The organism is Photorhabdus aballayi, from assembly GCF_026153155.1.
GTDB lineage: Bacteria > Pseudomonadota > Gammaproteobacteria > Enterobacterales > Enterobacteriaceae > Photorhabdus > Photorhabdus luminescens.
On sequence record NZ_JAPFCD010000004.1, the window covers coordinates 1 to 57,671 of the forward strand.

At 42.7% G+C, this 57,671-nt stretch carries 33 protein-coding genes, 1 tRNA gene and 2 pseudogenes (1 of these 36 running past the window's edge); 31 read left to right on the forward strand and 5 right to left on the reverse strand.

Features of this window, described 5'->3' with window-relative positions; translation table 11 throughout:
* The first annotated feature begins 248 nt into the window (after nucleotides 1-248).
* The 4 genes from OO184_RS03255 (at nucleotide 249) to OO184_RS03270 (ending at nucleotide 12,075) form a co-directional block, all read left to right on the forward strand.
* On the forward strand, nucleotides 249-5,435 hold the full coding sequence (locus OO184_RS03255; RefSeq protein ID WP_265377955.1) for a type I polyketide synthase: 5,187 nt from the start codon (nucleotides 249-251) through the stop codon (nucleotides 5,433-5,435).
* Nucleotides 5,436-6,467: 1,032 nt separating this feature from the next.
* Nucleotides 6,468-7,712: a hypothetical protein gene (locus tag OO184_RS03260; RefSeq protein ID WP_265377956.1), complete on the forward strand. Its 1,245-nt coding sequence runs from the start codon at nucleotides 6,468-6,470 to the stop codon at nucleotides 7,710-7,712.
* Nucleotides 7,713-8,853: 1,141 nt separating this feature from the next.
* Nucleotides 8,854-10,155 carry a collagen-like triple helix repeat-containing protein gene (locus tag OO184_RS03265; protein WP_265377957.1) on the forward strand — a complete coding sequence of 434 codons (1,302 nt, stop codon included), beginning with the start codon at nucleotides 8,854-8,856 and terminating at the stop codon, nucleotides 10,153-10,155.
* A gap of 561 nt (nucleotides 10,156-10,716) precedes the next feature.
* On the forward strand, nucleotides 10,717-12,075 hold the full coding sequence (locus OO184_RS03270) for a collagen-like triple helix repeat-containing protein (RefSeq protein ID WP_265377958.1): 1,359 nt from the start codon (nucleotides 10,717-10,719) through the stop codon (nucleotides 12,073-12,075).
* A gap of 207 nt (nucleotides 12,076-12,282) precedes the next feature.
* Here the strand turns inward: OO184_RS03270 and OO184_RS03275 are convergent, their stop codons facing one another.
* Together OO184_RS03275 and ygfZ are read right to left on the reverse strand one after the other, a co-directional pair.
* Nucleotides 12,283-12,888, reverse strand: a complete 606-nt coding sequence (locus OO184_RS03275; RefSeq protein ID WP_265377959.1) for an HD domain-containing protein — start codon at nucleotides 12,886-12,888, stop codon at nucleotides 12,283-12,285.
* Between the two features lie 14 nt (nucleotides 12,889-12,902).
* Nucleotides 12,903-13,892 carry a tRNA-modifying protein YgfZ gene (gene ygfZ / locus OO184_RS03280; protein WP_265377960.1) on the reverse strand — a complete coding sequence of 330 codons (990 nt, stop codon included), beginning with the start codon at nucleotides 13,890-13,892 and terminating at the stop codon, nucleotides 12,903-12,905.
* A 177-nt stretch (nucleotides 13,893-14,069) separates the two neighbouring features.
* Here ygfZ and sdhE point away from each other — a divergent pair, with 177 nt between their 5' ends.
* Both sdhE and OO184_RS03290 read left to right on the forward strand, forming a co-directional pair.
* The gene (sdhE, locus tag OO184_RS03285) at nucleotides 14,070-14,336 is read left to right on the forward strand and encodes an FAD assembly factor SdhE (RefSeq protein WP_265378084.1); all 267 of its coding nucleotides are present in this window, start codon (nucleotides 14,070-14,072) and stop codon (nucleotides 14,334-14,336) included.
* A complete protein-coding gene (locus OO184_RS03290) occupies nucleotides 14,317-14,733 on the forward strand; it encodes a protein YgfX (protein ID WP_265377961.1) in 417 nt (138 codons plus the stop codon). Before sdhE ends, OO184_RS03290 begins: the two co-directional genes overlap by 20 nt.
* 21 nt (nucleotides 14,734-14,754) lie before the next feature.
* Here OO184_RS03290 and fldB read toward each other — a convergent pair whose 3' ends face one another.
* Entirely contained in the window at nucleotides 14,755-15,273 is a 519-nt protein-coding gene (fldB, locus tag OO184_RS03295; RefSeq protein ID WP_132345402.1) for a flavodoxin FldB, read from the reverse strand.
* Nucleotides 15,274-15,380: 107 nt separating this feature from the next.
* On the opposite strand from fldB, the gene xerD reads away from it, so the two are divergent.
* The 15 genes and pseudogenes from xerD to OO184_RS03375 all read left to right on the forward strand — a co-directional run bounded on the left by xerD (nucleotide 15,381) and on the right by OO184_RS03375 (nucleotide 32,847).
* A complete protein-coding gene (gene xerD, locus OO184_RS03300; protein ID WP_265377962.1) occupies nucleotides 15,381-16,292 on the forward strand; it encodes a site-specific tyrosine recombinase XerD in 912 nt (303 codons plus the stop codon).
* A gap of 23 nt (nucleotides 16,293-16,315) precedes the next feature.
* On the forward strand, nucleotides 16,316-17,017 hold the full coding sequence (gene dsbC / locus OO184_RS03305) for a bifunctional protein-disulfide isomerase/oxidoreductase DsbC (RefSeq protein WP_132345406.1): 702 nt from the start codon (nucleotides 16,316-16,318) through the stop codon (nucleotides 17,015-17,017).
* A 5-nt stretch (nucleotides 17,018-17,022) separates the two neighbouring features.
* Complete coding sequence (gene recJ, locus OO184_RS03310) at nucleotides 17,023-18,756, forward strand: single-stranded-DNA-specific exonuclease RecJ (protein ID WP_265377963.1); 1,734 nt, start codon at nucleotides 17,023-17,025, stop codon at nucleotides 18,754-18,756.
* 156 nt (nucleotides 18,757-18,912) lie between these two features.
* Nucleotides 18,913-20,011, forward strand: a protein-coding gene (prfB, locus tag OO184_RS03315) for a peptide chain release factor 2 (RefSeq protein ID WP_139656658.1) whose coding sequence is annotated in 2 segments (ribosomal slippage) — nucleotides 18,913-18,987 and nucleotides 18,989-20,011 — 1,098 coding nt in all. Because the reading frame shifts where the segments join, the coding sequence is not laid out codon by codon here.
* A gap of 9 nt (nucleotides 20,012-20,020) precedes the next feature.
* A complete protein-coding gene (lysS, locus tag OO184_RS03320; protein ID WP_265377964.1) occupies nucleotides 20,021-21,535 on the forward strand; it encodes a lysine--tRNA ligase in 1,515 nt (504 codons plus the stop codon).
* Nucleotides 21,536-21,679: 144 nt separating this feature from the next.
* A tRNA-Gly gene (locus OO184_RS03325) sits at nucleotides 21,680-21,753 on the forward strand.
* Nucleotides 21,754-22,030: 277 nt separating this feature from the next.
* A pseudogene (locus tag OO184_RS03330) lies at nucleotides 22,031-22,189 on the forward strand (Arm DNA-binding domain-containing protein); the annotation flags it as partial.
* A gap of 491 nt (nucleotides 22,190-22,680) precedes the next feature.
* On the forward strand, nucleotides 22,681-24,237 hold the full coding sequence (locus OO184_RS03335; protein ID WP_265377965.1) for a type I restriction-modification system subunit M: 1,557 nt from the start codon (nucleotides 22,681-22,683) through the stop codon (nucleotides 24,235-24,237).
* On the forward strand, nucleotides 24,234-25,442 hold the full coding sequence (locus tag OO184_RS03340) for a restriction endonuclease subunit S (protein ID WP_265377966.1): 1,209 nt from the start codon (nucleotides 24,234-24,236) through the stop codon (nucleotides 25,440-25,442). Before OO184_RS03335 ends, OO184_RS03340 begins: the two co-directional genes overlap by 4 nt.
* A gap of 1 nt (nucleotide 25,443) precedes the next feature.
* Nucleotides 25,444-26,598: an AAA family ATPase gene (locus tag OO184_RS03345; protein ID WP_265377967.1), complete on the forward strand. Its 1,155-nt coding sequence runs from the start codon at nucleotides 25,444-25,446 to the stop codon at nucleotides 26,596-26,598.
* A gap of 25 nt (nucleotides 26,599-26,623) precedes the next feature.
* A complete protein-coding gene (locus OO184_RS03350; RefSeq protein ID WP_265377968.1) occupies nucleotides 26,624-29,740 on the forward strand; it encodes a type I restriction endonuclease subunit R in 3,117 nt (1,038 codons plus the stop codon).
* A 105-nt stretch (nucleotides 29,741-29,845) separates the two neighbouring features.
* Nucleotides 29,846-30,006: pseudogene (locus OO184_RS03355) on the forward strand (IS982 family transposase); the annotation flags it as partial.
* 743 nt (nucleotides 30,007-30,749) lie between these two features.
* Nucleotides 30,750-31,373 carry a CatB-related O-acetyltransferase gene (locus OO184_RS03365; protein ID WP_265377969.1) on the forward strand — a complete coding sequence of 208 codons (624 nt, stop codon included), beginning with the start codon at nucleotides 30,750-30,752 and terminating at the stop codon, nucleotides 31,371-31,373.
* A 202-nt stretch (nucleotides 31,374-31,575) separates the two neighbouring features.
* On the forward strand, nucleotides 31,576-32,559 hold the full coding sequence (locus OO184_RS03370) for an Rpn family recombination-promoting nuclease/putative transposase (RefSeq protein ID WP_265377970.1): 984 nt from the start codon (nucleotides 31,576-31,578) through the stop codon (nucleotides 32,557-32,559).
* A gap of 102 nt (nucleotides 32,560-32,661) precedes the next feature.
* Nucleotides 32,662-32,847, forward strand: a complete 186-nt coding sequence (locus OO184_RS03375; RefSeq protein ID WP_265377971.1) for an RpnC/YadD family protein — start codon at nucleotides 32,662-32,664, stop codon at nucleotides 32,845-32,847.
* A gap of 370 nt (nucleotides 32,848-33,217) precedes the next feature.
* Here OO184_RS03375 and OO184_RS03380 read toward each other — a convergent pair whose 3' ends face one another.
* The gene (locus OO184_RS03380; protein WP_265377972.1) at nucleotides 33,218-33,985 is read right to left on the reverse strand and encodes a DJ-1/PfpI family protein; all 768 of its coding nucleotides are present in this window, start codon (nucleotides 33,983-33,985) and stop codon (nucleotides 33,218-33,220) included.
* A gap of 178 nt (nucleotides 33,986-34,163) precedes the next feature.
* On the opposite strand from OO184_RS03380, the gene OO184_RS03385 reads away from it, so the two are divergent.
* Entirely contained in the window at nucleotides 34,164-35,135 is a 972-nt protein-coding gene (locus tag OO184_RS03385) for a GlxA family transcriptional regulator (protein WP_265377973.1), read from the forward strand.
* Here OO184_RS03385 and prpR read toward each other — a convergent pair.
* A complete protein-coding gene (prpR, locus tag OO184_RS03390; RefSeq protein WP_265377974.1) occupies nucleotides 35,132-36,799 on the reverse strand; it encodes a propionate catabolism operon regulatory protein PrpR in 1,668 nt (555 codons plus the stop codon). The two genes, OO184_RS03385 and prpR, sit on opposite strands and share 4 nt — an antisense overlap.
* 301 nt (nucleotides 36,800-37,100) lie before the next feature.
* Between prpR and prpB the strand changes: the two genes are divergently transcribed.
* The 9 genes from prpB to OO184_RS03435 form a co-directional block, all read left to right on the forward strand.
* Complete coding sequence (gene prpB / locus OO184_RS03395; RefSeq protein WP_265377975.1) at nucleotides 37,101-37,991, forward strand: methylisocitrate lyase; 891 nt, start codon at nucleotides 37,101-37,103, stop codon at nucleotides 37,989-37,991.
* Nucleotides 37,992-38,052: 61 nt separating this feature from the next.
* Nucleotides 38,053-39,219, forward strand: coding sequence for a bifunctional 2-methylcitrate synthase/citrate synthase (gene prpC, locus OO184_RS03400; RefSeq protein ID WP_265377976.1), 1,167 nt, complete (start codon nucleotides 38,053-38,055; stop codon nucleotides 39,217-39,219).
* A 55-nt stretch (nucleotides 39,220-39,274) separates the two neighbouring features.
* Nucleotides 39,275-40,726 (forward strand): bifunctional 2-methylcitrate dehydratase/aconitate hydratase, encoded by a 1,452-nt coding sequence (locus tag OO184_RS03405; RefSeq protein ID WP_265377977.1) that lies wholly within the window; start codon nucleotides 39,275-39,277, stop codon nucleotides 40,724-40,726.
* 72 nt (nucleotides 40,727-40,798) lie between these two features.
* Nucleotides 40,799-42,691, forward strand: a complete 1,893-nt coding sequence (locus OO184_RS03410) for a propionate--CoA ligase (RefSeq protein ID WP_265377978.1) — start codon at nucleotides 40,799-40,801, stop codon at nucleotides 42,689-42,691.
* A 1,000-nt stretch (nucleotides 42,692-43,691) separates the two neighbouring features.
* Complete coding sequence (gene ectB, locus OO184_RS03415) at nucleotides 43,692-45,053, forward strand: diaminobutyrate--2-oxoglutarate transaminase (protein ID WP_265377979.1); 1,362 nt, start codon at nucleotides 43,692-43,694, stop codon at nucleotides 45,051-45,053.
* Between the two features lie 30 nt (nucleotides 45,054-45,083).
* Complete coding sequence (locus tag OO184_RS03420; RefSeq protein ID WP_265377980.1) at nucleotides 45,084-45,941, forward strand: cupin-like domain-containing protein; 858 nt, start codon at nucleotides 45,084-45,086, stop codon at nucleotides 45,939-45,941.
* Nucleotides 45,942-45,959: 18 nt separating this feature from the next.
* A complete protein-coding gene (locus tag OO184_RS03425) occupies nucleotides 45,960-46,415 on the forward strand; it encodes a GNAT family N-acetyltransferase (protein ID WP_265377981.1) in 456 nt (151 codons plus the stop codon).
* Between the two features lie 59 nt (nucleotides 46,416-46,474).
* Nucleotides 46,475-56,299 (forward strand): non-ribosomal peptide synthetase, encoded by a 9,825-nt coding sequence (locus OO184_RS03430; RefSeq protein WP_265377982.1) that lies wholly within the window; start codon nucleotides 46,475-46,477, stop codon nucleotides 56,297-56,299.
* Nucleotides 56,296-57,671: the 5' end (the start) of a non-ribosomal peptide synthetase gene (locus tag OO184_RS03435; RefSeq protein ID WP_265377983.1), read on the forward strand. The gene runs 8,467 nt beyond the window's last position; the window shows 1,376 of its 9,843 coding nt (coding positions 1-1,376); its start codon is at nucleotides 56,296-56,298; the stop codon falls past the right edge of the window. Before OO184_RS03430 ends, OO184_RS03435 begins: the two co-directional genes overlap by 4 nt.

Below are 57,671 nucleotides of genomic sequence, written 5' to 3' on the forward strand. Positions count from 1 at the left end.
CTAATAGATTTCGAGTTGCAGCGCGGCGGCAAGTGAACGAATCCCCAGGAGCATAGATAACGATGTGACTGGGGTGAGTGAAAGCAGCCAACAAAGCAGCAGCTTGAAAGATGAAGGGTATAAATGCTTACCTAATTAACTCTCATAGGAATTATTTTTCTGGCATATCGGTTGTTGAGGTATTACCTATTGTTAATGAATAAGCTTGGCAAGCCGACAAACTATCAACAGGAGGAAATAATATCACTATGAATATCAATATGATGAAAAGCGACAATATGCCGATTGCTATTATCGGCATGGGTTGCCGCTTTCCGGGGGACGTTAGCTCTCCAGAAGAATTCTGGCATCTACTGTGTGGTTCAAGTGATGCAATTACCCCAGTGCCGCCCGAACGTTGGTCAACTCAGGCTTATAGTTCTCAAAATCGCAATCTACTAGGGAGAATGGTGGCGCGAGAGGGTGGATTTATAACTGATATAGCCGGCTTTGATGCAGAGGTATTTGGTATCAGCAGTACAGAAGCGCCTTTTATTGATCCACAACATCGTCTGATGCTGCAAGTGACCTGGGAAACGTTGGAACGGGCGAGGATAACGCCAAAATCGTTAGCGGGTCAGGCCGTTGGTGTCTATATTGGCGCTTTCACTCATGATTATATGCACCTGCAATTTACTAATTTGCGTCAGGCTACCAGTTATACGGCAACCGGCGCGCTAGGAACCATGTTGTCAAACCGGATATCCCATGCGTTTGATTTTCAAGGGCCGTCCTTGACCATTGATAGCGCCTGTTCATCGTCTCTATTGGCGGTACATTTGGCTTGTGAAAGTTTGCGGCGCGGAGAATCACAACTGGCGCTGGCAGGTGGTAGCCAATTGATGCTGATGCCTGATTTTTCGATAGTGGAAAGCCATACCGGTTTTCTGTCGCTGACCAACCGTTGTCATAGCTTTTCAGCTAATGCTGATGGTTATGTACGTAGTGAAGGGGTAGGCGCTGTTTTACTGAAACCCTTGAGCGTGGCTTTACAGGATGGCGATCCGGTCTTAGCGGTGATCCACGGTTCGGCTGCGAATCAAGATGGCCGTACTTCCACGATTACCCAGCCAAGTAGAGCGGCGCAACAACGGGTGGTGCGGATGGCCTGTGCTCAGGCCGGGATTTCCCCAAAAGAGATTGATTATATTGAGGCGCATGGTACTGGAACCACAGTAGGCGATCCGATAGAAGCGAAAGCATTAGGGATGACGTGCCGGCCAACTCCGACAGACCGTCCACTGTTGATTGGCGCGTGTAAATCCGTGATTGGTCATACGGAAGCCGCCGCGGGTATTGCTGGGTTAATTAAAGCAGTATTGTGTTTACAACGGGGCCAGGTGCCGGGCAATTTACATGCCGATCCTCCTAACCACAACATCCGTTTTACTGATTTGAGATTGCAGGTTCCACGGCAGTTAACGTCACTGCCTGAAGGAAAAGTGATAGCAGGGGTGAACTCCTTTGGTTTTGGCGGAACGAATGTTCATGTGGTGTTAAGCAATCATACAGAGTCTCCCGCGCAACTTCGGGCGAAGCAAGGGCAAGCTTTCATGCTGCCATTGTCTGCACAGTCTGAATTTTCTCTTAAGCAACAAGCGCAGCGTATTGCTGATTTGCTGCAACAGCAGCCGGATATTGCCCTTGATGATTTGTGTTATAGCTTAGCGGCGACTCGTCACCGCTTTCCATTACGTAAGGGGATCGTATTCAGTAACCGAGAACAGTTGCAACAGCAGTTGACTAGTCTGAGTGTGTTGCCTAAGCATAATAATAAAAAAGTTGATCGTCTGGTTTGGGTATTTGCGGGTATTGGCAGTAAAGATTGGCAGGATTCTGTCGCTTGGTTTCAGCAATTTCCCGAGTTTACTGAACAATTTGAGCGTTGTGAGGCAATTTGGACGGGATTTTCCGCACCTTCCTTATACACGACATTAATTTCTACCGATGAACTGATAGAGCCGTCAGTGCAGTTTGCCGTACAGGTGTCAATGGCCGCACAGTTGCGGAAGTGGGGGTTAAAACCCGCGGCGTTACTTGGTCACAGTTCCGGGGAAATGGCGGCTTGTTATCTGGCGGGAATTTATGATCTAACGCAGGCGTTGACACTTCTACACCAGCGTTATCGTTATCTGCAACGTATGCTGAATAAAGGCGGTGGATTATTAATCGCGGCAGCGACGGTGGAGCAGATATTGCCTTATTTGTCAGCCCCTGGTGCTGAACCTGCTGTAGTGATAGCTGGACGTAATAGTATCGATCGTTGCTTATTGTCTGGGCCTGTAAGTGAATTAGCCGCCGTTTCTGATCGTTTAAAGCGTCAACGTATCGCCAGTAGTCGGCTCAAGTATAGCATTGCCGTTCATTCCCACTATTTGGAGCCGATCAGGGCCGGGTTAACTGCGGATGCGGCCACTATTCCCGCAGCAGAACCAAAACCCTTATTACCGGTGTTCTCGTCAGTCACCGGGGAGTTGATTAGCGGCAAGTTGAGCCCTGAGCATTGGGCTGACAATATCATCGCACCATTCCGTTTTGACGATGCGGTAGAAAATATGCTCAAAGAAGGGTTCTGCCATTTTCTTGAAATTTCACCTAAGTCCTTATTAAGTGCAGGTTTAAAGAGTTGGAGTCAGCCTTATCGAGGGCAAGTATTTGCTTGTCGCTCAGGGCAGAATTGGCCGCAACTATTAGGACAACTGTTTGAAGCCGGTATTGAACCTGACTGGCAGGCTTTAATGCCTACCGCTTGCCCAATTGATCTACCAACTTACTCTTGGTATCAACAATCTTATTGGTATGAGCCAGCGATTAGTCGTCGCCGCCGATTGCGTATATCGAGCGGTGTATTATTGGGTGAAGCTCTGCCGGGCAGCGATAGTTGGCAAACTGAGTTGGCTGTGGAACAAGTGCCTTGGCTACTCGATCATGTTGTCATGGGAAATGCGATGTTTCCGGCTGCGGGCTATATTGAAGCCATGTTGGCAGCCGCGCGTATCTGTTTTCCCGGAGTGGGTTTATCGCTTGATAATATGGTGTTGCAATCGGCTTTACTGTTAGAACCAGGCATGGATTTCAGGTTAAAGACACAGTTAGATCGCCAGCGAATGGAGGTGAAAGTATACATTATCCATAATCTGGAGGAGGATACACATTGTCAACTTGCCGCCAGCGCACAGGTAAATATAGTCGTACCGGGTGCGACTGCCTGTTCTATTCCTCCGTTAACGGCAAATGACCGCTACCCTTGCATGTGGAACCAAGAGAGGTTGTATCAGGCATTTCAATATCTGCATTTCAGCTATAGTGGTATTTTTCGTACTTTGCGCCATGCGTTTGTCGGTGAAGAAGAGACAATCTGTGAGATTGAATTGCCATCTACACTGGCAGGAATGGATTTTCACCCTGCGGCGTTGGATGGCATATTTCAATCGTTGTTGGCGATTCAATCTGTTGATATTCACGCGCCAATTCCTATCAGCGATTTCCGTATCCCAGTCAGTATTCAGCATTTGCGTATTAATGGTAAATTGTCAGGTCGGGTTCATGCCCATGCCCGAAAGACTAAGCAGACGCAACAACAATGGATTGGTGATATTGATGTCTATACAGATAGCGGTATATTGCTGTGTCAGATCAGCGGGTTTGGCGTTCAGCTTGTTGATAACAGAAGAAATAGCTTGTCTTCCAGACTTCACAATTTGGTGGTAGGTCAACCTCAGTGGCGCAAAATAGACTCTTCGTCATCAACAGAATTTCCGTCATCAACAGAATCTCCGTCATCAACAGAATCGGTGAAGCAATGGGCTATTCTAGGGGGGAAAAACACTCTGGCAGAAGAATTGGCCGATGAATTGCAACGTCGTGGCGGGTATGCTTGGTTGCACTCTGGTTTACCTAATAGTTATCAGGAAGTTCAGGAGTTAGTTGAAATTCTTCCCGCTGAGATTGAAAGAATACTGATCCTCTGGCCATTACAGGCTCCGCAGATGGCTTATCATGCTTTAATCCATTTATGTGCAACGCTAGCTGAGCGATCGGTGAAACCGCGTTTGTGGGTCGTTACTCAAAGTGCTCATCAAGTCACGGAGCAGGATCTGCCTGATCCGTTTACTGCGGCGTTATGGGGAATGATGCGAGTTATTGGTCAGCAGGAAGCGACTACACTGTGGGGCGGATTACTGGATATTGACAATACCACTACACCCGCTCGGTGGTGGGATACGCTATTGGCGGATGATGACGAAGATCAATTGGCTCTGCGCCATCATCAACGTTATGTATTACGTCTTGGGCTATTACCTGAAATACCCGTGTTACCACCTGTGCGTTTTCGTCCAGATGGCTGCTATTTGCTGACTGGCGCCTTCGGTGATATGGGGCGTCAATTGATTCCCTGGATGGTACAGCATGGTGCTCGTCATTTGTTATTGATTGGCCGCCGTCATACTCTTGATACGGCTGATCAGGCGTTACTGGAGATGCTGAATCAACAGGGAGTTGAGGCTAATTATCTACCGATTGATCTCGGTGATGTGGAAATGACCAACATTGGTTTGGCTCAGTATCGGCAACAAGCCAGCCAGCCGCTGCGTGGGGTGATTCATTGTGCCGCGCATGTTGAAGATCAGGGATATCGTGAACTCAGCCCTGAGGCGTTTGATAGAGTATTTTCCGCTAAAGCGTTAGCCGCCTGGACATTGCATCAAGCGTTGGCTGATGCGCCTTTAGATCATTTCGTTATGTTTTCCTCGTTGGGGGCAATATTGGCTTTACCTGGCATGGCATCTTACGCAGCGGCTAATGCCATGTTGGATAGCCTAGCCTGCTTACGGCGTCAGCAAGGTTTACCCGCGTTAAGTCTTAACTGGGGGCCGTGGGAAGCGGGGATCGCTTTGCGGGATAGTCGAACGCTTTCAATATTGGAAAACAGTGGCTTACAGCCATTTAGTTCAGAGGAGGGATTAGCTGTTTTAGATCGTTTGTTTGCACGTATTGAGCCGCAACTGGTGCCGTTCTTGGCGGATTGGTCAAGTTTACTTTCTGGTTCAATGAGTCATCTACCGCTATTACGTGATATTTATCAAGAAAATGTGGTTCAGACTTCACCTGTAGACGAGACTATTGTGGTGAGTGATCTGAACGATATTATTAGCTTATTACAAACCTTTTGCGGTGAGATTACGGGGATGCCGGCAGAACTATTCCATCCTGATCAACCTTTGATTAACAACGGTATCGATTCATTGAATGGTTTGATGTTGGTACAAAAAATTAATAAACAGTTACGTTTGGATATTCCACTGGAATTGTTGTTGAGCGATAAATCTCTGTCGGAACTTGCATCGTTGATTGCATATCGATTGCAGATTAAGTTAATTGCGAAGCAGGAATAATCTTAGCAAAAACTGCGGTAAACCTTCGTTCTTTTCTGAAAGCCCGATGGGGCTTTCAGATTGTTGATTTCTAACTTAGTACCCAGGCGATCATTAGCAGAAAAAACATCAGGAAAAATAGGTCTTACATGACAGAATTAATCTAATAATATGAATGCAGGATTGTATAAAATATTTAACAACATTAACCGTATTAAAAAAATTTTCTCAAATGAAATATTTTTCATGGCAACACTGTAATTATAATAATTATTGCTCCGACTCTATTGTTGATTCTGTTGTTTTGATTTGCTTTTTATTTTATTTGGGCTTTTTTCGGGTATTTAAGTATTTATTTGTAAAAAGAGTTTTTTAAAATTGCAGCTTGTTTCTAAAAAATATTCTTATTGTAAAGAGGAATTATTTTCCATCTTTAATTTAAATCATATTCATAATTTCATTGTTCAATAATATCTATGGATTTTTATTTTGTTGTGATTATTTAAATGAAATCCATTTGTTATTTTTATTTGTATTTTATAATAATACCTCATGAGATAAATATAAAATTGAAATTTTTAATTAACACACATTAAAAGGTAGCGATATATCACAGAAATATTCTCTTTAATTAATGAAAAAAGTGGGAAATTACATTAATATTTTAGATTGTGTAATTTAAATATTGTATTCAATCACTTTCTGTAAAGTGAATAAATATTTACCTAATTAATTCTCATCGTAATTATTTTTCTGGCATATCCGCTATCGAAGTACCTATATTTTTTGCCAGGAAAAATTGACATTTTCGCTCTGGCAAATCTGGTCATTAGCCAAAAGCAAGATTTTGACTGTTAGCAGTTTAGTGACATAACGGGTAGTGATGGCAGTATACCTTATGGATTTCAAGATGCATCGCGACGGCAAGGGAGCGCAGCCAACAAAGAGGCAACTTGAAAGATGACGGGTATAGATACTTTGGAACTTGGCTGAATAGACAACGGATATATGAAGTTATCCTAAATGTATAAACTTAAATTCAGAGGAATTCTCATGGATAAAATAAGAACGGTTTCTGAGACTTTGGCAGTATTACATCAGCGTCACCATCTGTTTGGTATAGAACGACAGCCAAAGCAACTTAAGACCTCCGACTTTGATGGGCCGGTAGTCTTTTCTAACGATCAGAAAACGGCTACTGTGCTGCCGGCATTTTTTACGGTACAAACTATACAAGAACTGAAGGCGCTCGGTGGTGTGCCAGACAGTCAGTATGGCTCTGGAAAAATGGAACCCCATCATCCGTTACCTGAACCGTTTTCCGCTGAACGACTGGCAGACGTCTTTGGTAATCATATTGATTTATGTAAAGCCTTCCGTGCCTATATCTATGGTGATTCTGCTTTAGTCAAAGATTATGAGGAAATCCTTAATGCTAAGCGTTTTCCGATGAAAGTTGCGTTATATAGTGGTGACGAGCTTACAATTACCAAAGATAAACCATTGATTATTGAAGATAAAGATTGCTATGGCGAACCTGTTGTCTTGATATACAACCAGATCGCCATTGAACCAGGAGGTGAAATTATTTACTGCACTAATGGTAAGGTTAAAGCTAATACTATTGTAGTTAATGGAAGCGCTCAGAAACCGGACTTTATCAGTAAAGGCAGCGATGGAGCTAATGGTTTTGATGGTGAATTAGGACGTAACGGGTTTAGCGGAGGAGATGGTGTTGCGGGTATAGAGAAGGCATACGGCTGCGCCGTTGAAGCCACAGCAGGTACTGATGCAACTGACGGCTCTTCCGGGGGATTGGGGATGGGGGGTGGAAATGGTGGAAATGCCTATGACATAGTTATTGATGTTGAACTTCTTACTGGGCCAATAAATCTGGTATCGATAGGCGGCAATGGTGGAAATGGCGGTGATGGCGGACATGGAGGGAGTGGCGGGACAGGGGGTAATGGCGGTAATAAAGTCGGCGAATGTAGCGCAGGGAGTGGGGGTAATGGGGGTAATGGCGGCGATGCAGGGCATGCGGGTAATGGGGGGAACGGTGGAGATAGCGGTAACGTATATATTAATGTTTCTGAAGGTCAGCCAGTAATTAGTGTCCAGTCATATGGAGGTCATGGCGGTAATGGCGGGAAAGGAGGGAAAGGTGGAGAAGGCGGGAAAGGCGGCGCTGGTCACAGTAGTCAATCAGGAGTATCGGGTCAAGATGGTATTGATGGAAAACCAGGAGAGGCAGGTGTAGCTGGCAAGATATATGTTAACGGTAATGTACAGCGTTAATCCTTAGGGGCGAAATAATCAGACTGGTTTGAACGACTATAATTGAGCTGACGATTTGGCGTCGATGAGTAAATATAATAATTTTTTGCAAGTGATTAATCGAAGTAAGAAATATCAATGTGAATCGGCAGCGGGTCTGATAGCTCATGAAATTGGAAGTTTTGTCCGACAGAACCGGGGGAGCCGTCACCATGTTAAATTGCCGATTTGCCCGTGCTGAACTATAAATTGCACTACGAATTGAACTACAACCAGATGTGCAGCTATTTCCAATAGCTGCACTACCCTATGGATATCAAGATGCTTCGCGACGACAAGGGAGCGAACCCCCCGGAAGCATAGCGAACTATAGTGATCGGGGTGAGTGCAGCCAACAAAGAGACAACTTGAAAGATAACGGGTATATATCATGATAATTATTGATCCGGTTCTATTTGCCTGATTCAGTTATTTTGATTTACTGCTTTCATGAGGGTTATTTTTATTGGCCTTTTTGTCGGTCATTTAAGCGTTTATTGGTAAAGTTAGCTTATTTGAATATTGAGATTTATTGGTAGAAAAATCCTCTTTTTGTAAAAAATTGTTTTATGACTTTAATTTAGAACATATTCATAATTTCATTATTTAATATTATTTTCAAGTTTTTATCTTTATTGTAATTTTTGGTAAATACAATCATGATTATTGTTTTATTTGTATTTGATAATAATACCTCATGAGATAAATATAAAATTGAAGCTTTCAATTAGTATCTATTAAAAGAACGTGATATATCACAGAAATATTTTCTATCATTAATGGAAAAAATGGTAATTTACATTAATATTTTAAATTGAGAAATCTCAATATTGTATCTAATTGCTTCCTGTAAAGAGAATAAGTATTTACCTAATTAATTCTCATTGAAATTATTTTTCTGGCCTGATTGTTGTTGAAATGGTTATATCCTTTGTCAGAAAAAATCGATATTTTCGCTCTGGATAATATGGTGATTAGCCAGAAGCGAAATTCTAACTATGAGCAATATTAGTGATATAACCGGTAGTAATTGATAGAAATAGATACTTTGGAGCTTGGTTAGATGGGTAATTGATATATGAAGTTATTTTAAATGTATAAATTTAAACTTAGGAGAACCTTCATGGAAAAAATAAGAACGGTTGCTGAAACTTTGGCAATATTACATCAATATCATCATCCGCTTGGTCTGGAACGACAGCCAAAGCAACTAAAGACCTCCGACTTTGACGGGCCGGTAATATTTTCTAACGACCCGGAAACGGCGACTGTGCCGCCTGCATTTTTTACCGTACAAACGATACAAGAGCTGAAAGCACTCAACGGTGTGCCTGACAGTCGGTATGGCTCTGGAAAAATGGCGCCTTATCATCCGTTACCTGAACCGTTTTCTGCTGAACGCCTGGCAAATGTCCCGGCTAACCATATTGATTTATGCAAAGCCTTTCGCGCTTATGTCTATGGTGATTCTGCTTTGGTCAAAGATTATGAAGAAATTCTTAATGTTAAGCGTTTTCCGATGAAAGTTGCGTTATATAGTGGTGAGGAGATCACGATTACCACAGATAACCCATTAATTATTAAAGATAAAGATAGCAATGGCGAACTGGTTGTGTTGGTGTACGATCAGATAACCATTGAACCGGAAGGCAAAGTGATTTGCTACACCAATGGTCGGATTGAAGCGAATGTCATTCAAGGGGGTGGAGGCATTCCAATACACTTTGTCAAAAGAGGAATCGATGGAGAAACGGGCGCTCCTGGTGCAACTGGAAATTGCGGAGCTAACGGCGTTGATGGTTCACCTGGCAGTGAGGATAAACATAAATGTGTAAAGCCCCCTACACCGGGCACCGATGGAACTAAAGGTTCTACGGGAACGAAAGGATCGAATGGAGAAACTGGTGGAGAGGCGGATAAATTAACTGTCACAGCTGCTAAGTTGGGTGGGACGGTATATTTGAAGTCTAATGGGGGGGATGGGGGAACTGGCGGTCGTGGTGGTGACGGTGGATGTGGAGGAAAGGGGGGCGATGGGGGTTATTGTAGTGGTCAAAGTCATGTTACTACGATCTCACTGTATCGTTCTGCGAATGGAGGGAATGGAGCAGATGGAGGGGATGGCGGGACTGGTGGGAATGGAGGACGTGGTGGAGATGGGGGGGAGATAGAGTGTAACTATTCTGACGGTAATCCAAACATTAGTTATTGGTCAACGCCAGGTTTACCGGGGGCTGGCGGTAAAGGGGGCGGGGGAGGGAAAGGCGGTGATGGCGGTTCTGCGTGGTGTAATATTGAGGATAGAATTAGAAACTTAGATTGTTCTGGAAGCCCTGGTAAAAAGGGGAATAGTGGCAAGTCAGGGGAGCCAGGGAAGCCAGGAAAGAGCGGGCGGATATATATCAACGGCAAATTGTGTGAATGAAAATTTAAATCAAATTCATAATTTCATTATTCAATAATATCTATAGGTTTCTATCTTGTTGTGATTTTTGAAAAGTACAATCATGATTATTATTTTTATTTGTATTTCCTAATAATACTCAATGAGATAAATATAAAATTGAAATTTTCAATTATCAGCTATTGAAAGGTAGTGATATATCACAGAAATTTTCCCATAATTAATGGAAAAAGTGGGAATTTACATTAATATTTTAAATTGCGTAATTTAAATATTGCATCTAATTGCTTTCTGTAAAGAGAATAAATACCTATCTAATTAATTTTCATGGGAATTATTTTTCTGGTCCGCCTGTTGTTGAAGTGCTTATATTTTTTGCCAGAAGAAGAACGATGTTTTCGCTATGGCTAATCTGGTCGTTAGCCAGGAGAAAAATTCTGACTATTAGCAATATTAGTGACACAACCTGTATTAGTGACACAACCTGTAGTGATAGCAGTAGAGACTTTGTAACTTGGCCAGATGGATAATTAATATATGAAGTTATTCTAAATGTATAAATTTAAACTTAGGAGAATTCTCATGGATAAAATAAGAACGGTTACTGAGACTTTGGCAATATTACATCAATATCATCATCCGTTTGGTTTGGAACGACAGCCAAAGCAACTTAAGACCTCTGACTTTGACGGGCCGGTGATATTTTCTAAAGATCCGAAAACGGCGACTGTGCCGCCAGCATTTTTTACCGTGCAAACAATACAAGAGCTGAAAGCACTCAGCGGTGTGCCTGACAGTCGGTATGGTCCTGGAAAAATAGAGCCATATCATCCTCTGCCTGAACCCTTTTCTGCTGAACGTTTGGCAAACGTCCCGGCTAATCATATTGATTTATGCAAAGCCTTTCGCGCCTATATCCACGGTGATTCTGCTTTAGTTAAAGATTATGAAGAAATTCTTAATGCTAAGCGCTTTCCGATGAAAATTGCGTTATATAGTGGCGATGAGATCACTATTACTGCAAATAATCCATTGATTATTAAAGATAAAGATCAAAGTGACGAACCTATTGTCTTGGTGTATGACCGGATAACCATTGGACCGGAAGGTAAAGTTATTTGCTGTGCTAATGGTCGGATTGAAGCGAATGTCATTCAGGGGGCTGAAAGTGGTCCACAACACTTTATCAGTAAAGGGTTAGATGGAGCATTTGGTGCTAATGGCGTAGCTGGAAGCCGTGGCGCTGATGGTGTTGATGGTTCACCAGGTCGTCAGGATAAACATGCCTGTACCGCCGGCACTTCATCAGGTTCTGATGGAATCATAGGTACTCAGGGAGCAAGAGGCGCGGATGGCGAACCAGGTGGATTGCCAGCGCAACTAAAGGTGGTATGTACTCATGTGGTTGGAGAGATAAAATTATGGTCAGTGGGCGGCGATGGTGGTCGGGGTGGTAATGGCGGCACTGGCGGTAATGGCGGTAAGGGGGGGAATGGAGGTTATGGTAGTTTGTATGGTGGTCGTCTTAATTATATTGGTGATGAAACACTGTGTAAGGCTGCGAAGGGAGGAGATGGAGGAGATGGCGGGAATGGAGGCGGTGGGGGTAATGGAGGTCGTAGTGGAGATGGGGGTAACATAGATTTTAGCTATTCTACTGGTCGGCCAATCTTTTCGAGTTGGTCAGCCCCCGGTTTTGTCGCGCCTGGCGGTAAGGGGGGGCATGGAGGGAAAGGCGGTGATGGCGGTATTGGTGATATCGTATACAGTGTGGATGGATACGTAAGTCAAGACGTATCTAATTCCGGCAAGGCGGGTAGAAGGGGTATAGACGGAAGTCAAGGTGGGCGAGGAGGTCAAGGGCTGGTATATGTCAACGGCAAATTGAGTGAGCTGAAGACAAAAGTGTTTCCTAAAGAAGAGCTATTTGGAAACGGGTAGGCTCGGGTTTTTGCTGGTATCGCATTCTGTTCCAGGCAATCCAATTTACTCGAACATAATGATAGAAGATAAGTTAATGGCAGACTCAGGATAGCGTTACATACCCTTTGAAAATAAAAACTTGGCTCGATTTGCAGGTTTTATATCGAGCCAAATAGCGTTAAAACAACTGCCCTAAACTTGTAGTGTAAAATTTTCGGAAAAAAGTTATTTTAACCAACCTTTCTGCTGTGCGATTTCCAGTTGCGGCAGCAGATATTGCCATAATTCAGGGTAGACATCGGCAATGAATTTATTGCGGTTAATGACTTGCTCAAAACGAATACCGTCTTCTACCCAACTTTGTCCTTTATTATGCAGATTCATCAACATCGGCATTAGTCTATCCAGCGTAAGAGCAAAACGGGCGTCTTGGCTTTCTGCTGCTTCATACTCTCGCCAAAGTGACATGAAATGATTTTTCTGTGGTTCGGGAAGTAAACCAAAAAGACGGTCGGCGGCTTTGATTTCCTGTTCATGAATGGCTTCACGGGCTGCTAAATCGTAAACCATCACATCACCTGCATCAATTTCTACAATATCGTGAATTAATGCCATTTGAATAACCCGCTGGATATCTACCCCTTTTACATAGGGCGCAAAACTCATTGCGGCGATAGCAAAATGCCAACTATGCTCGGCTGAATTTTCCCGACGATGGTTATCCAGTAACTTAGTTCGCCGCTGAACTTGTTTCAGCTTATCCAACTCCATCAAAAAACCGATGACATTCGTAAAAGGGCCAAAATCAACGGCAGGTACTGCTAACGACATATAAACCTCATTAATTATTTTTCTTCATTGAGAGAATAAGGCAGAGACTGAATGGTGAGTGAATGTCCCTCATCGTCACGAACACGGAATACACTATTGCTTTCCATATCATTATTCATGACGACTTGTATCCAGACACTCTCATCATTCAGCTTAACAGCAGCCAAAACGGTACCCGTTCTCCGCCACTTATCTCCTAATTGCCATTCCAAATCATCTCCGGCTACAGGAATTTTGGCAGCGCTGCCAGCCAGCCAGTACATGGCCCGTTTATTTGCTCCGCGATATTTAGCACGTGCCACCATTTCTTGGCCGGTATAACACCCTTTTTTAAAACATATTCCTCCTTCCAGTGCTTGAAGGTTGGTTGCCTGAGGAATAAATTTCGCACTGTTTGCCGCATCAATAACTGGGAAGCCAGCTTCAATATCCAGAGCTAACCACTGTTGGCTGTTATTAAGCGGAGCTTGAAGTTTTTCTGTTAATTGCTCAGCAGTTGCTGTATCGGTAATCAACATGAAACGCTCAGATGGCAGGGTAAAATGGAGCAAAGTCGTCGTTTCATGTTCAACGACAGCATTATCAGCATCGGGTAGTGTTGGGAAAATATTATTCAGTGCCTCGCGGCAATTTTTACCTGCAACACCAAGCAGTACGGCGTTTTCATCCTGAACTAGCGTCATTTTGGAGAATACGGCATATTTTTTCAGTTCTATAAGCTGGTTTTCCAGCACACTACGGCGCTCAATATAAGCAAGGCTTTCACCATGATGGAAGAGGCGCAGATTACTCCACATTTTGCCTTTTGCATCACAGTGAGCGCTAAGCACATGCTGATTCGTTGCAAGTGCGGAAATATCTGCTGTAACCTGACCTTGTAGATATTTTTCTGTATCCGGTCCAGTTGCGGTTACCAGCCCCCAGTCATCCAGAGATATTAAAGTCAGGGGAAGGATTGATGAAGACAATGGAGATTGTGAAGAAAACGGAGTTTTATAAGCCATGACACATCCTGCCAGTCAGATATTTGAGCCAATGATGCATAATGGTAAAAGAGCTGAGGCACAATGCAAGTAGTTATTATTGCTATTAGCTGGCATGATGCATCAATTGGCCGGGCGACTTAATGGCTAATGGCGTTAAAAACTAACAATGAGAATTAAAAAGGGGATCTTTTGAACATGGATATTGATAATAAAGCGCGTATTCATTGGGCATGTCGGCGTGGAATGCGTGAGTTGGATATTTCAATTATGCCGTTTTTTAAGTATGAATATGACTCACTCAGCGATGATGATAAACGACTTTTTATTCGCTTGCTTGAATGTGCTGATCCTGATCTATTTAACTGGCTGATGAATCATGGACATCCAGAAGATGAAGAGCTATTTCGCATGATTAAACTTATTCAGAATAGAAATAAAGATCGTGGTCCTGTGGAAATGTGATCTCAGGGTATCTTGGCATACCCAGTTAATTTCTACCTGTGTTCATGGTGCAATAGCGCTTGTCGTACTACTTGCTCCGTGGCCTGCGGATGATGCTATTTTCTGGATTTTCTGGCTTCCTCTAGTACTGTTGATTATTGCCAGTTGGGGGCATAGTCAGAAAAATATCCGTAAATCACAAGGGCTTTTAGTCCTGTTTAGTGATAATAAGCTGCAATGGAAGAAGCGCGAGTGGCGAATTATCCGGCGGCCGTGGCTGTGTCGTTATGGCATATTAATTACGGCTCAATCTTTTTATAACCAGAAAAAAATCCGTTTATGGGTCGCATCCGATGGTATGTCACAGGATGAATGGAGGCATATTAATCAACTGTTGTTGCAATATCCTGATATCTGATTGAGCTGAAATTTTTCTGATTTAAAGCAGAGGCTCCATTTCTTGCAGGATTTGCATACACCATTGCGATAAACGATCATCAGTTTGTTCATACTGGTTTACGTCATCTAACGCCAGCCCGACAAATTGTGAGCCATTATCTGTTAATGGTTTCGGGCTGGTAAATTCATAACCTTCAGTCGGCCAGAAGCCAATGAAATGTACGCCGGAAGGGCGTAAATGGTGATATAGCATACCGAGAGCGTCAAGGAACCAATCGCCATAATCAATTTGATCGCCCATACCATATATAGCGACAATTTTCCCCTGTAAATCGAGGGAAGGGATTTGATCCCAAATAGCCAGCCAATCTTCCTGTAATTCGCCAAAATCCCAGGTTGGAATGCCAAGAATCAGTACAGAGTACTGTTCCATTAATTCAGGGGCTGTTTCTTTGATATTGTGGAGATCAACTAAATCCTCACCGAGGATATCGCGAATTTTCTCTGCTACCATCTCGGTGTAGCAGGTGCTGGAGCCGTAAAAAAGACCAATTTTCATCATTAATCATTATGGTTTTTGAATATCTGGATTGGCATTGTAACAGAAGAATTGCTTTTTCAGGCATAATAGCCAGCAGAGATGTGCAGATTTAAGGAAAGCGTTTCGTGTCAAAACAACCAACTCAGTTGACTAATCCACTGATAGAACAATTTCTTGATGCTATCTGGTTGGAACATGATCTTGCGGAAAATACGCTGGCTTCTTACCGGTTGGATTTGCAGGCGCTGGATAACTGGTTGATACATCATGGTCATAATTTATTATCTGTCCAGACGATAGATTTACACTCTTTTCTGGCAGAACGCGTGGATGGAGGGTATAAAGCCAGTAGTTCGGCGCGTTTACTCAGTGCTATGCGCCAGTTGTTTCTCTATTTTTATCGGGAAAAAATGCGGGAAGATGATCCGACAGCACTTTTGTCTGCACCGAAATTACCAAAGCGATTGCCCAAAGATTTGAGTGAAAAGCAGGTAGAAGATCTACTTAATGCACCCTGTATAGATCAACCCGTGGAGCTAAGGGATAAAGCAATGCTTGAAGTGCTTTATGCCTGTGGTTTACGGGTATCTGAGTTGGTGGGATTGACACTTTCTGATGTCAGTTTGCGTCAGGGCGTGGTGAGAGTAATTGGTAAAGGGAATAAAGAACGATTGGTGCCTTTAGGGGAAGAAGCGATTTACTGGTTAGAGCATTATCTGGAATATGGGAGAGCCGGGTTGCTGAATGGAGCAACGCTGGATGTCCTTTTTCCTAGCAACCGGAGGCGACAAATGACCCGACAGACATTCTGGCATCGTATTAAACATTATGCGCTGCTGGCTGGAATCGACGCTGAACGGTTATCTCCCCATGTTTTGCGTCATGCATTTGCCACACATTTGCTTAATCATGGCGCGGATTTACGCGTTGTGCAGATGTTATTAGGGCATAGTGACCTATCTACAACACAAATATATACTCATGTAGCAACAGAACGGCTCAAATTGCTACATCAACAACATCATCCGCGTGGGTGAGCATGGATTTAAAGGAACCGAAAATGAAAAAAAGCGTGTTATGTTTCCCTCTTTTGCTGGCCTGGTTTAGCGGAAATGCGCTTGCTGAGGATGATGCTGTCCATAGAACAATGCAGAAACTAGGAATAAAAGCAGAAAACATCCAGCCATCGCCGATTGTTGGTTTAAATACGGTAGTGACCGAGCAAGGGATCATTTATCTATCTGATGATGGGAAATATTTATTGCAAGGGCCAATCTATGATGTCAGTGGTAGCTCTCCTGTGAATGTCAGTAATCAATTGTTGATGAAAAAACTGGAAGCAATGAAAGATCAAATGATCATCTACAAAGCACCGGAAGAGAAGCATGTGGTTACCGTTTTCACGGATATTACCTGTGGTTACTGCCATAAATTGCATGAAAGCATGAAAGAGTATAATAAGCTTGGCATTACTGTGCGCTATCTGGCATTTCCTCGTCAGGGTATGCAGCACCAATCTGCTAAAGATATGCAATCTATCTGGTGCAGCGCAACACCACAGAAATCACTGGATGCTGCGTTTAAAAATGATGATGTTTCGCCAATTAAGGGTTGTAAGGTGGATATTGCTAACCATTACAAACTGGGTCTCCAGTTTGGCGTGCAGGGAACGCCGGCGATTGTCCTTAATGATGGCAGCCTGTTAGGTGGATATATGCCGCCAGAGGCTTTGGCAGCAGCACTGGCGCAACGTGGTAAATAAGTTTAGTGAATATTGAAACACAACTTCGCCGTCGTCCGGCGGTGTATGACAGCCATCTTCCACAACAGATTCATCCATTACTGCGTCGTTTATATGCCATTCGTGGTATCCAGCAAGCGAATGAATTGGAACGTGGCGTTCAAGGGTTATTGAATTACCAGCATTTGAGTGGCGTGGAACAGGCGGTGGCGCTTTTGTTAGCTGCGCTTCATGAACACTGGCGTATCGTTATTGTCGGTGATTTTGATGCTGATGGGGCGACCAGTACGGCATTGGCGATCCGCTCATTACGTTCAATGGGATATCGCCATCTGGATTATCTGGTGCCAAATCGTTTTGAAGATGGTTATGGTTTAAGTTCACAGGTGGTGGAAGAGGTCGTCAAAAAAGGCGCTGACCTGATTATTACCGTGGATAATGGTATCTCTTCCCATGAAGGGGTTGCGGCTGCCCATCAGCGCCATATGAAAGTGATTGTCACGGATCATCACTTGCCGGGCGATGTTTTGCCAGCCGCTGATGCCATTATTAATCCCAATTTGTCCGATTGCTCGTTTCCGTCTAAATCACTTGCCGGGGTTGGCGTCACATTTTATCTGATGTCTGCTTTAAGGGCGGCGCTGAGAAAAGAGCAGTGGTTTGAAAAGCAAGGAATCGCGCTGCCGAATCTGGCGGAAATGTTGGATTTGGTTGCGTTAGGAACCGTTGCCGATGTTGTGCCTTTGGATACTAATAACCGGATTTTAGTTTATCAGGGCTTGAATCGTATTCGTGCAGGGCGTTGTTGCGCGGGGATACGTGCATTACTGGAAGTTTCCAAGCGTGATGCTTATAAGCTGACAGCCAGTGATTTGGGTTTTTTTCTGGGGCCAAGACTGAATGCCGCTGGTCGCCTTGATGATATGTCCATTGGCGTCACTTTATTGCTCACTGACGATATGGCAAAGGCGCGTCAGATAGCTTGCGAACTCGACGGTCTTAACCAGACGCGTCGTGAAATAGAGCAGGGAATGCAACAAGAAGCACTGCAAATCTGTGACAAACTTGAACGTACCAGCACTGAGTTGCCTTATGGGCTAGCGCTTTACCATCCAGAATGGCATCAAGGGGTAGTCGGAATTCTGGCTTCCCGAATTAAAGAACGTTTTCATCGGCCGGTTATCGCTTTTGCCCCGGCGGGGGACGGTATTTTGAAAGGTTCTGGTCGTTCAGTGCAGGGGTTACATATGCGTGATGCCCTTGAGCGGCTTGATACTTTGCATCCGGGGTTGATACTTAAGTTTGGCGGTCATGCGATGGCGGCCGGTTTATCACTTGAACAGGATAAATTTGAACGATTCCAGCATTACTTTTCTGCGTTAATGGCGGATTGGTTAGATATTTCGCAACTTGAAGGTGTTATCTGGAGTGATGGTGAATTAACGAATAATGAACTGTCATTGGATATTGCAGAAATGTTGCGTGATAGCGGTCCTTGGGGGCAGGCATTCCCGGAACCGGTTTTTGACGGCAAATTCAAGCTACTGCAACAGCGCATTGTTGGAGAACGTCATTTAAAGGTGATAGTGGAGCCATTAAACGGTGGCCCGATGCTGGACGGTATCGCGTTCAATATCGATCCTACTCGCTGGCCGGACAACAGTGTCCGCGAAGTGGAACTTGCCTATAAACTGGATGTTAATGAGTTTCGTGGCAACCGAAATGTACAGCTTTTGATCCAGCATCTCTGGCCTTATTGACAGTTTGATGAGCAGATAGTCAGTCACTGTCACGTACTCTTTATGAATGCGTGACAAATCTATTGAAGTGCTATAAACCCTGTGCCGAATCCGCTACAATACGCGGTTCGAAAATTATCCATTTATCTACGACTACACAACGTAAGACACGAAAATATGTTTGAAATTAATCCGGTAAAAAACCACATTCAGGACCTGTCTGAGCGGACAACGGTTCTGAGGGGGTATCTTTGACTACGATGTCAAAAAAGAGCGTTTAGAAGAAGTTAATGCTGAATTGGAACAGCCTGATGTTTGGAGTGAACCGGAGCGGGCACAGGCTTTAGGTAAAGAACGCTCCTCATTAGAAGAGATTGTTGAAACCATTGATCAGCTTGAGCAGGGTCTTGAAGATGTACAGGGCTTACTGGAACTGGCAGTAGAAGCTGACGATGAAGAGACCTTTAATGAAGCTGTGGTAGAGCTGGAACAGCTTGAAGAAAAATTGGGTCAATTAGAATTTCGCCGCATGTTTTCTGGCGAGTACGACAGTGCTGACTGTTATCTTGACTTGCAGGCAGGCTCTGGTGGTACTGAGGCTCAAGATTGGGCAAGCATGCTGATGCGTATGTATCTGCGTTGGGCTGAATCCAAAGGCTTTAAAACTGAAATCATTGAAGAATCAGATGGTGAAGTTGCTGGCCTGAAATCAGCGACCATTAAGATCATGGGTGATTATGCTTATGGTTGGTTGCGTACTGAAACCGGTGTTCACCGTTTGGTACGTAAAAGCCCATTTGATTCTGGCGGTCGTCGTCATACTTCATTTAGTTCTGCTTTCATCTATCCCGAAGTGGATGATGATATTGATATTGAAATTAATCCGGCAGACTTACGTATTGATGTTTATCGCGCGTCTGGCGCGGGTGGTCAGCATGTTAACAAAACAGAATCTGCGGTGCGTATTACCCATATTCCAACCAACATTGTGACTCAGTGTCAGAATGATCGTTCTCAGCATAAAAACAAAGACCAGGCGATGAAACAGCTAAAAGCGAAGCTGTATGAACTGGAGATGCAGAAAAAGAACGCTAATAAACAGGAAATGGAAGAGAATAAATCCGATATTGGTTGGGGTAGTCAAATTCGCTCTTATGTTCTGGATGACTCACGCATCAAAGACTTGCGCACTGGCGTTGAAACGCGTAATACACAAGCGGTGCTGGATGGTGATCTAGATAAATTCATTGAAGCAAGCCTTAAAGCTGGCTTATGAGGAACTAAAATGTCACAACAACAACAGGGGGCGGAACAGGCTCCTGATTTAAATAATGAATTGCAAACTCGCCGCGAAAAACTTGCTGCTTTACGGGAGAATGGAATTGCATTCCCGAATGATTTCCGTCGTGAAAACATCTCAGAAGATTTACACGCGAAATACGACGACAAAACTCAGGAAGAGTTGGAAGCGCTGAATATTGAAGTGACGGTTGGTGGTCGTATGATGACGCGTCGCATCATGGGTAAGGCTTCTTTCGTAACGCTACAGGATATGGGCGGTCGTATTCAGTTATATGTTGCTCGTGACGATCTGCCGGAAGGCATTTATAACGAACAGTTTAAAAAATGGGATCTGGGAGATATTCTGGGGGCTCGCGGCAAACTGTTTAAAACCAAAACCGGTGAACTTTCCATTCACTGTACTGAATTGCGTCTGCTGACAAAAGCGCTGCGTCCATTGCCGGATAAATTCCACGGCTTGGCTGATCAGGAAACTCGTTATCGCCAGCGTTATCTGGATCTGATCGCCAATGATGAATCGCGCAAAACTTTCCAAATTCGCTCTCAAGTCTTATCGGCCCTGCGTAGCTTTATGGTCAGTAAAGGTTTTATGGAAGTGGAAACGCCAATGATGCAGGTTATCCCTGGTGGTGCGGCGGCACGTCCATTTATTACTCACCACAATGCGCTGGATATTGATATGTATCTGCGTATTGCGCCGGAACTTTACCTGAAACGTCTGGTTGTTGGTGGTTTTGAACGGGTATTTGAAATTAACCGCAACTTCCGTAACGAAGGCGTATCTCCGCGTCATAACCCTGAGTTCACCATGATGGAACTCTACATGGCTTATGCGGATTACAAAGATCTGATTACCTTGACAGAAGAACTGTTCCGCACGCTGACGCAGAATATTTTGGGGAATACCCTGGTTAAATATGGCGAGCAGGAATTTGATTTCGGTAAACCATTTGCTCAAATGACCATGAAAGAGGCCATTTGCAAATATCGTCCTGCAACCAACATAGCTGATTTGGATGATATGGATAAGGCAGTGGCTATCGCTGAATCTCTTGGTATTGAGGTGGAAAAGGGTTGGGGTCTTGGTCGTGTTCAGTGTGAAATCTTTGAAGAAACGGCTGAAAGTCACCTAATTCAACCCACATTTATCACTGAATATCCGGCAGAAGTTTCTCCGTTAGCGCGTCGTAATGATGAAAATCCGTTTATCACCGACCGTTTTGAATTCTTTATTGGTGGACGTGAGATCGGTAACGGCTTCTCAGAATTGAACGATGCCGAAGATCAGGCTGAACGTTTTGCTGAGCAAGTTCGCCAGAAAGACGAAGGTGATGACGAAGCCATGTTCTACGATGAAGATTATGTCACGGCTTTGGAACACGGTATGCCGCCAACAGCCGGTTTGGGTATTGGTATTGACCGTATGATTATGTTGTTGACAGATAGCCATACTATCCGTGATGTCATTCTGTTCCCGGCAATGCGCCCGCAGAAATAACCGTTTGAATTAAATTCCAACTCCCCTATGGCATAGCTATCAGGGGAGTTTTTATTTTTAACTGCCTGAAATATAGACAACTTAAAACAAATAATGGCTTGCTGATGCCAACGAAGCCGCTATAATAATTTATGTTATCCCTAAGCGAGCGTAGTTCAATGGCAGAACGAGAGCTTCCCAAGCTCTATACGAGGGTTCGATTCCCTTCGCTCGCTCCAAGAACACTTCTCCCAACGTCTACAAAAGTCCACCAAACCCAGTAAAATCAAGCATTTTATGCTGATGTTAGTATCCCTTAGTCTAGTACCGTCTTCCTAAACCTATGCTGAATTGTGTATATACCCGTTATCTTTCAAGTTGCCTCTTTGTTGGCTGCGCTCACTCACCCCAGTCACATAGTTATCTATGCTCCCGGGGATTCGCTCCCTTGCCGTCGCGATGCATCTTGAAATTCATAGGGTATAGAACATTCTCATTTCAACGGAGCTATATACATTGCTACTGACAGATATTGAAATACGACGCTCTAAACCGAAAGAGAAATCTTATACGCTAAATGATGGAAATGGGTTATCAATGCTTATCGAACCAAATGGAGCAAAAGGCTGGAGCTTTCGTTATCGGTTTGGTGGAAAACCCAACTTGCTCATGTTGATAAAAACAGCATCCGAGGCACATATAACCATGCTCAATAGGTTGGTTGAAGGGTAATGATGAGTTTGATTTCAGATTATCACAACTTAACAATATGAATTTAAATAAAAATATTTAAAAGTGAATAGATGAACAGTTTTATCACTAATTCTTTTATAAGGGAGGGATAAGCAAAAGGTTTTCTCTGGCGGGTGCTTTTCAGCTTTCCGAGTTACCGGGTTAATGTATTAGCCCGGTAACTCGGAGAAGGCAAACGCAGCGTGTCAGTTTCTCGCCTTAAGCAAACCAAAATTAGTCTGCTACATCAAGTTGCTATGAGCAAAATATAGGACAGGATTGCCTATCAGTGTTGGAAGCAGCCCAAAATGACCCAGAGATGACGACTAAACTTGTCGCGATTCAAAATGATTAGAACGTCTTTACTCGTTATAATACTGGGATGATTATGGGCCGATGGCCATTCACAAACGTATTAAAAGTGGAGTTTCACAATGACAAGTACCCAACAACGCGCCGAACTACAGCGTCAAATCTGGCAAATTGCTAACGATGTGAGAGGTTCGGTGGATGGCTGGGATTTCAAACAGTATGTACTAGGTACGCTGTTTTATCGTTTTATAAGTGAAAACTTTGCAAGCTACATTGAAGGCGGTGATGAGAGTATCAACTATGCTGAGCTTTCAGATGATATTATCACTGACGATATTAAAGATGATGCTATTAAAACCAAAGGCTATTTTATTTACCCAAGCCAACTGTTTGTTAATATTGCCGCAAATGCTAATAAAAATGACAATTTAAACAAAGACTTAAATAGCATTTTCGTTGCTATTGAAAGCTCAGCCAACGGCTACCCATCTGAAGCCGAGATTAAGGGTCTTTTTGCCGATTTTGACACCACCAGTAACCGTTTAGGTAATACCGTTAAAGATAAAAACACCCGTTTAGCCGCAGTCTTGAAAGGCGTGGAAGGGCTTCAATTTGGTCAGTTTGAAAATAACAAGATCGATCTGTTTGGTGATGCTTACGAGTTTTTAATCTCTAACTACGCTGCTAATGCAGGTAAATCAGGCGGTGAATTTTTTACACCACAACACGTTTCTAGGCTAATCGCTCAGCTCGCTATGCATGGGCAAACCAGCGTGAATAAAATATATGATCCAGCCGCAGGTTCTGGATCACTGCTATTACAAGCCAAAAAACACTTCGATGCCCACATTATTGAAGACGGTTTCTTTGGTCAGGAGATTAACCATACCACCTATAACCTTGCGCGTATGAATATGTTTTTACACAACATTAACTACGACAAGTTTAATATTATGTTGGGCAACACCTTAACCGAACCGCATTTTGGTGATGACAAACCATTCGATGCTATCGTCTCTAATCCACCGTATTCGGTGAAATGGATTGGCAGTGATGATCCAACGCTAATCAACGATGAACGCTTTGCTCCCGCTGGTGTACTAGCTCCGAAGTCTAAAGCCGACTTTGCCTTTGTACTGCACGCATTGAGTTACTTATCTAGTAAAGGCCGCGCGGCAATTGTTTGCTTCCCGGGTATTTTTTACCGTGGTGGAGCTGAGCAAAAGATCCGCCAATATTTGGTAGATAACAACTATGTTGAAACCGTGATCTCATTAGCTCCTAACCTATTTTTTGGCACGACCATTGCTGTAAATATTCTTGTGCTGTCTAAACACAAAATTGATACCAAAACCCAGTTTATTAATGCCAGCACTTTGTTTAAAAAAGAAACCAATAACAACGTACTTACAGATAGCCATATCGAACAAATCATGCAGGTATTTGATAGCAAAGATGATGTTGAGCATTTTGCTAAATCGGTCAGTTTTGAAGCCATCGCTGCTAACGATTACAACCTGTCGGTGAGTAGTTATGTCGAAGTTAAAGATAACCGCGAAATAATTGATATTACAAAAATCAATGCTGAATTAAAGATCACTGTTAAAAAAATCGACCAGCTGCGAGCGGATATTGATGCCATTGTGGCAGAAATTGAAGGCGTGGAGATTGAGGCATGAGCAATTTGAGCTTTATGGAAAAAATGCTTGAAGGCGTTGAGGTGGAATGGATGGCCTTGGGTATGGTAACGAAATATGAACAACCGGCAAAATATCTTGTTAAATCAACTAACTACAGTGACGACTTTGAAATTCCAGTATTAACAGCAGGTAAGACTTTTATCCTTGGATATACAGATGAAACGGATGGTATTTATAAAGCGTCAGAAACTCCTGTTATTATTTTTGATGATTTTACAACGGCAAATAAGTGGGTTGATTTTGATTTTAAAGCCAAATCATCAGCAATGAAAATGATTTCATCAGCAGATGAGTTTAAGTCCCTATCTAAATACATTTATTATTGGTTGAATACATTGCCTAGTGAATTAGTTGACGGTGATCACAAACGTCAATGGATTAGCAATTTTTCAAACAAGAAAATCCCCATCCCACCCCTCGACATTCAAACCGAAATCGTCCGCATTTTGGACACCTTTACCGAGCTTACCGCTGAGCTTACCGCTGAACTTACCGCTGAACTTACCGTACGCAAAAAACAATACAACTACTATCGCGACCAATTGTTAAGTTTTGAAGAGGGTGAGGTGGAGTGGAAGACTTTGAGGGATATATCGACAAAAGTTTCTTCTGGTGGAACTCCTTTATCAACTAGGGAAGATTTTTATGATGGCGATATCCCTTGGTTACGTACGCAAGAAGTTTGCTTCAACGAAGTCCTTGATACAGATATAAAAATTACTGAGCTTGCTGTAAAAAACTCATCAGCAAAATGGATTCCAGCTAATTGTGTAATAGTGGCAATTTCAGGAGCTACTGCCGCACGCTCCGCCATAAACAAAATTCCGCTTACTACCAATCAGCACTGTTGTAATTTAGAAATTAATCCAGAATGTGCAAATTACAGATATGTATTTCATTGGGTGTGCAATGAATACGATAAACTTAAAGCACTTGGGCAGGGCGCTCGTTCTGATCTAAATGCAGGAATTATCAAGAATTATCCAATTCCCATTCCTTATCCGGAAGACCCTGTCAAATCGCTTGCGGAACAAGAACGTATTGTCGGTATCCTAGATAAATTCGATGCTTTAATTAACTCCATTAGCGAAGGTTTGCCACGAGAAATTGAACTACGCCAAAAACAATACGAATATTATCGCGATCTGCTGTTGAATTTCCCTAAGCCAGAGGTAGAGGCATGATATGAGCAAAACGCTAACGGGAATAGCCCAGCAGCTAAAAGATGCCAACAAGAAAGTGCAGTTGATCTATGCCTTTAATGGTACAGGTAAAACCCGGCTTTCGCGGGAATTTAAACAGCTTGTTGCTCCTAAAAATGATAATGATGAAAGTAGCAACAATGAAGAACTATCATTGACGCGTACTAATTTTTTGTATTACAACGCCTTTACCGAAGACTTGTTTTACTGGGATAACGACTTATCTGAGAATACCGAACCTAGACTCAAAATCCAGCCGAATTCATTTACAGATTGGGTGCTGAAAGATCAGGGGCAAGACCGAAATATCATTGCTAACTTCCAACGCTATACGGATGAAAAATTAACTCCACATTTTAGTGAAAATGGTTCGGAAGTTACATTTTCTTTCGAACGTGGCAATGAAGCACCAACTGAAAATGTTAAAATATCAAAAGGTGAAGAAAGCAACTTTATCTGGAGCATATTTTACACACTGATTGAGCAAGTAATCAGCGTGCTGAATATTGCTGAACCCGGTGAGCGAGAAACAGATCAGTTTAATCAACTGCAATATGTCTTTATTGATGATCCTGTTAGCTCGTTAGATGAAAACCATTTGATTGAGTTGGCAGTACATCTTGCTCAACTTATTAAATCCAACGAATCTACCGTTAAATTCATCATCACGACGCATAACCCTCTTTTCTATAACGTGCTACACAATGAGCTAAACAGTGATGATAAAAGCTATAAAAAGAAATGGTTTGAGAAATACAGGCTGACAAAGCATGAGGACGGTACATATCAGCTAGCAATCCAACCTAATGATTCACCATTTTCATATCATCTTTATCTGAAGTCAGAACTCGAAAAAGCCATTGAAAACGGTCAGTTGAGCAAGTATCACTTCAACTTTTTAAGAAATATATTAGAAAAAACCTCTACTTTTCTTGGCTATAAAAAGTGGGGTGATTTATTGCCAAAAACCGATGATGGCAGGCCCAATCCTTATGAGGCTAGGATTATTAATATCTCTAGTCATTCAAAACATGCAGGTGAAGAGGTCGCTGAGCTTACAGAAGATGACAAGCGTGTTTTGCGCTATCTGGTTAATGAAATTAACACTATGTACCGCTTCCAACAGGCAGAAAATTAGAGTGAATCGAATTTATAGGTGAAGTATGAACGAATACAAAACTATTGCTGAATCAAATAACTTTATCGTACTGGATAAATACACCAAGGAATTGCAGCTAAATGAAACCTACCAAAGCGAAGGTGATTTAGAACGGGAATTGATCGACGATTTAGTCAACCAAGGCTATGAATATGTCACTGGCTTAAACACGCCCCAAAACATGCTGGCTAATGTGCGGGAGCATTTACAGGTACTGAATAATGTTAATTTTTCAGAAAGTGAGTGGCAACGCTTTGTTGAACAGTACTTAGATAAGCCCAACGATAACAACATAGATAAAACTCGTAAGATTCATAACGATTATATCTACGACTTTGTTTTTGATGATGGACATATTGAGAACATCTATCTAGTCGATAAGAAAAACATTGCCCGTAATAAAGTACAAGTCATTAAGCAATTCAAGCAAAAAGGGGCGCAAGCGAATCGATACGATGTAACAATTTTGGTTAATGGCTTGCCATTGGTACAAGTTGAACTTAAAAAGCGCGGAGTTGCTATCCGTGAAGCCTTTAACCAAGTGCATCGTTATAGTAAAGAAAGCTTTAATACAGAAAACTCATTGTTTAAATACTTACAGCTTTTTGTGATTTCAAACGGTACAGACACGCGCTATTTTGCCAATACTACCAAGCGTGATAAAAATAGTTTTGATTTCACCATGAATTGGGCCAAATCTGATAATACCCTGATTAAAGACCTAAAAGATTTCACAGCTACGTTTTTTCAGAAAAATACCTTGCTGAATGTGTTAATTCATTATTCTGTATTTGATGTTAGCAATACTTTATTAGTGATGCGTCCTTATCAAATAGCGGCTACTGAACGTATTTTGTGGAAAATTAAAAGTGCGTATCAGGCCAAAAATTGGAGTAATACTGAAAGTGGTGGCTACATTTGGCATACCACGGGGTCGGGCAAGACTTTAACTAGTTTCAAAGCGGCGCGTTTGGCTACTGAGTTGGATTTTATCGATAAGGTGTTTTTTGTGGTCGATCGTAAAGATCTGGATTACCAGACCATGAAAGAATATCAACGTTTTTCGCCTGACAGCGTTAATGGTTCGGAGAGTACCGCAGGGCTAAAACGGAATATTGAAAAAGATGACAATAAAATTATTGTTACTACCATTCAAAAATTTAATAACTTAATAAAAAGTGAAAGCGATTTACCAATATACAATAAGCAAGTAGTATTTATTTTTGATGAGGCACATCGCAGCCAGTTTGGTGAAGCACAAAAAAACCTAAAGAAGAAATTTAAAAAGTATTATCAATTTGGTTTTACAGGCACGCCAATTTTCCCGCAAAATGCTTTAGGAGCAGACACCACCAGTAGTGTATTTGGCCGAGAATTACATTCGTATGTGATTACCGATGCCATTCGTGATGAAAAAGTATTGAAGTTTAAAGTTGATTATAACGATGTAAGACCACAGTTTAAGTCCATTGAAACCGAACAAGACGAGAAAAAGTTAACAGCGGCAGAAAACAAGCAAGCTTTTTTACATCCCGTTCGTATTCGTGCAATTTCCCAGTATATTTTAAATAGCTTCAGGCAAAAAACACATCGTCTCCAAGCCGGCGGAAAAGGCTTTAATGCCATGTTTGCTGTCAGTAGCGTGGATGCCGCCAAAGCTTATTATGAAGCGTTCAAGCATTTACAAAAAGAGACCGAAGGAAATAAAGCAAATAAAAAACCGCTTAATGTCGCCACTATCTTCTCTTTCGCCGCTAATGAAGAGCAAGATGCTATTGGTGAGATTATTGATGAAAGTTTTGAACTCACCGCAATGGACAGCAGTGCCAAAGAATTTTTAAGCGCGGTCATTGATGATTATAATGCAGCGTTCAAAATGAATTTTGGTGTAGATAGTAAAGGTTTCCAAAACTACTATAAAGACCTTGCTCAGCGAGTGAAAAATCAAGAAGTAGATTTACTGATTGTTGTTGGCATGTTCTTAACAGGATTTGATGCGCCGACATTGAATACTTTATTTGTCGATAAAAATCTGCGTTACCACGGCCTAATGCAAGCTTTTTCACGCACTAACCGTATTTATGACGCCACGAAGACCTTTGGCAATATCGTCACCTTCCGTGATTTAGAACAAGCTACGGTTGACGCTATCACTTTGTTTGGTGATAAGAACACCAAAAACGTGGTGCTGGAAAAAAGCTATAAAGAATACATGGAAGGCTTTACTGATTTAGTCACCGGCGAAGCACGTCGAGGATTTTTAGAGGTAGTGACAGAGCTACAAAGACGCTTTCCTAATCCTGATGATATTGTTAAAGAGCAAGATAAAAAGGACTTTGCCAAACTATTTGGTGAATATTTGCGTGCGGAGAATGTACTGCAAAACTATGATGAGTTTGCAGGATTGAAGGCTCTACAACATGTAGATATTAGTAATCTGGAGGCTGTTGAGGCATTTAAGGCTAAATACTACCTGAGTGATGAAGATATCGCCGCGATGCAAGCGATTGAGATGCCAACTGAGCGTGTTATTCAAGATTATCGCTCAACCTATAATGATACGCGTGATTGGTTACGCCGTGAAAAGTCGTCTAACGAGAAAGATAAATCTACTATTGACTGGGATGATGTCGTCTTTGAAGTGGACTTGCTCAAATCGCAGGAAATTAATTTAGATTATATTCTTGAGTTGATTTTTGAAAATAATAAAAAGAATAAAAATAAGGCAGAGTTAATTGATGAAGTTCGCCGTTTAATTCGCTCCAGCCTTGGCAATCGAGCAAAAGAAAGTTTAATTGTTGATTTTATTAATCAAACTAACTTGGACGAAATTATCGACAAGGCCAGTATTATTGATGAGTTTTTCAAATTTGCTCAAGCTGAACAAAAACGTGAAGCAGAAGAGTTAATTAGCTCGGAAAAGTTAAATGAAGATGCGGCTAAGCGTTATATCACGGCATCATTAAAACGAGAATATGCAAGTGAAAACGGCACAGAACTCAATTCCACTCTACCTAAGTTAAGTCCACTTAACCCAGAATACAGAACGAAAAAACAGGCTGTTTTCCAGAAAATTGCTGCATTTGTTGAGAAGTTTAAGGGAGTAGGTGGACAAATATAGGTGTGAGCTAATATACAACAGTCGATCTACTACTAGCTATTATAAACCACTTACCAACCATCTAGATACCTTGACGTTTAGATGGTTTGTACGTTATTTTTCCCTCTTAATGGGCAATTAAAAACTTTTTCTCAAATTCTCGCCACCGAAGTATAAAAGGATTTATGTTGACCGTTTTAGGCGGTTTGATTGCTTATTGTTTTAAATGGAAGAAGCCATCACTGAAAGTTTTCTATTCGAAAGACGATTTTTCAGTGACGGTTTAAACAGAATTCGGGTTAATTATCTTGAAATCCATCCCTTTGAAATCTGGCCTAGTACTTATTTTGATAAACGCGGTCAACTTATTAAGCGCTGAATTCGCAATAAACCGCAATAATAATACGCTTTAATTTGTGATATATTTCGTGAAAATAATAAATATTTATACAAAGCCCGGAGATTAAAATGGCTGCTTAATTCGACCATTTTTAAACTTCACGGCTTTTTTCATTTAAAATGCCATAGGAATAAATGAGGTTATGTATTACCTGAAACGATTAGCACATAGCACACTAACCTGCTGTGAAAATATGAGATATAGATCACATATTGAAAAATATAACAACAGAAAAATGATATTTTTGAGGTTTTTTAGTAAAAAAATATATAGAAATGTGTATAGAATAAAAAACAGAATAAATATTTTTGTTTAAAATTAATATATTAAGTGTTTTGTTCTATGCTTTTCACCTCGTTCACATTGAAAATATGTTGTTTAATATGAAAAGAATCCCGTTATTAAATCAACCCCGAATCAGCTAGGAGTGATGTATTTTGAGTGCGGATACATCACCATAGAAAGCATTCCATACCCTATGGATTTCAAGATGCTTCGCGACGGCAAGGGAGCGAATCCCCGGGAGCATAGATAACGATGTGACCGGGGTGAGCGAGTGCAGCCAACAAAGAGGCAACTTGAAAGATAATGGGTATATGGTAAATGAATAATTAATAGAGACTATTTACCATGAAAGAAAAACATTGGTCAAAAATTCAATTTTTACATGAAGCTGTAACTAATCCGAATATTGTCATCAAAGGAACTCATAGCTATTATAGCGATTGCTGGAGCGGCGGTTTTGAAGAATCTGTCGTTCGCTATTTGTACGGTGATAAAATCAGTCTTCAATGGGAGTCTAAATGGCCAATTGATAAATTGTATATTGGCGATTATGTTTGCATAGGTGCTGAAACTATCATTCTTATGGGTGGAAACAATACACACAGAGCGGATTGGTTCTGTTTATATCCATTCATGGAATATATTGAAGAGGCATATGTAGGTAAAGGTGACACACATATTTATGATAGTGTGTGGCTTGGTATGCGTTCAATGATTATGCCTGGCGTCACCATTGGTGAAGGCGCTATCGTTGCTGCTAATAGCGTCGTAACTAAAGATGTTGAGCCATATAGTATTGTCGCTGGAACACCTGCGAGATTAGTTAAATATCGCTTTGAGCCGCACATTATCAATGAGCTACTTGCGTTAAAAATATATGATTGGTCAGAAGAGAAATTTAATGCTTTAAAACCCTATCTCTGTGCTTCGGATATTAAGGCATTAAAATCTGCTGTAAGATCATATTAATGGAAATAGTTAATTAGCTCCGTAGAACAATTAATTAGTCTTGATTGGACTAATTAATTGTTATTTTTAAAATGTTCTATTATTGAATTATTTAACTGAAATGCATTAATTATTATCTGAAATACCGTTTCGGCATTCAAGCTGCAAACGGTATTTATTTAATATTCATTCAATATAAAAGAAAATATGCTACTATCCTCTTATGAAAAGAAAAAATACACCGACGCCACATGATGCTATTTTTAAAAAGTTTTTAAGTCATATTGATACCGCCAGAGATTTTCTAGAGATACATTTACCTGCCACATTACGGGCAGTTTGTGATCTTGATACACTGCAACTGGAATCGGGGTCATTTATTGAGGACAATCTGCGGGTACATTATTCCGACATTCTGTATTCACTAAAAACTACGCAGGGTGAGAGTTATGTGTATTGTGTAATTGAACATCAGAGTTCCCCGGATAAGATGATGGCGTTCCGGCTGATGCGTTACAGTATTTCAGCAATGCAGTGGTATCTGGAGCAGGGACATGAAAAATTGCCGCTGGTTATTCCGGTGTTGTTCTATCACGGAAAAGTGCGGCCATATCCGTGGAGTACCAACTGGTTCGACTGCTTCGATGCTTCGGCTCTGGCGGAAGAGATCTATTCCAGCGCGTTTCCGCTGGTGGATGTGACGGTAATCCCGGATGATGAAATCCTGACGCACAAACGGGTTGCACTACTGGAAATAGTACAAAAACATATCCGGCAACGTGATATGGCGGAGTTACAGCAAGAGCTGACCATGTTGTTTGCGTATGATTATTATACATATGAGCTGCTAAAAAGCATGCTAAACTACATATTACTGGTGGGAGATACCGCCGATCCAGAAGGTTTTATCCGGCAACTGGCAGAACAGTTCCCGAAGTATGAGGAGGTACTGATGACAATAGCGCAGAAGTTGCAACATAAAGGACATCAAGAAGGGCTTAAGGAAGGGCTTCAAAAATGTCAAGAAGCACGCGAAGAAGGGCTTCAAGAAGGATTACAGAAAGGTGAAAAAAAAGGTGAAGAGAAAGGTAAAAAACAGGCGGTTCTGGAAATCGCCTGTAGAATGATGAACAATGGTATCGATAATGAAACAATAATGAAAACCACAGGGTTGAGCCAGAGCGAACTTGAACAAATATATCACTGATTCGTGCTGAGAGCCGTAATCGGTATTTAAAGATTTGTGTTAGAAGAGGGGCTTGTTCGGCGAATAGCTGAACCGTCTCCTAGAAATATGAGGAGGTAATTGGTGACAATAGCGCAAAAACTGGAGCAGAAAGCGTTCCAAGAAGGATATAGAGAAGGATTACAGATAGGTAGAAAACTGGCGCTTGTGAAAGCTGTGTATGCAATGATTGATGCTGATATTGACCATGAAACAATAATTAAAATCGTCGTGCTGAGCCAGAATAAGCTTGAACAAATAGCCGATTGACTTATGCTGATACCTTAATCGGCATGAAAGTTCGTGTAAATAAGTGGGCAAAACTTTACATATAAGCGGTATATTATTTGGATAAGTGTGAAATCATACTTTTTCTGTCGGGTATTAAGCTTTTTAATTGAAATAGTATTTGAATAATTAAAGAATATTCCTCAAATAGAATATTCGAAACATCGTAATCCGATAAATTTTCTCTTGGAAGCGGCAACCGGATTGGTTGCCTATACCGTTTAATTAAAAAAAACAAATCTGGATTTATGCACCTATGAATTAGTCGTTCTTAGAATAGAAAATATTTCTGTTATTGGTAAATAAGCGAACGCTGAAACAGGTTGAATTGAGCCATAATACGAAAATATATTCAGTAGATATCTGATATTCTCTTGGCGCTTTTAATTAATATTTCTTTGTAATTAGGCATCTGTTGTTCCACATTGCAAAATATAGCTTGAAGCGTGGCATTAGTTATTTCTTTGCCGGCGAGTTCTGGCATACCGCTATTGAACGGCGGTTCTGGGCTATATTGCATCGTTAGTTGGACTGCTTGTGCATATTCTTCACCTTTGATTTCAGCAAGCAATGTTAAACCGAAATCAATGCCGGCAGTGACTCCACCCCCGGTGACCCGGTTTCTATCGATAACGACTCTTTTATTAACCGGTATTGCACCGAATTTGTTGAGATCGTCTGTCATCGACCAGTGGGTCGCTGCTTGATACCCTTTTAGCAAACCAGCGGCTCCTAACAGGATAGATCCGGTACACACGCTGGTGACCCAAGATGCTTTACTGCCCACTTTATGTATCCAATCAAGCATGTCTAATTCGGAAAGCACAGCATAAGGATTTCCTGTACCGGGAATACATAAGATATCAACTTTATCTAATTGCTCAAAAGTAATGCTCGGCGAGAATGATATATGTGCCAGCTCAGTACGCACCGGAAGTAAATCGCGCCAAACATATTCAATATTTAACCATTCTCCCACCTCAAGAACTGTTGCGGGACCAATCATATCAAGTGGCGTCATACCTGGGAAAATAACAAAAGCGAGGGTGGGCTTTTCTCCAGACGATGTTTTCATTAACGAAGATAATGCCGCAGGATATTCCTTAGATGTATTTTTCATGGAGACGTTTTCCTTAAATTGAGATTGAAAAGCGAGCTGAAATTCATATGCCGCTATTTTTAGCGATCGCAGAATATCTGTATTCCCGGTGATGAATTGATGGGGCAACTGTAACCGTAAATTAATTGGCGTATATGCCAATATTGCGACGATTTACGCCAAGTGCCATAATTGCCTTATGGACATTAAAACTCTCTATTTTCTGATCTTCCCCAACGTAAATCTGCTGGATTTTTCAGGTCCATTGCAGGTCTTCATCACCGCCAATGAGCTGGCGGAGAAGGTTGGTCACAGGCGGCCCTATGACATAAAAGTCGTAGCTTGTGAACCCGGACAGGTCATGACGCAGGCTGGCATAACTGTGCAGGCAGAGCCTCTACCTGAGCTGGATTCTCCCGCTGATACTCTGATTGTTGCAGGGGGCATTGGCGTTGAGTCAGCGGCGAACCATCCGCCATTGCGTAATTGGTTGAAGGGACATGCATCTCTGGCTAGGCGTATTGTGTCTGTATGCAGTGGGGCATTCATTCTGGCGGCCTGTGGGTTGCTTGATGGCCGCAGAGTCGTCACACACTGGAGTAGCTGCGCCGAATTGGCCCGGCGTTACAGTAAATTGCGGGTAGAATGTGATCCTATCTTTATTCAGGATGGCCCGGTGTGGACTTCTGCTGGCGTCACCGCAGGCATCGATTTGGCTCTGGCATTACTGGAGGAAGATCTCGGTCATAAACTGGCACTGGATGTTGCGCGGGAACTCGTTATGTTTCTTAAACGTCCTGGTGGACAGGAACAGTTTAGTGCTCCACTGGCATTACAAAGCAGCACAAGTAAATTTGCAGATCTGCACGCTTGGATGACCAATAATTTGGCGGGAGACCTTTCCGTGGCAGCTTTGGCTGCACGAGCCAATATGAGTGAGCGTAGCTTCGTGCGCCACTACAGCCAACATACAGGGGTTACGCCAGCCAAAGCGGTGGAGCGATTCCGCTTGGAAGCGGCGCGTCATCTTTTGGTTGAGTCTACGCTATCGCTCAAGTGCATAGCCTCCCGTTGCGGTTTCGGCTGTGAAGATACTTTGCGCCGTAGTTTCTTCCGGATGTTCGGTAGCACTCCACAGGACTACCGTAAGCACTTTAAGGCGACATTTTAGCTATTTATTTCTGCCATCTCTTTCTTCAATCGTCGCCATAACGTAGTACGGCTAATCCCCAGATATTCCGCAGTTGCATGGTGATTGCCAGCAAACCGTTTCAAGGTTTCATGAGCTGAAGGTGGTGCAACAAGTGAAGATTTTTGCGTTAAAGAAGGGAAAGACTTCATACTTTGTTCTGCCAGATTGAGTGTAGATTGGCGCTCTGGTGAAAGCGCCAATATCAATTCCGGTGTTAAGATATGTTCAGGGTGGGCGCTAAGGTATAACGTGAGCCGTTCCATAAGATTACGTAGTTCCCGGACATTGCCGGGCCAATGATAGGTTTGCAATGCCTCTTGACAGGCAGCAAGCTCTTGCACTCTTGATTGTGATACCGGTAAGTTCAATGCAGCAAATGCTCGTCGCAGATATTCTAGCGCCAATATACCAATATCGTGACCTCTTTCCCTGAGGGCCGGAATGTTGATTCGCAATACACTCAGACGATAGAACAGGTCCGTTCGAAAACGGCCTTCTTGAACCCAAGTATCTAAATCGCAATGTGTGGCGCAGATGATCCGGACATCAACGGCAATAGGGCGGTGTCCTCCTACTCTGACAACGGATTTTTCTTCCAGTACCCGCAATAGCCGTGTTTGAAGAGGCAGCGGCATTTCACCAATTTCATCCAGAAATAGCGTGCCTCGATGTGCAACTTCAAAAAGACCTGCACGTCCTCCACGTCGTGAACCGGTGAAAGCGCCTTCTTCATAACCAAACAACTCAGCTTCCAATAGGGATTCAGCAATGGCGCCGCAGTTAACGGCGACAAACGGGCGTTGATGTTTACCTGCAATTTGACCATATCGCAGGGCATATTCATGGTGAATGGCTTGTGCTACCAGCTCCTTACCTGTACCGCTTTCTCCTTGTATTAACACTGTGGCAGGCGAGCGGGCATATAGCATAATAGTGTTGCGCACATGTTCCATTACCGCTGAATCTCCCCGGATATCATTGAGAGTATGCCGGGTACGCAAGCTATTCTCGGTTGGATAGGCAGAAATTGAAGCTTGGTTGAGCTTGGTCATTCTGGCGATATCCAATGCATCGCGGAATGCCTGGCGAATAGAATCAGCAGAGTAAACAAAGACACCGACTAATTCGGCTTCATAGGCGAGATCGGTAATCAGCCCGGCACCGACGATCACCTTAATGCCGATCGCTTTTAATGCATTGACTTGGGCCCGTGCATCTTCTTCCGTTACGTAACTGCGTTGTTCAATACGCAAGTTGAACCGTTGCTGAAATTCTTCTAGCGCGGGTAATGTATTCTTATAGGTGATAACGCCAATACGGGAGCTGATTTGTCGTGCACGGGCCAATGCCTGCATAAAATCAAACCCGCTGGCCTTGGCAATGATAACCGGTACTGACAAGCGGCTTTTAAGATAGGCGCCATTGGAGCCAGCACAGAGTACGGCATCACAGCATTCAGTTGTTAATCGTTGACGAATATGCTGAACCGCATTTTCAAACCCAAGTTGGATAGGTGTGATATTAGCCTGATGATCGAATTCTGGTGTGATATCGCGGAAGAGATCGAAAAGACGGGAAACAGATACTGTCCAAATGACCGGTTTATCGCGGTTATCACGTTCTGCTGATGGTGTTTCTGCCATGCTATTCCTCTATCTGTATGCTGTTTTCGCTTTTCCCACCACAATAATTCAATGTTTCTCAATTGTTTCATTCGTGTTTCATGAAACGTAATTGGTTCATTATGAAACAGATAAGTTTTTCTATCAATGGTACTTTTCTACAGGTTAATAAATATTTTTAATGTTATTTTTAGTTTAAAAAACAAAATATTAACTTTTAAATCGAATTTATCTTTTTAATCTGCCCGTTATTTTTGACTTGATTGGTACACATATTGCTAGGTAACAAATGTGTTTCATTATAATAACAATGAGGTCGTATATGACACTTTCCTCTGCCGGCTTAGCATTTCGTCAGGCGATAGAAGCTGAATCTCCACTACAGGTTGTTGGCGCCATTAATGCGAATCATGCGTTACTGGCAAAACGGGCTGGCTATAAAGCTATCTATCTGTCTGGTGGTGGTGTATCGGCGGGTTCGTTGGGAATGCCTGATCTGGGAATTTCAACGCTGGATGATGTGTTAACAGATATCCGCCGTATTACAGACGTATGCGATTTGCCATTGTTGGTGGATGCTGATATCGGTTTTGGTTCCTCTGCTTTTAATGTGGCCCGTACAGTGCGCTCAATGATTAAAGCGGGGGCTGCGGGGTTGCACATTGAGGATCAGGTCGGTGCGAAGCGCTGCGGTCATCGCCCAAATAAAGAGATTGTATCCAAAGAAGAAATGGTTGATCGCATCAAGTCCGCAGTCGATGCCCGTACTGATAAGAATTTCGTCATTATGGCTCGCACTGATGCTTTGGCTGTTGAAGGATTAGCAGCGGCCCTTGATCGGGCAAAAGCCTATATCGAAGCCGGGGCGGACATGCTGTTTCCTGAAGCGATCACTGAATTACATATGTATCAAACATTTGCGTCAATAACCGGGGTTCCAATACTAGCCAACATCACTGAATTTGGCGCGACTCCACTTTTCACGGTTGAAGAGCTGAAAAGTGTGGACGTCTCTATTGCGCTTTATCCGCTTTCTGCTTTTCGGGCAATGAATAAGGCGGCCGAGCAGGTTTACACAACACTCCGTCGCGAGGGGACACAGAAGAGTGTGATTAGCATGATGCAGACTCGCAATGAGTTATACGAAAGCATCAACTACTACGATTTTGAACAAAAACTGGATCTGCTTTTCTCCCAGAAAAAATCTCAATGACGGACGGCTCCACCTAGTATTCGTCGTTTTATATGGCATAAAAACAGTAGAGGTGATACCCATGAGCGAACAGAACTCGATGACTGAGTTAACCACTTTCAAGCCTAAAAAATCTGTAGCCCTTTCTGGCATCAGTGCGGGTAACACGGCACTTTGTACAGTTGGAAAAACCGGTAATGATCTGCACTACCGAGGTTACGATATTCTTGATCTTGCAACCCAGTGTGAATTCGAAGAAGTTGCATACCTACTGGTTCACGAAAAATTGCCTTCCCGTGCTGAGTTGGCTGCCTATAAAACCAAACTAACTGCATTGCGAGGTCTGCCGGGTAGTGTAAAGGCAGCACTGGAAACATTGCCCGCAGCCGCTCATCCGATGGATGTTATGCGTACCGGAGTCTCTGTTCTGGGTTGTACATTGCCTGAAAAAGACGATCACAACCTCGCGGGAGCGCGTGATATTGCTGACAGATTATTGGCTTCTCTCAGCTCTATGTTGCTCTACTGGTATCACTATAGCCACAATGGACGCCGCATTGAGGTGGAGACTGATGATGAGTCGATAGGCGGGCATTTTTTGCACCTCCTGCATGGTAAAAAGCCCAATGAATCGTGGGAAAAAGCCATGCATACCTCCTTGGTCCTTTATGCCGAACATGAATTTAATGCTTCGACATTCACCAGTCGGGTTATTGCAGGAACTGGCACAGATATCTACTCTGCCATCGTCGGGGCGATTGGTGCTCTGAGAGGACCAAAACATGGTGGAGCAAACGAAGTCTCTTTTGAAATTCAACAGCGCTATGAAAACCCTGATGAAGCAGAGAGTGATATTCTGGCTCGCTTGGCGAAAAAAGAGGTCATTATCGGTTTTGGTCATCCGGTTTACACCATTTCCGATCCCCGTAACAAAGTCATTAAAGATGTGGCGCTACAGCTTTCTAAAGAGGCAGGAACCACCAAAATGTTTGATATCGCGGATCGATTAGAAGCGGTGATGTGGGCCAATAAAAAAATGTTTCCGAATCTTGATTGGTTCTCAGCGGTTTCCTATCACATGATGGGCGTGCCAACGGCGATGTTTACACCATTGTTTGTGATTGCCCGTACAGCGGGATGGGCTGCTCACATCATTGAACAGCGTATTGATAACAAAATTATTCGCCCTTCAGCCAATTACATCGGGCCAGAAAATCGCGTACTTACACCAATTGATAAGCGTGGATAACGTTCTTTTTGGCGCAGGGATTCCTGCATGAATGTTTTTTTAACAAGGAATTATTATGTCTACCTCTGTTGCAAGCAATCGTCGTGAATACGATCAGGTGATTGTGGATATTGTGGATTATGTTATGGGATATTCCATCACCTCATCCGTCGCTTATGAAACTGCGTATTATTGCTTTCTGGATACGTTAGGTTGTGGATTAGAGGCATTGGAATATCCGGCCTGTAAAAAATTACTAGGGCCGATTGTGCCGGGGACAGTGGTGCCTAATGGTGTGCGTGTGCCGGGAACCCAGTTTCAACTCGATCCAGTACAGGCGGCGTTTAACATTGGTACGATGATCCGCTGGCTAGATTTCAATGACACATGGCTTGCGGCTGAATGGGGACATCCGTCTGATAACCTCGGCGGCATTCTGGCAGTAGCTGACTGGCTATCGAGAAATGCCGTTGCTGGTGGGAAAAAGCCGCTCACGATCAAAAATGTTTTAACGGGCATGATTAAAGCGCATGAAATTCAAGGATGTCTTGCACTGGAGAATGCGTTCAATAAAGTCGGCTTAGATCATGTCGTGTTGGTAAAAGTGGCTTCAACCGCTGTTGTTGCTGAAATGTTAGGGTTGAATCGGGAAGAGATCCTGAGCGCGGTATCGCTGGCTTGGGTTGATGGTCAATCTCTGCGAACTTACCGCCATGCACCCAATACCGGTTCCCGTAAATCTTGGGCTGCTGGCGATGCAACATCTCGCGCCGTTCGTTTGGCTTTGATGGCGCAAAAGGGTGAAATGGGATATCCCTCGGTATTAACCGCAAAAACGTGGGGATTCTATGATGTTCTGTTCAATGGTCAGCCTTTCAAATTCCAGCGTGCCTATGGCTCTTATGTGATGGAAAACGTGCTGTTTAAAATCGCTTTCCCGGCAGAATTTCATGCGCAAACTGCGGTGGAAGCTGCAATGAGTCTGCATCAACAATTGAAAGATGTGGGTCAGACCATCAATGACATTACAAAGATCACCATTCGAACCCATGAAGCTTGTATACGGATTATTGATAAACAAGGCCCGCTAAATAACCCTGCGGACAGAGACCACTGTATTCAGTACATGGTTGTGATTCCTTTGATCTTTGGTCATCTGACTGCGGCGGATTACGAAGATAGCGTTGCGGCAGATCCCCGCATTGATGCATTGCGGGAAAAAATAGTGTGTGTTGAAGATCTTGATTTTACTCGTGATTATCGCGATCCGGAAAAACGTTCTATTGCTAACGCATTAACTATTATGTTTGCGGACGGCAGCCAGCTTGATGAAGTTAAAGTCGAATTCCCTATTGGCCATGCTCGCCGCCGTGAGGAAGGCATTCCATTATTGCTGAAAAAATTCAAAACCAACCTGGCACGTCAGTTCCCTGAAACGCAACAGAGGAAAATCCTGTCTGTTTCCCTTGAACGTCCGTTATTGGAAAACATGCCTGTAAACGAGTACCTCGATTTGTACGTTATTTAGATTTTTAATGTTATCAGCGGCCGCTCTCCCAAAGTGCCGCTTTATCATCTACGGCAGCACATAGGAGAGATTATGTCATTCAACGCTTTTTATCAGCGATCTATTGATGATCCCAACGCATTCTGGGCTGAACAGGCGCAACGTATTTTCTGGCAACACCCGTTTGAGCAAGTGCTGGATCATAGCAACCCTCCCTTTGCTCGTTGGTTTTGCGGGGGAAAGACCAACCTATGTTACAACGCGTTGGATCGCTGGCTGGAAAGCCAGCCTGATGCTAAAGCGCTCATCACCATCTCAACAGAAACCAATAGTGAGAAAATATTTACTTTCAGGGAACTACATCAGGAAGTGAATCGAGCGGCTGCGATGATGCTCTCTTTGGGGGTAAAAAAAGGCGACAGAGTTTTGGTTTATATGCCGATGGTTGCCGAAGCGCTGTTTGTTTTGCTCGCTTGTGCTCGTATTGGCGCCGTTCATTCGGTTGTCTTCGGTGGATTTGCTTCTCAGAGCCTTGCTACGCGGCTGGATAATGCGGAACCAGTGTTGGTGGTATCTGCCGATGGAGGATCGCGCGGTGGAAAAGTCATTCCTTACAAGCCATTGTTGGATGAAGCTATCGAACTGGCGAACCACAAACCACGCCATGTGTTGATGGTTAACCGTGGGCTGACGGAAATGGTTTGGGTGCCGGGGAGAGATATTGATTTCGCTACCTTGCGGCAAGAACACTTTGATGCTGATGTGCCAGTAACCTGGCTTGAATCAAATGAAACCTCTTGTGTGCTTTATACATCCGGCACCACAGGCACGCCAAAGGGCGTGCAACGTGATGTTGGCGGTTATGCCGTTGCCTTGGCAACATCTATGGATATCATTTTTGGTGGTAAAGCGGGTGAGGTATTTTTTAGCACCTCAGATATTGGCTGGATCGTCGGGCATTCTTATATTGTCTATGCTCCTTTAATTGCAGGAATGGCGACGATTATGTATGAGGGGCTGCCGATACGGCCAGATGCGGGTATTTGGTGGAAAATAGTGGAGAAATATCAAGTAACACGGATGTTTTCAGCCCCTACAGCTATTCGTGTACTGAAAAAATATTCGGCTGAATGTATTAGCGACTATGATATTTCATCACTTAAATCATTGTATTTAGCGGGAGAACCGCTTGATGAACATACCGCCCGCTGGATTGCTGAGGCTATCAACGTTCCTGTTATTGATAATTACTGGCAGACCGAAACAGGTTGGCCGATTATGGCGATCGCTCGTGCTTTGGATGACAGGCCGAGTCGATTTGGCAGTACTGGTTTTCCGATGTATGGCTTTCATGTCAAGCTCATCAATGAACTGACTGGCAAAGCGTGTGGTGATAATGAAAAAGGTATGCTGGTCATTGAAGGACCTTTGCCCCCGGGTTGTATCCAAACTATCTATGGTGATGATACACGCTTTATCAATACCTATTGGCGACACTTTGATCATGCTGTTTATTCCACATTCGATTGGGGTATCCGTGATAGTGATGGCTACTATTTTATTTTGGGACGTTCGGATGATGTGATTAATGTGGCCGGGCACCGTTTGGGAACGCGGGAGATAGAAGAATGTATCGCCAGCCATGAAGATGTTGCCGAAGTGGCTGTTATTGGCATTAAGGATGCTGTCAAGGGGCAGGTCGCGGTTGCTTTTGTTGTTCTCAAGGATGGGAAGGAGATCCAGAATGCCGCGCATTTTGCTGCTTTGGAAAAGGTTTTGATGGGTTTGGTAAATAAACAAATTGGCAGTGTAGGCCGCCCGTCACGGATCTATTTTGTCTCGCAGCTTCCTAAAACACGCTCAGGAAAAATGCTCCGTCGAACTATGCAAGCAATATGCGAAGGGCGAGAACCCGGCGATCTTTCCCTGATTGAAAATCCTGCTGCACTGGAGGTCATTCGGGAGGCTGTTTTTACTAAAACATAAGTATTTTTTATGTTTTTAATGGGTTGATAAATCAATTAGGCTATTTATTGCCGCCAGGCGCATAATAGGCATTTGACTGCCTGAATGATTTCGTCTGCTAAGTACAACTATAACGTCTGTTAATTAGCGCCAAGGGTAAAATAATAGCAATGTTAGTCGGTAAGGTTTCTTTTTAACATATTAAATTTTTTATTTTTTTGATTAGTGTTTGACTTTTACTAGTGTTTTGTTTGTATTAATGTTCAGCCTGTGTTAACGTTCCTTTCGTTCTCTAAATATAAACAATTGTTCCAAGTGGTGTTTTACTTTTGCCTTCACATGAGTTGGCTAGCTATTATTATGCCAATAGTATATCGAAGTAGAGAATTAAATAGTACGATGTTAATTGCCTGAAATTTTCTAAAATGTATAACCGTAGCAGATTTAGAGATTGGGCTATTGAAAAAATAGATATTAGGAATATGCGGAGTTATGTGGTTACAGAACCATTATGTCAATGCAAATCTATTATAAAGGAAAATTACTGATAACAATTAAGAGTTATAATTAATAATTAGAGGTAACAATTTCAGGTAATAATCACGGGTAAAAATTACAAGTAGTAGAAATAGATGTTTTTTAGAAAAATAAATGAGTGAATAAAATAGTGATGTGATGAGTTGCGCTTCAAACCTGTATGTATCGGGAGAGGCTTTAGGGTTGTGTAATATAGAGAAAGAATAGGAAAATACCCGGATCGCCTTGATGGTTTGATAGGTTATAAACTAAAGATTATAATGAGAAAGTTACAAAGGAAATAAATTTTTTAGTTATTATATTATGATTAACCCAATATATACCCTATGGATTTCAAGTTGCATCGCGACGGCAAGGGAGCGAATCCCCGGGAGCATAGATAACTATGTGACCGGGGTGAGCGAGTGCAGCCAACAAAGAGGCAACTTGAAAGATGACGGGTATAAATCAATCTAGCTTTTATCTGGATTACTGTGGAGTTATTATGGAAATGGAAGAAATATTTAATAATTATGAGTCTAAAGCTCGTTCATATTGCCGTAGATTTCCCGTAATATTTAGAAAAGGTATAGGTTCTACCTTAACCGATATAAATGGTAAAAGTTACATTGACTTTTTATGTGGCGCTGGCGCGTTAAACTATGGACATAATAATACGATCATAAAACAACAAATTTTTAAATATATTCAAGATGATGGTATTATTCTGGGGCTTGATTTGTACTCGGAAGCGAAAATGGAGTTTATATCGACATTTGTTGATAAGATTTTGAAACCGAGACAGCTTGAGTATCGTTTACAATTTACCAGTCCTACGGGCACGAGCGTCATTGAATCTGCGATAAAATTAGCAAGAAAATATACAAAAAGAGAAAATATTGTTTGTTTTACCAACGCCTTTCACGGTATGACAGGGGTGTCGCTCAGTTTAACCGGGAGTCAACATCATCGCCAACCTGGATTATATTCTCAAATTACGCGCTTACCATTTGATGGTTATATCGATGGAGAATTTGATTATATAGGATATTTTAGAAAGCTACTTACCGATCCCAGTTCAGGGGTTGATCTTCCCGCTGCGGTAATTCTCGAGACTGTACAAGGAGAAGGCGGATTAAATGTTGCTTCTATTGAATGGTTGAGGGCGTTGAGAAAACTCACCGAAGAGTTCAACATTCTATTAATCGTTGATGACATTCAATCTGGTTGTGGTCGTACCGGAACATTCTTTAGTTTTGAGCGCGCAAATATTAAACCTGACCTAGTTTGTCTTTCCAAATCTATTGGCGGTATTGGGCTGCCTATGTCTTTACTGCTTATTTCTCCCGATATCGATGTGTGGAAGCCGGCAGAAGACAACGGCACATTTCGAGGTAATAACTTAGCATTTGTCGCTTCAAAAGCGATGTTAAATGAATATTGGGGGGATAGTTCTTTTCAGAAGATAATTCAGCATAAGGCTGAATTAATTCGAACGTACTTGAACTCTTTGGTTGAAAAGTATCATGAACTTGTACTGAGAGTTAAGGGAATTGGATTCATGCAAGGTATAGAAATGGCTGATTCCTCATTAACTCAGTATTTGGTGAAGCATTGCTTTGAAAATGGTTTGATTGTGGAGTTATGCGGCCCCAATGATGAAGTACTGAAATTGATGCCTGCTTTGACCATTGATGAAGACACACTGGTAAAAGGATTGAAGATTATAGAACAGGCTCTCGCCAGTTTAAAATCGAGGACCAGTTTAGAATCAAGGGCCAGTTTAGAATCAAGGACCAGTTTAGAATTAAGGAATAGTAATAATTGCGAAAGTGAAGTTCAACGGTTATCGGTTAGCAGCAATTAGGAATAAAGTTTTAGCTAGGAGTGTAGAATTATGAGCCGTGTAGTAGAACTTACTAAGTTTAATCAGCTTGAATTTCATCACGCACTTGCTCGGGGATACGCGATAATTTACCGAGGATTACTGCAAGACTGGCCTGCAATAAGACAATGGAATTCTGAATACTTTCAAGATAAGTGTCCTCAAATTGACGTTGTGATCAAATTTTTTGATGTAAATGGTGTGCGTTCTGAGAACGCCAAAATGTATCGTTATTTAGAAATTCTGAATGCATATAAAAAAGGAGAGATGGGTAACGATATTCCCTATTGTCATGATATTCCTATCTTTTTACAAGCTCAACAGCTACTTGATGACGTTGGTGATTTTCCTCTAACTATTTTACCAAAGCTTTACCAAAATGAATGGTGGAAGTTTGTTCAATTTTTTATGTCTCCAGTCGGAGCTATAACGCCATTGCATTTTGATACTTTAAGAACGAACAATCTATTTTTTCAGATAAAGGGCAGTAAGAGATTCTCTTTTATTCCTTGGGAGGAAAGAGAGGTCTGTTCTCGTCGAGGATGGCGTTGGTTTGAATATAATCCAGAAATTCAGAATGTTGGTGAGATAGCTAATATAAACACATCCATAGTTGAGGTACATCAGGGCGATATATTAATTATGCCTGCGGGTATGCTTCATCATGTAAGAACGTTGACTGATAGCATTTCTTTTAATATCGATTTTCATACTCGAACTTCAGCCCTTGTAAGTTTTAAGAGCATTAAAGAAAAAATGCCGCGTGAAAATCTGTATTACAATTGGCTAAGTTTATGTGGATTGTTGGGATTAATGAAGCGTGAAAGTTTTTTCGAGAAGTATCGTCCGTATCTTAATTATATTTCTTAAAAAGTAAGTAGGTTAATTATGAAAGTATCTTTGATTGATGTCGATAAAAACAACTATGAGGATGTAATGTCTCTTGAAGTTGAACCTGGGCAAGAAGTTTTCGTCGCGCCAAATTCAGAGTCAATTGTCGAATCACATTTTAATGAATATTGCAGAGCAAGAGTAATCTGTTACGGCGAGGAAGTCGTTGGTTTTGCAATGTATGAACGTTGCGTTAATGAAGGCAAACCCAACGAATATAATCTGTATCGAATGATGGTTGATCAATCTTACCAAAATCAAGGTATTGGCAGTGAGGCGATGCAGTTATTACTGGATGAAATGAAACAGCAACCTGATTGTCACAGGATTACTGTCTGTTATGACGAAACAAGCGAACGCCATAAATCATTTTATCAACGTTTTGGTTTTGTAGAAGTCGGTTATTATGAAGAGTATGAGGAAATGCTAGCTGAAATTATTGTGAGGAAATAATTTTAAGGAACTTATAGATAATAAAAACCAAAAATAATATCTTTCAAAGGGATTATAGTATGTTTCTAGATAAAGTTGAACAGCTTGTTATTCCACTAAATCAACAGCAAAAAGAAATTTATCTTGATCATATAAATAGAGAGGATACCGCAGCGTTCAATATAGGTGGTTATGTTGAGATTAAACAATCTATTAATATAAAGAATCTCGAATGCGCCATAAAACACACTATCCAAGAACACGCTGTACTTCGCTGTTCAATAGTAGATAAGTACTCAATGCCGCATCATCTTGATTCGGATATGCTAAAAGATACAGTTGAATTTGCTCATATTGTTCAAGACCATCATTTTGAATTGTCTCATTTAGATCTTTCGAATGAAGAAGAAGCGGAATCTAAAGCTTTGGCTATTATTGAACGGATATTCTCTGAGCCATTTAGATTAGCACAGGATGTGCTTTATCGAGTCGGTTTAATTCAGTTAGCTACAAATCGTTTCTGGCTATACTTTATTTCTCATCACATCATCATTGATGGTGTCGGTTATGCTAACTGGTTTCGAAGTATTTTCGACACTTACCAGCAATTGAGTCTGGGAAATAAGCCTAAAGAAAACACGGGGGAGCGGTTTCTTGATCTTGCTGCGCAACCGTTACCGGAGAATTATAGTCAGCAATTAGCAAAGGCAGCTAAATACTGGAAAGAGTTACTCCACCATTTGCCAGATGTGCCTTTCCAATGTAGGAAAGAAGGCTTTGGAACTGCCGATTCAAGGAAAAATAGCAGGCTTGTATATTTTATTAAACCTGATAGATATAAGTCATTTTTAACCAAGGCGAGTCAATGTAATTTACCCATATCGCCGCTTTTTATTACAGCGATTGCTTCTCTGGTAAATCGTATCAACCAAAGTGATGGAGTCCTCATCGGCACGCCTTTACATAATCGTACTACATCAGCTCAACGTAATATGGTTGGTTCGTTTATATCAATGCTGCCGATAATGTGCGCGCAAAATGAGCAGATGTCGGTGGCTGAATCAGTAGCAATGACAGCACGTACTATAAAAAGCGGCTATCGTTATCGCTCTTATCCTTCGAGTGCTTTATATAAGGATTTGTCTTTACGTGCTCAAGGTCGTGAACGTCTTTTTGATATTGTTTTTAACTATCAACAGATTGATTTTGATTTCAGTGCTAGTGGTTTGGATACGGAAACTAATTACCTTAGTCATGGCCGTGAAGATATTCCTCTCACCGTTATATTATGTAATTACGGCGATAAGCAAGACACTCAGCTCCAACTAGACTATCGTCATGATTATTTCTCGTCACATCAGGCTGAACATTTATTGCAAAGCATTATGACTTTGGTCGAACAAATGGTTGCACAGCCTGAAGCGTTATTAACTTCACTTGATTTGGTGAGTAAAGACGTTGAGCAGGAATTATGGAATCTAAGTCAATCTGCTGTGACAGGGGAAAAATGTGTCTCATTAGTGCATGAGCAAATTGAGCAATATGCTGAACGGCATCCTGATGCTATTGCGATAGTGGATGGCGAACGACAAATGTCTTACGCCACATTGAGCAATAAAGCTAATCAATTAGCTAGCTATTTAATTGAGCAGGGGGTTCGGCCTGATAGCCGTGTTGCTATTTGCTTGCCGCGTTCGAGTGAGATGGTCGTGGCGATGTTGGCAACGCTGAAAGCTGGAGCGGCTTATGTTCCTATGGACCCTGATTATCCCGATGGTCGCTTGCAGTTTATGCTGACTGATGCTGAACCTGTTGTTTGCATAACAATGTCTTCCATTGCACATCGATTGGCAGCATGCAAGATCGCAACACTATTGCTTGATGATGCTCAGTTTAATCAACATTTGGCCCAGCGCTCTGCGGCAAACATATCCGCAAGTAATATTGGTTTACAGTTGGATCATCTGGCTTATGTGATTTATACCTCCGGCACCACGGGGCAGCCTAAAGGGGTGATGGTTGAACATAAGCAGTTGAGTCACTTTGTTGCACACATTACCGAGTCTTATAGACTAACTGAACATGATAAGTTTTTGCAGTTCTCTTCGGTCAGCTTCGATATTTCTGTGGAAGAATGTTTCGGTTCGTTATGTAACGGCGCCGCTCTGGTGTTGCGAGCTGATGATATTCATTACGATTTTGATGCATTTTGGGAATTTTGCCGCCGCCATGAAATTTCGGTGACCAGTTTACCTACCGCTTTTTGGCATCAACTGGTGAATTACAGTCGTCAACCTATTGATTCTTCACTACGTTTAGTGATCTTAGGCGGCGAAATGGTGAAATCCGTTAGTGCTCGCGAATGGTTCGAACATGGTCCTGCTATCGAACTTATCAACACATACGGCCCGACTGAAACAACAGTAACCGCATCCGCTTACTGCATGACATCCTTGGCTGATGTAACGGCGATGATTCCCATTGGTAAAGCTAATTATGGCGCCCAACTTTATATATTAGATACGAATTTAAAAAGTGTTCCCTCAGGGTTTCAGGGGGAATTATATATTGGCGGCACAGGTGTAACACGTGGCTATCTTAATCGTGAACAAGATAGCGCGAAGTATTTTGTGGCTAATCCTTTTGGTCCGGGGCGACTTTATCGCACAGGAGATATTGTCCGCCAGTTACCTGATGGTAATGTGGAATTTATTGGGCGCAATGATAATCAAGTAAAAATAAACGGCTTTCGTATTGAGCCAGAAGAAATCAGCAATCAATTAATGGATTATCCCGGCATTTATGAAGCGGTTGTCTATCCTCGACAGCTTGGCTCTGATGATCGATTGCAATTAATTGCTTATGTTGTGGCTGAAGAAACCATCAATGTTAATGCTATTCGTCTGGCGATGAAGAGCAAACTGGCTGATTACATGCTGCCTGTTGCTGTTGTGCAGTTAGAAAAATTACCACTGACACAAAACGGCAAGTTAGATTTTAGGCAATTACCGCTACCGCAAAAACAAGATTATAGTCAGCAGGAATTTGTTGCCCCGGAGGGCGAAGCCGAGTTGGTATTAGCACAACTGTGGCAATCGCTATTAGCCTTGGATAAAGTCAGCCGCCATGACAACTTTTTTGCTCTAGGTGGTCACTCTTTATTAATTATGTCATTGCGAGCAGAATTGGCTCAGCGTGGTTATCAACTGCCTATGCGTGCGATTTATCGAACCAACACGCTGGCAGAATTGGCATTACATTTATCTTGTGTCCGTAAGGATGAAGAAACGTTAACCCACCAAGAGGTGGCTGTTAATAAGCTTGCAGAGCATGTTGAACATATCACGCCTGATATGTTGGATATGGTGACTTTGAGTGAAGAAGAAATCGCAATTATTTGCCAACAAGTTGAGGGCGGCGCCAGTAACATACAAGATATTTATCCATTATCACCGTTGCAGGAAGGCATTTTCTTTCACCATCGGATGAATGAAGAGCATGATACTTATATCATCCCCATTCTTATCAAGTTTGCAAATGAGCAAAAGCTGACAGCATTTCTACATACGCTTGATAAGATAGTGGCGCGCCATGATATTTTCCGCACCTCTATTCATTGGCATGATTTAACCACCTCAGTTCAGGTTGTTCATCGAACAGCTTCGGTTCCTTTACAATGGCAAGCTATTGCTCCAGGTTTCTCAGCATTGGAAACTTTGGCAGAATTATCTGCGATTGAACACCACCATATGAAGCTGGATCGTGCGCCTATGATGCAAGCGATTGCGGCTAAAGATACGAAGACTGATGAGTGTTTTCTGCTATTAAAGCAGCATCATTTATTAAGTGATCATATTTCTGTCTTATTGCAAATTGCAGAAATGCACGCTTTGCTTGAAGATCCCAATGTGTTGTTGCCTACTCCGGTTCAATATCGTGAGTTTGTTGCTTATTCATTAAGAGCTAACCAATCCAATAGCGGTGTTGATTACTTTAAAGCTAAGCTGTCTGATGTTGCTGAAACCACCGCTCCTTTCGGGTTATTAGATGTTTATAACGACGGGTTGAAAATAGATACTGCCAGAGAATGGGCTGGTCCGCGTTTAGCGCAACAGATTATTGGCCTGGCTAGTCAACACTGCATCAGTGCGGCGAATATTTTTTATTTGGCTTGGGCGTTGGTGGTTGCTAAATGCAGCGGTAAATCCGATGTTGTTTTTGGCTCCATGATGTCAGGACGACAGCAAGCTATTCGTGGTAGCGATCGTATTCTAGGTATGTTGATCAATTTGTTGCCTATACGCATCAATTTGGCAGATTTGTCGGTAAGCGAAGGATTAAAGCAGATTCATGATGAGCTCATTGAATTAGCTGACTATGAGCACTTTTCTCTTTCCGAAGCATTGCGTTACAGCGCTTTGCCTGGCGGCACGCCCTTGTTTACCAGTTTGTTGAATTTCAGCCATAAAAGTGAATTAGCTGTTGCCAACCAAAGCCATCATTTTGAAATGATAGGCACTAAAGAGTACACCAACTATCCGTTAGAAATGGGCGTTGAGCAACTCGAGCATGATTTCATCATGCAAGTTCATGTTGAGTCACAAGTCGGGGCGGATAATGTTCTGACTTATATGAGAACAGCATTGGAGGCTATTATTCATGCATTGGGTCAAGCTCCGCAAACACCATTACTGACATTATCTATAACGCCTATTAGCGAACAACAGCGGATTATTAACCAATTCAATAGTCCTGTAGTTGCTTATGATAAAACAGTGGCGGTTCATCAACGCTTTGAGCATCAGGTAGCAAAAACACCTGCGGCCATTGCTGTTGTATGTGATACCCATCGCATCACTTACGCTGAACTTAATCAGCTCGCTAATCAACTGGCTCACTACTTGATAGAACAAGGAGTGGTACGTAATCATATTGTTGCTATCTATGCCGAACGTTCCATTGAGTTTGTCATTGCCATACTCGGCATTATGAAAGCCGGCGCTGCTTACGTTCCTTTGGACTCGACTAATCCACCTGAGCGTTTGTCGTATATGTTGGCTGACTCTGAGGTTAATGTGGTTTTAACTCAAAGCCATTTAAATGGGTTAACCTTCAATAATCAGAAACGTTTTCGGTTGGATGTGGACTGGCCTTCATTAGGGCATTATGCAAATACTAACCCGGAGGTTGAGTGTTATCCTGATGATCTGGCTTATATGATTTATACTTCCGGTTCGACCGGCAAACCTAAAGGCGCGTTGGTGCATCATGCCGGGGCTTTGAATCATATTGATGCCGAATTTGATGTTCTCGGTTTTATGGGACGTCATAATCAACTGTTATCACGTAACTTTCTGCAAAGCGCAGCGTCTTCTTCCGATGTCTCTGTGTGGCAATTTCTGGCGCCTTTATTAAGTGGGGGCAAAACGGTCATTCTGCCGGATGCGATGGATTTGCCTGAATATGTTCGTGTGTTGCAAGACGAACATATTCATCTGATTCAAACCGCTCCGTCAGTATTGAAAATATTGTTAGAACACTTGCTTGGTCAGGGTGAGGTAGCAACGCCATTACCGAATCTGAAATGGTTAATGATTATTGCTGAACCTTGTCCGGTGCCTTTGGTTAATCGCTGGTTGCAATATTACCCTCAGATTCCGGTGATGAATGGTTACGGACCTAGCGAAGCATCGGACGATATTACCTATTTTATTATTAATAAACCGCTAGAAGAGCACGTTAAAAATATTCCTGTAGGCAAGCCGTTACCAAACCTAACCATGTATGTTCTGGATCAACATATGCAAATTTTGCCGACTAATGTTATTGGAGAATTGTGTGTGTCTGGTGTTGGTGTGGGCAAAGGTTATTGGAATAAACCTGAAAAAACGGCAGAAAGTTTTAAAGATAACCCTTTCCTCACGATGAATGGGCATGGGACCCGACTTTATCGTACTGGCGATTTAGGTTATTGGGACGCCAATGGCAATCTGGAACTCGTTGGGCGGATTGATAATCAGGTAAAAGTTCGTGGTTTTCGTGTTGAATTGGGGGAAATTGAGTCGGCTTTGGTGAAGCTACCCCAAGTGGCGGAAGCAGCGGTACTCGTTCATAAAGATAGAGCGGGTGAAAATTGTCTGGTTGCTTATCTGGTATTAACGGCAAATGTTGCTCAGATCGAGCAGATTATTAATAACGTTAAGCAGGGATTAAGCCATCACTTACCGGATTATATGATCCCCAGCTACTATGAAATTCTGGATAAGATGCCATTGAATGCGGCGGATAAAATTAATCGCCATGCATTGCCGAAGCCTTGTTTAGTCAATCATCACGTTGAGTGGGTTGAACCTGCTAATAAGATCGAGCAAGCATTAGCCGGTATTTGGCAATCAGTACTCAATGTTAATCGGGTAGGTCGAAACGACAACTTTTTCCACCTCGGCGGCCACTCTTTATTAGTCATCCGGGTAATTTCTAAAATACGTGCCGAACTTGGACGGGAAATTGCTGTTAGAGCTATTTTTGAACATCCAACGCTGGCCGAACTTGCGGTTATGCTTGAACAGCGGACGGTGACGACAGTTGATTCAATCCCCAAACAGTCACGAACCGGTGAGTTACTGCCTCTGTCATTTGCTCAAGAACGCTTGTGGATTCTTAGCCAAATTGACCAAAGTAGTGCGGAATACAATATGCCCATTGCATTTGCTGTTGAGGGCGAATTTGATGTTGGCGTAGCTGAACTAGCGCTCAATCAAATCATCGAGCGTCATGAAATATTACGTACCGTCTACATTAAGCAAGACGGCAAGCCGTTCCAGAAAATTCTATCTGGGAGAAATCTGACGCTTAATTATATTGATTTAACCTGTATGCCTAAGGAGCAACAAAGTCAGCATGTAGCTGAATTAATGGAAGAAGATGCTAGACAAATTTTTGATCTAAGCCGCGATTTAATGATTCGCGCCACCTTTATTCAGCGCCAAGTCAATAATGGCGTATTGCTATTTAATGCTCATCATATTGCGTCTGACGGCTGGTCTGAGGATATTCTTACCCACGAGTTTGTTGTTCGTTATGATGCTTTACGCAATGGGAACAAGGTCGAAATAAAGGAACTTGACATTCAATATGCTGATTTTGCAGTTTGGCAACGTGACAGGTTGCAAAGTGAGTATTTAGCGTCGCAGATTAGCTATTGGAAGCGGCAATTGGATGAGATACCGCCAGTACACAGTTTGCCGCTGGACAGACCGAGGCCGAAGGTAAGGCAACATCAAGGCGCCGTGGTGACAGGCTCATTGCAGGAGGACACTACGCAAGCACTGGTCAGTTTGGCCAGACAACATCAACTGACTCCGTTCATGCTATTCCATGCTGCGTTGGCATTATTATTATCTCGTCACAGCAACAGCGATGACATTGTGATAGGCACGCCAGTGGCGAACCGTTTGCAGGCAGAGCTGGAAACGCTGATTGGCTTCTTTGTCAACACCTTGATACTAAGAGTAGATACTAGGCACGCTATGCTTAGTGATTACCTTGCTCATGTCAAACAGGTGCATCTGGATGCTCAGGCCAATCAAGACGTGCCGTTTGAACAACTGGTTGAACGGTTACAAGTAACAAGAAGTACGGCATATACGCCATTGTTCCAAATCATGTTGACGACCGATACAGATTATGGACTGAATAGCGACGTTGGAGAGGTTGCCCTCAACCTGCCGGGAATGAAGCTGAATTCAATCGCTCCGAACCATATCCAAACCAAGTTTGATCTCAATATTGACCTGAGTATTAGTGAACATAGATTGCATTTGCAATGGGTCTATGACACCAGTTTGTTCAGCCATGAACATATTGAGCAGCTCAATGATCACCTGTCACGTTTACTAATAGGGCTGGCCGAAGCGACGAAGGCGAATGACTATACACGGGTTTCACTTGCCAGTCTGCCGATGCTGTCAAATGTGGAGATCGCGTACCTGCGGCATACGCTCAATGATACCTATGTAGAATATCCAAAGAGCAAATGTATCCACGAGCTGTTTGAACAGCAGGTCGAAGCAAATCCTGATAACGTTGCGCTGGAGTGCGGTGATAGCCAATTGACTTACAGGCAGCTCAATGAAAAATCCAACCAGTTGGCGCACTATCTGTTGGAACGCCACGCTATTGAGCCGGATACGCTAGTAGGTTTATGTGTGGAACGTTCACTGGAGATGGTAATCGGCATTTTGGCGATCCTCAAGGCGGGGGGAGCTTATGTGCCGCTGGACCCAAGATATCCTCAGGAGCGTCTGGGTTACATGTTGGAAGATGCGCAGCTTGAGGTGGTGCTGATCCAGTCACACTTGGAGCAGGTACTGCCAGACTTCAACGGTCATCGGGTGATATTAGATAATCTTGGCAGTACGAATAGTCAAATCAGCACGGCATACAACCACTATCCTACGACTAATCTGGATAAGCATTCATTGGCGTTGACTGCCAGTCATCTGGCTTATGTGATTTACACCTCAGGATCAACGGGTAAACCTAAAGGGGTGATGATTGAGCATAGTAATACCATTGCCATGCTCAGTTGGGCTCGGTCGCAATATACCAAGGAGGACATTGCTTGTGTTCTCATGTCAACGTCTCTGAACTTTGATTTATCAATATTTGAACTATTTTTACCTTTAGTTTCGGGTACGCGGGTGTGTGTTGTTGAGGACATTCTGGTTCTACATCAAGGCATTGACTGCCAGGCGACTCTGATAAATACGGTACCTTCGGCAATGAACTCTCTGGTTGAACGAAATGCGATACCGAGGAGTACTCGGGTTATTAATTTGGCCGGCGAGGCTTTATCTGCAAATTTGGTCAATGCGATATATGAGAAAAATCAAGATGTAACAGTTTATAACTTATATGGACCGTCAGAGGATACGACATATTCTACTTGGGCGAAATTGGATTCTCCTGTGCACACCACACCGACTATTGGCAGGATCATTAGCAATAGTCAGGCTTATATTTTGGATAAAGAGCAGCAACTTGTGCCTTACGGCTCTATCGGGGAGCTTTATGTCGGCGGCGCGGGTTTAGCCCGTGGTTATATCAACCGCCCTGAACTCACGAAGGAACGCTTCGTTGCCAACCCATTTCATGATCCGGCCAATACCGATAGCAGTGAGCGTTTGTACAAAACCGGCGATTTGGTGCGCTACCTGTCAGACGGTAATCTGGAGTTCGTTGGTCGTATTGATGATCAAGTGAAAATCCGTGGTTTCAGAATAGAACTGGGTGAGATTGAGTATCAACTCAATCAGCAGGCAGGGGTGAACTCGTCTCTGGTGCTGGTCAAGACAACCTTGGCAGGCGACAAACAACTGGTTGCCTATATCAAACAAGTATCGGATAAGCTGACGAATGAGTGTGCAGAAGAATGGCAGCAGGCTCAAACTCAGTTTATTCAAGGTATCAAATCTGCATTAACCAAATCCTTGCCGGACTACATGATACCGTCAGTCATGGTTGTGGTTGAAGAATGGCCGTTGACGCCCAATGGCAAGATTGACCGCAAGATGCTGCCTGAACCTAATACTGAGCATGATAACAGCGATAGTTTTATTGAACCAGTTGGTGAAACGGAAATCTCTTTGGCGGCAATTTGGCAAAGAGTACTGAATGTCAGACAAATATCGCGCAACGATAATTTTTTTGCACTAGGCGGTCACTCATTATTGGCAATCAAATTAGTCACGGAAATCAATGCGGCATTTGTCATTGAGCTTGGTGCTATGCAGGTTTTCCAGACACCTCTCTTGCATGAACTTGCAGAATTAATCTGCAACCAGCAATTACAAGGGCAAATCCAAAGTGAGCTTGAAACAGCAGGTGAAGAGGGGTGGTTATGATGGACATGTTGAAATTAGTTAAAGACGCTTATGAACAGGGTGTATTGCTATTCAGTAAAGAGGGTCAGTTAGGATTTAAGTTAAAAGGCGCTCACTTCCCCGATGAACTAAAAGCCAAAATTAAAGCACACAAAGCCGAGCTGATCGATTTTCTCGATAAAGGCAGAGTGGATATCCCTGGCAATGAAATGGTGATTGAACCGGCTCTTCGAACCCAGGCGTTGCCTCTAAGTTCTTCACAGCAACGGATCTGGTTTATCGAGCAATTTGGCGGTGGGAGCACCGCCTACAACATGGTGTCAGCCTATACGGTAAGCGGTAAATTTGAACTGGCGGCAGCGAATCTGGCCCTGCAAACCATCATAGATCGGCACGAAGCGCTGCGTACTGTTTATCACAGCGATGAAAATGGAACCTGGCAGGTTATCAAGCCGGAGTGGTCATTCGAGATAGCCCAATCGGATATCCATGATATAGGCGAAGCCAAGCAAGAGGCGTGGGTTGAGCAGGCTATTCTGGATGAAATGACCTACCGATTTGATTTGGCATGGGATGTGATGGTGCGTTGTCGCTATATCAGCACCTCAATGGAGCAGGGCGTGCTGTTATTTAACATGCATCATATTGCTTCCGATGGTTGGTCGATGGGGATATTGGTTAAAGAGTTTGTGAACTTGTATCAGGCTTATCGCCAAGGTCGGGCTAACCCGTTAGCGGCTCTGGAGATTCAGTATGCCGATTATGCGGTCTGGCAGCGCAGCCCAGAGAGAGAGACTCAGTTAGCGGCAGGGTTAGCCTATTGGCAGCAACAGTTGTCGGATTTACCTCCAGTTCATGGATTGCCTTTGGATTACGGGCGACCAACCCATCAAACCAGTCATGGCAGCAGTTATGAATTTAGCCTGGACAATGAAGTTAGCAAAGGGTTGCAGCAACTGGCGTCGGCACAGGGTTGCACGCTTTTTATGGTGTTGCATGCGGCGTTTACGGTACTGCTCAGTCGTCACAGCGGACAACGGGATATTGTAGTGGGAACCCCGGTAGCTAACCGTTTGCAGACATCATTAACGCCGTTGATAGGCTGTTTTATGAATACGCTGGTGTTGCGCAGCGAGTGTGAGCTGGAACAATCGTTCATCAATTATCTAGGTTCGGTCCGGGAGATAAACCTGACTGCCCTGCGGCACCAAAATGTCCCGTTTGAGTTATTAGTGGAGCGGTTGCAGCCGGAACGCAGCACCAGTTATTCCCCGTTATTCCAAATCATGTTTTCTATGAATACGAATGACAGTGTGGAATTGCAACTGGAAGGGGTAAGTTTGCAGCCGCGGCTGGAACAGACTCGCAATGCGATGTATGAATTGACGTTAGA

Coding starts and splice junctions, on each gene's coding strand:
- OO184_RS03340 (WP_265377966.1), top strand. CDS start 24,234: ATGAGCAATTTGAGCTTTATGGAAAAAATGCTTGAAGGCGTTGAGGTG.
- lysS (WP_265377964.1), top strand. CDS start 20,021: ATGTCACAACAACAACAGGGGGCGGAACAGGCTCCTGATTTAAATAAT.
- OO184_RS03430 (WP_265377982.1), top strand. CDS start 46,475: ATGTTTCTAGATAAAGTTGAACAGCTTGTTATTCCACTAAATCAACAG.
- OO184_RS03420 (WP_265377980.1), top strand. CDS start 45,084: ATGAGCCGTGTAGTAGAACTTACTAAGTTTAATCAGCTTGAATTTCAT.
- OO184_RS03385 (WP_265377973.1), top strand. CDS start 34,164: ATGGACATTAAAACTCTCTATTTTCTGATCTTCCCCAACGTAAATCTG.
- ygfZ (WP_265377960.1), bottom strand. CDS start 13,892: ATGGCTTATAAAACTCCGTTTTCTTCACAATCTCCATTGTCTTCATCA.
- OO184_RS03265 (WP_265377957.1), top strand. CDS start 8,854: ATGGAAAAAATAAGAACGGTTGCTGAAACTTTGGCAATATTACATCAA.
- prpR (WP_265377974.1), bottom strand. CDS start 36,799: ATGGCAGAAACACCATCAGCAGAACGTGATAACCGCGATAAACCGGTC.
- OO184_RS03425 (WP_265377981.1), top strand. CDS start 45,960: ATGAAAGTATCTTTGATTGATGTCGATAAAAACAACTATGAGGATGTA.
- OO184_RS03275 (WP_265377959.1), bottom strand. CDS start 12,888: ATGTCGTTAGCAGTACCTGCCGTTGATTTTGGCCCTTTTACGAATGTC.
- OO184_RS03370 (WP_265377970.1), top strand. CDS start 31,576: ATGAAAAGAAAAAATACACCGACGCCACATGATGCTATTTTTAAAAAG.
- OO184_RS03350 (WP_265377968.1), top strand. CDS start 26,624: ATGAACGAATACAAAACTATTGCTGAATCAAATAACTTTATCGTACTG.
- ectB (WP_265377979.1), top strand. CDS start 43,692: ATGGAAATGGAAGAAATATTTAATAATTATGAGTCTAAAGCTCGTTCA.
- dsbC (WP_132345406.1), top strand. CDS start 16,316: ATGAAAAAAAGCGTGTTATGTTTCCCTCTTTTGCTGGCCTGGTTTAGC.
- OO184_RS03405 (WP_265377977.1), top strand. CDS start 39,275: ATGTCTACCTCTGTTGCAAGCAATCGTCGTGAATACGATCAGGTGATT.
- OO184_RS03345 (WP_265377967.1), top strand. CDS start 25,444: ATGAGCAAAACGCTAACGGGAATAGCCCAGCAGCTAAAAGATGCCAAC.
- OO184_RS03270 (WP_265377958.1), top strand. CDS start 10,717: ATGGATAAAATAAGAACGGTTACTGAGACTTTGGCAATATTACATCAA.
- prpB (WP_265377975.1), top strand. CDS start 37,101: ATGACACTTTCCTCTGCCGGCTTAGCATTTCGTCAGGCGATAGAAGCT.
- sdhE (WP_265378084.1), top strand. CDS start 14,070: ATGGATATTGATAATAAAGCGCGTATTCATTGGGCATGTCGGCGTGGA.
- OO184_RS03410 (WP_265377978.1), top strand. CDS start 40,799: ATGTCATTCAACGCTTTTTATCAGCGATCTATTGATGATCCCAACGCA.
- prpC (WP_265377976.1), top strand. CDS start 38,053: ATGAGCGAACAGAACTCGATGACTGAGTTAACCACTTTCAAGCCTAAA.
- OO184_RS03380 (WP_265377972.1), bottom strand. CDS start 33,985: ATGAAAAATACATCTAAGGAATATCCTGCGGCATTATCTTCGTTAATG.
- OO184_RS03335 (WP_265377965.1), top strand. CDS start 22,681: ATGACAAGTACCCAACAACGCGCCGAACTACAGCGTCAAATCTGGCAA.
- OO184_RS03260 (WP_265377956.1), top strand. CDS start 6,468: ATGGATAAAATAAGAACGGTTTCTGAGACTTTGGCAGTATTACATCAG.
- OO184_RS03365 (WP_265377969.1), top strand. CDS start 30,750: ATGAAAGAAAAACATTGGTCAAAAATTCAATTTTTACATGAAGCTGTA.
- OO184_RS03255 (WP_265377955.1), top strand. CDS start 249: ATGAATATCAATATGATGAAAAGCGACAATATGCCGATTGCTATTATC.
- fldB (WP_132345402.1), bottom strand. CDS start 15,273: ATGAAAATTGGTCTTTTTTACGGCTCCAGCACCTGCTACACCGAGATG.